This window comes from Acinetobacter genomosp. 33YU, assembly GCF_001990725.1.
GTDB classification, from domain to species: domain Bacteria; phylum Pseudomonadota; class Gammaproteobacteria; order Pseudomonadales; family Moraxellaceae; genus Acinetobacter; species Acinetobacter seifertii.
Map to the genome: position 1 here is coordinate 1 of NZ_LFZQ01000006.1, position 57,671 is coordinate 57,671.

Genomic DNA, 57,671 nt, shown 5'->3' on the forward strand with positions numbered 1-57,671 from the left:
TGCAACTGCTGGCGAATCTGGTGAAATCCGCATTCAATACTGGGACTCTAAAGCTGAACGCTATCGTACAGTTCTTGGCTATATCGGAGAAGATGGCCTAAAAGCTGATACAGCGTACAAATTAGATGAAAATCATAAATTTGTAGAAGTTAAGGGGTAATAAGATGAACTCATTTATCGAACTCCAAACAACTTCGCTCATTGAGCGTATGAGCAATGATGAATATCACGCATCACCAGAGTTTAGCTCAAGCCAGCTTAAAGACATTTTGCGTTCACGTGCTCACTTTCATTCAAACAATATTTTGAAAGAAAATGAGCGTGAATCTAAAAAACATCTCGACTTCGGAACATTGGCACACACGTTGTTTTTAGAGCCTGAGCAGTTCGAAAATGAATTCGTCGTTTTGCCTGAGGATGCCCCACGCAGACCTACAGAAACAATGCTCAATGCTAAAAAGCCATCTGATGAAACCGTTCAAAAAATCGAGTGGTGGAGTCAATTTGATGCTGAGCATGGCTCTAAAATTATTATCGATCAAGATTTGTTAGACGGCGCTCGCCGAATAGCAAACAACTTACGTTCGCTTAGTTCTTACCAGATTATGCAGAACTTCAAAGGTATGGCTGAGGCAAGCATATTCTTTACTGATCCAGTATATGCCCTAAACCTTCGTGTACGTCCTGACTATCACATTATTCCATGTGATGAGTTCCCGAACGGCTTAATCATGGATGTGAAAACATCTACCGATGCACGTCAATTTAAGTTCTCAAAATCATGTTCGGATTTTGGCTATGACATCTCGGCAGCAATGTATCGAGAAGGTTTTCAGCAACATTACAAAACAGAAGAAAAGCCAGAGTTTTTCTTTCTAGTCGCTGAAAGCACTGCCCCTTTTAACGTCAAGCAATACCGTGCTTCTAGTCTGTTTTTAAGCATCGGTGAGCAACGCTACAACAAAGCTAAAGAGCTTCTTGCAGAGTCTTTACTCGTCAATGAGTGGGAAGGTTATTCAACTGAACTTGAAGATATTTCTTTGCCGCAATACATGCTTAACCAAGCAATTAACAACGAATTTAACTAATTAGAATTGGAATATTTATTATGAATACAGTAGCTAACATTCAGCCTCAACAATCAATCGGCCTTCTTAACCTTGAAGCTTTTGAATTATCGCAACGCATTGCAAAAATGTTGTCGGCATCAACTTTAGTTCCGGAACAATATCGCCAGACTATTAAAGTTAAAACTGGTAAAGACCAGTACGGCAATATGACTTACCGAGAAGAGCCAAACCCTAACGGCCTTGCAAACTGTGTCATTGCTTTAAATATGGCATCTCGCTTAAATGCAGATCCGTTAATGGTGATGCAGAACCTTTACTTGATTGAAGGTCGTCCGAGCTGGTCAAGTCAATTCATTATGGCTGCTATCAATAGTTGTGGTCGCTTCTCTGCCCTGCGCTTTGAACTTGAAGACCTAGGCGATAAAGAAGTTGAGTACACAGAAACGGTTTGGGAAAACCGTAGTAAAAAGAATGTATTTAAGAAAATCACTATTCGTGACTTATCTTGCGTAGCTTTTGCGGTTGAGCGTGAAACTGGCGAACGTATTGAATCGTCAAAAATTACAATGGAAATGGCCGTAAAAGAAGGCTGGTACGGTAAGAACGGCAGTAAATGGCAAACAATGCCTGAGCAAATGCTTCGCTATCGTGCCGCTTCATTCTTTGGTCGTGTTTATGCACCTGAGCTGCTTATGGGCCTTCGTTCATCTGAGGAAGAACAAGAGCGCATTATTGACGTTACACCCGAAACAGTTGTTGTAAGTGCGTCTAATTTTGCTGAACTTAAACGCGATATTTTGAAAGCTAAAACAGCAGATGAAATGGCCGAGCTTGAAAGCAAGATTTATGAAGTGATGGATGATAAAGAGCGCAATGAATTAATTAAGCTCTGGAAGTCTAAAAATGAAAAAACAGTACCAGAAGAAACAGTAAAAAAGGCTGACGACGTCCAACCAGAGCCAGACCCTGTGGAAGTCGTGCAAGAAGAAGTTCAAGCACCTGACACTTCTAAATCTATTGATATCCGTAAGAAGTACCTATTCAAACTTAATAATGCCAAAACTGAAAAAGAACTGGCAGATATTAGCCGTGAGTTAGAGAAAGAAACTGGTTTGACCGATACACATCGCAATTACTTGGTTGAAGTCGAGCAACAACGTTTAGCTGATCTAGCTAAAAAAGAACAAGCTGACCAAGCGCCTAAAGTTGAACCTATCAAAAGTAACAGCGTTAAAAATGGCTTAATCCATCAGATTAATGAGGCTCAAAACGTAGCTGGTTTGGAGTTGGTTGCTAAAAACATCACTGCCAATAAGCCAAAGATGACACCTGAGCATCATCAGGAAGCCTTAACTCACTATGCACAACGTAAAGAAGTGCTTACTCAAGAAGACATGTTTGCAGGCGTTCAGGAAATATCATTTGTAGATGCTGTAATTCAACGTATTCAGAACGCTAATAACCAAGATGAAATCAATGCTGAATATGCAAATCCTGAAATTGACGAACTATCAGATGAAGAACGTCAACGTATCGATGCAGCAGCCTCACAACGTGAAAGTCAATTATTCGGTTAATTAGATTTGTGACAAGGATGTCACCCCAAAGGAACATAGTTATGAATTTTATTAATGAATTTGGTATTAAGTACAGTCACTTAAAAGCAGCAGCACAATTTACTGCAAAGCTGGATGTTAGATTTTATCTAATGGGTGTACTTGTAAAAGATGGAATGATCGCGGCAACAAATGGTCATGCAGCTTTAATTTGTGATGCACCAGAAGTGCCTGACGTTGAATTGATTATTCCGCGTGAAACGGTTGAATCACTAATCAAAAAGGTTGGCAATAAGCCGCGTGAAGATGTTTTGAGATTAAGACAAATTGATGATGAGTTTTGGTTGATTGACTGGCAGAACGAAAGCTTTGAATTCTTTAGACCAGTGCCGGGTAAATTCCCTGATATTAAACGGGTAGATATTTCAAAACCAACTGAACCACCAAAAGAGTTTGCGCAATGGGATCTTAATTACATCTCAGCATTTATCAAGGTGACTAAGATTCTCGGCATTACCTACCCATTGTTCTATCCAACTGGTAAAAATACATCGACTTATGTCGAGTTAAATGACGAAGTTCACGGCATTTTAATGCCTATTAGAATTTAGGTGGCAGCATGAATATTATCCTAACAGAGACGGATTTAGACCTCTTGATTGAGTCTGGCGATAGCTATTACGAAATCATGGACCATGTAACTCGTATGCTATTCGAAAAAGCCTTGGTAAAAGCCCGAGGTAACAAAACACATGCTGCTGACCTTCTAAAAATCAATCGAGGAACTTTAAACACTATTTTGAAACGGACAGAAGCAAAGAAAAAGAAGGAGGCATAGAAGTAAATGGGAGCACATAAATATATTATTACCGTAGAATCTGACATTCCCCCTCAGATTCTATTAGGTCAAAACCTTGGTGGCGCTATCGTCACCAAGCTTGAGCAAGAGAAGTTAGAGCTTGTAAGTGCGGCTGATTTGGCAATTAAATACAACTTATCTGTAGATACTATTAGACGTAAATTGGTTGCTATTAACCAAGGCACAGAAGGTAAAGCTTTATATAACCCAATTCAAGCTGATAGCCTTTTAAAAGACAGGACTAAACGTGTTGGCAGAAAGCGAGCAAACTAGCTCGCACTGCCATTAAACATGTCCACAAGTTCTTGGGCATCCGGGTTGTAGTAAACATTAACCAGAACTTCAATTTTTTTATGTCCAGTAATTTTAGCAAGCACTTCAACTGGTAGTTTTCGAACTTTCACCATTCTTGAAATTGCTTCATGTCTTGTGTCATGAAAATGCAAATCATGAATATCTGTCTTGGCTTTTCTTTTTTCCCACATTTGCCTAAATGCATTTTCTGATTGTGGAATAATTTTTTCTTGGTCATGGTTAATTAAGTCAACAAGCTCTTTTGCAAAAGCAGATAAAGGTACATTTCGCTTTGTGCCATTTTTGGTTTTAGGTAAGTGTACATAACCATCATATATATCTGATTTACGCATATTTAATATTTCTCCACGTCTCATTGCAGTTTCAATCGCAAATAAGAATGACCAGGCGACATAGTGGTCTGACTGAGTCGGGATCTGCCCCACTTCGTAATTTAGAATTTTTAAAATCTTTTCAATTTCTTGTTGTGAAATTCTTCGATATCTTGAATCTGGCTTTGATGGCTTACTTATCTGCATCCATGGGTTTTCTGTAATCAAGAAAAGCTCTTTTTGAGCATATGTAAACATAGCTGAGTAGAGTGATATTTCTTTTAAGACTGTATTGTCAGAAACTTCTTTTAATCTTTTATTGCGCCAAGTAGTAAGCTGTTTTGGTGTAATGTCATAGATTAAAGTATTTGCTAGGTTGCCCACTTTCTTTTCGAATGACTTTAATTGGGTTAGGTTCCAAGCTTTACTGTCCGTATGCTTGCCAACATTATCATAATATTGATTGAATAAATCTAACCAAGTAATAGGCGGTTTAACAGGCTTACTATCTTCTGTACGCCCCGTCTTTAATTCTAATAACTTTATCGTTGCCCAGTGCTCACACTCCTTTGGTGTATCTCGTGTGCATGAGTAGCGCTTCCCATCGAACATAATTTCAATGCGATATGAATCACCTCTTTTTCTTGGCTTGGGTATTTTCATGTGTGGCATAAAATCTGGCGTAAACTTGGCGGAAATTATGCGGCATTTTCGTTATTTTTTACAGCATCAAAAGCATGTGCCGCACATTAGGCGTTAAAAAAGGGCTTACAAGTTATTGATAAAACATGTAAACCCTTGATAAATCTTGGTAGGTATATCCAGACTCGAACTGGAGACCTCTACGATGTCAACGTAGCGCTCTAACCAACTGAGCTATACACCTAGAATGGAAAGCATAATATTCATTTTTCAAAAGCAAAACAAGAGATTTGCCATTGAAAAAAATACAAATGAGCAGACTTTAAGCAAACTTTTTTCATTTTCCAAAAAAATAAAACGGCACATGGTTCAACCACATACCGTTTTGTTTAGCTGAATTTAACTCTCAATTTAACAAGGGCATTTCTTTAAAGTACCGCCTGCCGATGGATAACGCACATCAACACAATGACGATAGAAAGTCTTCGCATCCATAGGTGTTAAATCTGGATGATGAGCTTTCATGTGCTCCAAATACGTTTGATAGTCCGGCACGCCTACCATCAGTCGGAAGCTTTGCTGCAAACGCTGCCACAAGGTTGCTATACGCGACCAGTTCTTTGGAGAAAGTAATAGCTCTTTTTGCGAGAGCACTGTCATTTTGATGATTTTCGCAATAATGACAGTTCCATTTTTTGCAAATTTAAAATTCATCTTTATTCTCCTCGAGTGGTAACCACTTCAGGATCGGCATATACCGCAGGTGCTTCATTTACAGTCGGAGTACGACTCGCTAAAGCACGGCGAACAATACCAATTGAGGCAATAATCATGACAATCGAAACAATCATAAAGAAGCCACAAAGCGCAGCATTAATCTGATTCGACATCACAATGTTTTGCATCTCAGCAATAGTTTTGGCTGGTTTAATAATTTCACCGCGAGCAATCGCATCAGAGAACTTATGCGCTTGCGCCAAGAAACCAATTTTTGGGTTTTCGTGGAAAATCTTTTGCCAACCGGCAGTCATACAGGTTACGAACAAGAAAATAGTTGGGATAATCGTTACCCATACATATTTTTCTTTTTTCATTTTAAACAGAATGACTGTACCTAAAATGAGTGCCATAGAAGCCAGCATTTGGTTACCAACACCAAATAAAGGCCATAATGAGTTAACGCCACCTAATGGGTCAATCACACCTTGATAGACGAAGAAGCCCCATCCACCAACTGCAACGGCTGTACCAACCAAATTACCAAAGAATGAACCTGATGCTTTAACCGCAGGGATAACAATACCTACCGTGTCTTGCACCATAAAACGACAAGCACGAGTACCGGCATCTACAGCAGTTAAAATAAATAATGCTTCAAACAAAATGGCAAAGTGATACCAAAATGCCATCATTTGGCGGCTATTAAAAATTTCAGAAATGATATGAGCCATACCAATAGCAAAGGTAGGCGCACCACCTGTACGTGAAAGAATCGAGCTTTCACCTACTTCTTGAGCCAACACTGTCAACATTTCTGGAGTAACGACAAAACCTAAGTTACGTACAGCTTCTGCCGCAGACTCTACAGTTGTGCCGAGTACTGCCGCAGGCGCATTAATCGCAAAATATACACCCGGGTCTAAAACTGTCGCACAGATCATGGCCATGATCCCGACAAAAGACTCCATAAGCATACCGCCGTAGCCAATCACACGAATATCAGCTTCGTTATCGACGAGTTTTGGTGTTGTACCACTTGATACAAGCGCATGGAAACCAGAAATAGCACCACAGGCAATGGTAATAAATAGGAATGGGAATAAACTACCTGAGAAAACTGGACCTGTACCATCAATGAAGTGAGTGACAGCAGGCATTTTTAGTTCAGGTAATGCAATGATAATACCTACCGCTAAACCGAGAATCACCCCGATTTTAAGGAAAGTAGATAAATAATCACGCGGTGCTAACAACAACCAAACTGGCAATACCGATGCGATAAAACCATAAATGATGAGACACCAAGTGAGTTGTGTACCCGTTAAAGTGAAGAACTCACCCCAGTACGGGTCTGCTGCAACATGTCCACCATAGACAATTGCCAGCATCATTAAAACAAAGCCAATAATTGAAACTTCTGCAATACGTCCCGGACGGATAAAGCGCATATAAACGCCCATGAACAATGCAATTGGAATGGTTGCTGCAATACTAAAGACACCCCACGGACTGTGTGCAAGTGCTTTCACAACCACCAACGCCAGTACTGCAAGGATAATAATCATTACCCCGAGCGCACCGAGCATTACCACAACACCAGCAAAAGAGCCAAGCTCCTGCTTTGCCATTTCACCAAGTGAACGACCATCACGGCGTGTCGATATAAATAAAACTAAAAAGTCTTGTACCGCACCTGCCAGAACCACACCAACCAGTAGCCAAATGGTTCCCGGTAAAAAGCCCATTTGTGCTGCCAAAATTGGTCCGACTAGCGGCCCTGCTCCTGCAATTGCAGCAAAGTGGTGACCAAAAAGCACATATTTATTGGTGGGAACATAATCCAGACCATCGGCTAAACGATGTGCTGGGGTTAAACGTCTTGGGTTTAATTCAAATACTTTAGTTGCAATAAATAGACTATAAAATCGATATGCGATGCTATATACACATGCTGCAGCTAGTACAAGCCAAACCGCGTTAACATGTTCACCACGACTGAGTGCCAGCATCCCAAAAGAAATTGCACCTATAATTGCCACTAGGCTCCAGACCAGCTTGGAGGGAAGCGTAGATTTCGCTTGCATTGTGTCCATTCTTAACCTCTCAATAAATAACTACAGCATTTTTATATTGTTATGTACTGTTTCTCTTAATCCCTGTGACTCTACTCCTCCTTTTTCTTTTTTCCTCTTATACTTTCGCATAAAAAAAGGGATGATTTACATCATCCCTTCGATAATAGTGTATTTTTTAACTATTATGCACGCTCTAAATAATCGCCAGTACGAGTATCTACACGAACGCTTTCTTCTTGCTGAACAAATAACGGAACACGAACAACCGCACCTGTTTCAAGCTTAGCTGGTTTACCGCCACCACCAGATGTATCACCACGTACGCCCGGATCAGTTTCAACAATTTTTAATACAACGAAGTTCGGTGGGCTTACTGTTAAAGGTACGCCGTTGAACAACATAATTGTACATTTTTCATTTGAATCGTCTTTTAACCATTTTGCAGCATCGCCCATTGCAACTTTGTCTGCAGCGATTTGCTCAAAAGATACAGGATCCATGAAGTTCCACATTTCACCATCGTTGTATAGGTATTCCATTTCAACTTCAACGATGTCAGCTGCTTCTAAAGAGTCACCTGATTTGAAAGTTTTTTCTAATACTTTACCGGTTTTAAGGTTACGTAATTTTACACGGTTGAACGCTTGACCTTTACCTGGTTTTACATATTCGTTTTCCATGATAGAACATGGGTTACCATCAAGCATAACCTTAAGGCCAGCTTTGAAATCATTTGTAGAATAATAGGCCATGAAAGGCACACTCCAAACTTAACAAGTCAACTATGCGATATAATGCGTTGTTGCATTATCTTAATCGTGTCAAATGATAAACTATTTATACCAAGAGCAAAACTGGCAATCACAACTCAGTGACCTTATTACTGATCCTTCTGAACTGCTAAGCCTACTCGAGTTATCCTCAGATCAGCTATTATCGGGTGCGATTCTAGCTTCTGAAAAGTTTAAATTACGTGTGCCTCGCGCGTTCGTCGGAAAAATGAACGCTAAAAACCCACTTGACCCGCTTTTGCTACAGGTATTGCCTCATCATTTAGAACTTGAAGAACATCCTGAGTTTGTAACCGACCCTTTAGGTGAAGAAGCAGCAAATCAATTGCCGGGTGTATTACACAAATATAAGTCGCGTTTTTTACTGACTTTGACAGGTGCTTGCGCAGTTCATTGTCGTTACTGTTTCCGTCGTCACTTTCCCTATCAGGAAAATTTACCAAAAAATGACGATTGGCTAAACATTAAAAATTATATTGAAGCGAATCCCGACATTAATGAAGTGATTTTAAGTGGCGGTGACCCACTTACTTTGTCTAACCGAAAATTAGCACTTTGGTTGGAACGTTTATCATCTCTCAAACAAGTGAAGATTCTGAGAATTCATTCACGCGTTCCAATTGTTATTCCAAACCGTATCGACGAACAGCTTATTTCTTTATTAAAAAACAGTAGGCTGCGTATTATTCTGGTGGTACACTCGAACCATGCTTCTGAACTCGATGACTTTACTTGTTCAAAATTGTTGCAGTTATCTGACGAGCACATTACTGTACTTAATCAGGCGGTGTTGCTTAAAGGTGTTAATGATTCTGCCGAGACACTCGTTGATTTAAGTTATCGTTTATTTGAAGCTCGCGTTATGCCTTATTACTTACATGTTTTAGATAAAGTAAAAGGTGCACAACATTTTGATTTAATACCATCTGAAATAGATGCAATATATCAAGACGTGTTAGCGAGCCTACCGGGGTATTTGGTTCCTAAACTCGTCAGGGAAATTGCGGGCGAAAAGAATAAAACACCGCTTTTTGGGGCTACAACTTTTTGAGTTATATAATAAGTGATGATGAATAATGCACTTTCGGACATTTTTCACAATCAAACCGCACTTACTCGTGAACGGTTAAGCTTTTGTGAAGCCAATATTAAAGACCTTAATGAATGGGTTACTACCCTTTCTATTATGCAATTGGGTGATACCTCAAAGGCGTTATTTACAGCACTTTTGGAATTGAATGAATTAAATTGCAGTGAAACGCTTCGCTTCGATTTAATTCAAACACTTCACCCAACCATTAATAATGTTTTGGCGAGTCTAGAAAAAAACTTTTTTAACCAAGGTGTGATTAGTACAGACCGTAACGAGCACATTATTGAACTGGCAATGCTTCTACGTTGTTATTTTGCGAGTATTTATTTAAATATCGCAAGGACAAGCCACGGACAGCTACAAAGACAGAAGTTTTCTCTATTTTCATTTAAACAAAAGAAAAATTTGCAAACTGCGCGTATTTTGGCGACTTTCCATGCATTGCAGCAACTCACCAATCTTTTATATCAGCAGCACATGCTCTATAGCGAACCTGTCAAAGGTCAATGGTTAATTGCTCATGAACTTTATGAAACCGCAGTCCAATATAAATATCATTTAACCAATATTAATCATATTCAAGGCGTACAGCATCCTTTAGCCAATATTACACAAGCATACGCTCAGCTTATTTTATTAGATATTTTTAATACCAATCAGATTCGTCAATCGGAAATTCAAGCGCTATTCCAGTGTAGTTTTGACTGGGCACGTATGATTCAGATTTTACCTAAAGATAGTGCTTTAACTAAGTATGTGGTCGACCCGACTAAAGACCACCCACCGGTATATAACAAAAAACAAAGCTCAAATTTCAATCCAAGCATTTTTATTAGCACTCAAGCGTTGCTTGAGCATGTCACTGCCACCATGCATAAAAATGCTCAGTACATGTCTAAAAATGAAAAAATTTATTTGAGCCCTGCGTTAAAGTTTCACGTTCAAACCATTTTAGGCACGACCGCACAGCGCCGTCATGAACGTTATGAATATAATGCCGCTCTCCAAATTTGCTTCGGATTAACTACCGCACATTTTTATCTATCTAAAGCAAAGAACTTTGAAGAAACACTACAACTCAACAATAACTATAATTTACAAAGTGAGTCGAAAGTTTTATCAAACCTCGAGAAAAAAGAGCAACAAACTTCGTCTTACCAACGCTTAAGTCGTGAGAGTAAAACCATTTATCAAACCACAGTGCTTGATATCAGTGTTAATGGCTATCGTATTAAATGGTCTGGTGAAGCGCCTAAAAACTTACGAACTGGCGAATATATTTTAGTTAAAGAAACATTGCATGGTCAGTGGCGTGGCGGTGTGATTCGCTGGATTAAACAATCAACAGAAAAAAGTTTGGAACTGGGTTTAGAAATTCTTTCACAAGCCATGTTCCCTTGTGCTGTACATATTCAGGCTGAGCGCCATACTCGTAATTATCACCCTGCCCTATTATTACAAACTCAAAACTTAGAAGAAATACAAAACACGCTTATTTTACCGGGGTCTCAAATTTTTAGAGAGCAACAAACAATTCATTTACGATTGGGGACAGAAGAAATCAAAGTGTATCTACTCAAAGCACAACTCATTACTCAGAGTTTTATTCAATTTCAATTTGAACTTTTAAATGATCAGCAACAACATTTGCTTGATCAGTTCATGTTGAAAAAGAATAGTAACGCGAATAGTCAAGATTTATGGGAAGCATTAAAGTGAGAAACTCTTTACTATCTAAAAAGTTAAGACGTACTGAAATACGTTTACTCATTATTGATGATAACCAGTTACGTTATAACCAAATTTTAAATCTTTTATCGGGGAATCAATATCAAGTTAATGCTTTATTACTTGATGATTTAAAAAGTTTTGAAAAGCAGCTCAATACATCATGGGATGTGATTATTTTTGGCCGCGCGTACGATTTGAAAATTGAACAAACTCTCTCCCTCGTTCAAGCGTCAGAACAGCCGCAGCTTCCAATTTTACTTTTACAACCAGATGATTATCAAACACAGCAATACCAAAGCTATATTCAAAAAGGTATTTACGATGTAGTCCCATTAGAACCATTGGATTATTTCTACATCACCCTTGTTCGAACCTTATCGTATAGCCGCCTTTTACAAACGGAACAACGTTTGTTAGCAGAGCTTGATACCATTCATAGTCATACGCAAACTCTAGTCGACAACAGCCATAAAGCAGTCGCTATTTTTCAAGAAGGCATACATATTAAGGCAAATCCTGAATACCTTAATCTTTTTGGCTTTAAGCAAGAAGAAGATATTATTGGCTTGCCAATCTTGGATGTCTTACAACCTAACGATTTAAATATTTTCAAACAACGATTTAAGAAAATTTCTTTAGGTCAGTTTGATCAAGCTCGTTTCGAAATTCAAAGTCAGCATCAGGCTATTTCTGGTAATAATGCTTTGAAACTGGAATTTATTCCAAGCCAAGAAGAAGACGCTGTACAGCTGACCATCGATTATCAAGTTGATTTAAGCATTCCAGCAAACACGTCTCCATCTGAAAAAAGTGTCGGATTAAGTACGGCTTGGCAACAAATCAATCGACATTTATCAACCCATCCTGCGCAAGCAAATGCTGTAGTGTTATTTAAGCTCGCGCAATGCCCAGAACGCCTCTTTCAACAAGGTTGGCAGACGTTGGGACTATATTTCAATCAGCTTCATGGTTTTTTAAAAGACCATGCACAAATGCCAATTTTCCAAGTCGATTTGGGAACTTATGCTGGGATTTTACAAGCTGAAAATAGTTCAGTTTTAAATTCGCAGTTAACAAGTCTACAAACTTTGCAAAAAGAACATTTGTTAAAAGTGAATGAACAAAACTTCTCGGTACAGTTAAAGCTTGGCTATGCTCCGCTTAACCAACCACTCACTGAGATTTCTTTTAGCTCATTACTCAATGAAGCTGAAAAGCATAATCTACCTCAAGTTACCCCTCAACTTGAAATAGCACCTATTGAAGAAAAAATCGTTTCACCGACTGTTGAAACTGTTCCGCTAGATTTAACAATTGACCATTTCGAGGTGAGTTCTCAGTCATCTTTGCTACAGCAGTTAAAACAAAAACTTGCTAAAGGTGAGATACATCTGAAGTATCAGCAAGTGTATGACAAACATGATGAAGAAACTCATAACTATGAAGTGACGAGTGGCTTTATTGCTGATGAACAATGGCATGATTTAAACGACTTAGCTGACTTAAAAGAAGATGCTGAGCTTTCAATTCAAGTAGATCGCTGGATATTGGTTGAAGCATGTAAACAGCTTCACAATTTTATTGCTCAGTATCCTAAAGCAAGACTCATTATTAACCTTAATATTGATATTTTGCTGAAAGATAAATCATTCCCAGAGCTGATTTCAAAGCTGCTAACCATTATTGGTAGCAAACTTGAAAGTCCATTGATTTTGCAATTTTCAGAACAAGCACTTCAGCACTATCTTCCAACCGTTCAGCCGCTGATTGGTCGTTTACGCCAACATGGTGCAGAAGTTTCAATTCGAGATTTTGCTTCTTCTATGCATAGTGATTCAATTTTACAGCAGCTTGATATTCAGCTTGTAAAATTACAGTCTAGCAAAACGGATTTGTTAAGTTCAGATCAAGGTCTGAACAGCTTGCAAGAAAAGGTATTGAACTATCTGACTGTAAAACCAATTGGAATTTTATTAGCTAACTTAAATGATATGAACCTATTTGCAAATGCATGGAATGTGGAAGCACGTTTCTTACAAGGTGATTATTTCCAGAAAAAACTTGATCGCTTAACTGATGTACAAGACCAGTAATGGTCTTGTTATTTAAAAAATAAAAAACGGGCATAAGCCCGTTTTTTATTTCGTTCTGAAGTATTAACGCTTGATAGAGCGAGACATACCAGAGAAACGTTGTTTGAATTTGTCGATACGACCACCAGTATCTACATTCTTTTGTTTACCAGTGTAGAATGGGTGGCAAGCTGAACATACGTCAAGGTAAATAGTTTCTTTACCTAAAGCAGAACGAGTTTCGATTACGTTACCGCATGAGCAAGTTGCAACTAATTTTTCATATTTTGGGTGAATATCGGCGCGCATCGTCGATTACTCCTAATTGAAGAAAGGCTTAAGCTGTCATCGCAATTGATCACTCTCAATTAAATTGAGGAAAGCTTTTTCAAGCAGATCAACACCACAACAGACCATTCTTTTGGCCCACCGAAACCTCTAGGGTTAGAGCTAAGCACAACAAGTGGACAGCATTATACGCCATATAAATCTTTTTTGCGAATTAATCTTGGGATTTTGCCCAGTAATTTGCGATTACTCCACACACCATTAGCTGTATTTGGTGAAATATCATAATTGGCAAAACAATCATTCCTAACGGCTGACCAATAAATAAGATTTGTGCCATAGGTACACCACTTGCCAAGGTCTTTTTTGAGCCACAAAAGAAAACAGTGATCTGATCGGCACGGCTAAAACCAAAAGCACGCGGTAAATAAAGCGCAAGCAACATAATAATGGTGAGTAACACAGAACAAGCGAGTGCCAAAAGTAGTAAAGTTTTCCAGTTTACCTGATGCCAAAGTCCGGCAACTACTGCCCCGCTAAATGCGCCGTAAACCACCATCAAAATTGAGCCTTGATCAAATGCTTTTACAATACTTGGGACTTTTGCCATATATGGAAAAATATAGGGACGAAGTAATTGCCCTAAAACAAACGGCACTAACAGCAACAACGTAATTTCTATAATAGATGACGTAGGATCAAACCCATGCTGACTTTGCCCTAAAATAAAGAAACTCACTAAAACTGGCGTAATGAACATTCCTACCAAGTTTGAGAAAGATGCACTACATACCGCTCCTGCTACATTCCCTTTTGCAACTGAAGTAAATGCAATAGAAGACTGAACAGTCGATGGCAAAAAGCACATAAACAAAAAGCCCCAATAGAGCTGCTGCCCTAATAAGGGTAAAAGAATAGGTTTAGCCAATAAACCAAGAGCAGGAAAAATAAAGAACGTAATTGCAAATACCAGTAAATGCATTTTCCAATGCAAGATACCTTCAATGACTGCCTCACGAGACAGTTTGGCACCATGCAAGAAAAATAAAATTGCAATTGCGACTGTAGTTAATGTATTGAAATACTGCGCAGCTTGACCACTGACTGGAAAAAAAGTTGCTAGTAGTACCATGCCAACCAACAAAACTGTAAATCGATCAAGTGCCAAGAACTTCAGCATGTTCACATCCTATGATTATTTTAGATAAAGAAAAGCCCAGTTGATAAATTGACCATTTGGTCAGGTCTTCATCATACTGGGCTATAAAAATAAAGCTAGACTTTTAAGAGCAAAATCTTAAAGCACTTAAGTCATTTACTTAATTATTTCTTGCATCTGCATCTTGCTGAATGAGCTCGATTTTGTAGCCATCTGGATCTTCAACAAAGGCAATAACCGTAACACCACCCTTCATTGGGCCAGCTTCACGTACAACTTTACCGCCACGTGCTTTAATTTCTTCACATGCTTTGTAAGCGTCTTCGACACCAATTGCAATGTGACCATAAGCATTACCTAAATCATAACTTGATGTATCCCAGTTATGCGTAAGTTCAAGCACGGTATTATTTTCTTCATCGCCATAACCAACAAATGCCAGTGTAAAACGACCTTCTTCATAATCACGCTTACGAAGTAACTTCATTCCTAATACTTCGGTATAGAACTTTAAAGATTGTTCTAAATTGCCTACTCGCAACATTGTATGAAGCATTCGCATGTTTATTCACCTGCCTTTTCTGATTCATGTGTTTGATGATCTTTGAGTAGTTTTCCAACCCAAACCACTAAAATTAAGATTGGAATCCCGATCAGTGTGGTCATCAAAAAGAAGTTTGGGTACCCAATATTACTCACTATGGTACCCGAATATCCACCTAAAAGTTTTGGTGTAAGGGTCATGAGTGAACTAAAGATCGCATATTGAACAGCAGTAAATGACACACTGGTTAAACTCGAAAGGAATGCAATAAATGCTGCACCAGCAAGACCCGAAGCCATATTGTCTACAACAATTGCGAAGTAGAGCCATAGCGAACTGTAAGGCTTAATGACTTTACCGCTAATCTCAACTTCTTTACCTGACTGAGTGTCAATGTATGGTAGAGGCTCGATGTTTACATCTAATTCAGCTTTTGGTGCAGAATTTGAAGCGACTTCATATTGATGTGAAACTGATAATACTTTTTGGTTTCCTTCAACCACCGCAGCAGTCAGTTGCGTGGTTGGTGATGACAATAATTTTTGCATATCAATTGCCGCGTTAAACACGCCTTTTTGATCTGTCATTTTTGCATCAAAGTTTTGCCCATCCAAACTCACTACAATCTTTTGGTTAGGTGACAAAGCCTTGCCAAAGTACTGACCACGAACAACAACACTTCCCTCAGAAGATTTAGCAGTAATTTGGTCACTTCCCATTAAAGGTAAAATCTGTATAGGTGAATGTTCAGCATGCGTTGTTACTAATGGTTGAACTCGGACTATGGTCTCTGCTTGTTGACCTTGCAAAGCATAGCCTGCTTTAACATCAATTTGTTTTGTGCCATCGAAAGTAGAACTTGGGACTTTAACCTTCCAATACCCTACTTCATCAGGCTGAGCTTTATAATGTTTGTCTCCCACTTGAACATCAACCACATCAAGCGGTTTGCCAGATTTTACTAAACCAATGAAAATGAGGTTAGTAGAACTAGCTAATACGGCACCAACAAACATCAGTTTCATGATGTTCATGCGCTGTGCTAGTAGGCCACCTAAGAAGCCACCAACTAAGCTAAAGATAACGCCATAAACTTTTACTGCTTCGGCAATTTGCTCTTTGCTAAAGTTCAGGTCTTGATAAAAGACGTTTGAAATTACACCCGCAATAATGTCTGAAATACGGAAGAAACCGATCAAGAATAAAAGCACTAACGCAAGTTTGACACCATAACGTTTAAAGAAATCCAGAATTGGCGCAATCCAAGTTTCTTTTGCCATTTGCTGGTTTACAACACCCATTTTAACCAGTATGTAACCAACTAAAATGGCAGTACCTGTTGCGGTTAAAAATCTTAAAGCTTCTAAGCCAAATAAACTTGCACTATCTTGAATATTGCCAGCTTTTGAAATTGCCTCAGTAATTTGACCTGAATAAATATAAGTTAAAACAAACGAAATGACCGCTATAAAGAAGACTAAAACCAAACGGTAATAATCAGTAGTTTTATAGTTTTTATATACTCGGCTAACTGTAGGTTCACGAACAAGTAAGGTTGTAATAATACCGACCGACATGACTGCTGCCATTGTTAAGTAGGTGGTTTTCCAAGCCTCGTAAATATAGTTACCTTTCGCTGTTCCTAAATGTGCAGCTAAAAACAATGCACCAGCACCAGCCACAATCATACCTATGCGGTAACCCGCATTATAAGTAGATGCTAAAACTGTCTGCATTTCAGTTTCAGCTAACTCAATACGATAAGCATCAATGACGATATCTTGCGTTGCCGCCGAGAAGCCAAGTAAAACTGCACCTGCTGCCATTTGAACGAGATAACTATGACCTAAAGCTGGGTCGGCAAATGCCATCGTACAAATCGCAAGCACAATCAAACACTGTGCAATTAGCAACCAAGCACGTCTTCGGCCTAAAGCCTTGGTCAAGAACGGTACTGGCAACTCATCAATGAGAGGTGCCCAAACAAACTTAAAGGAATATCCCAAAGCTGCCCAACTGAAAAAAGTGACTGCACTTTTATCGATACCCGCTTCGCCTAGCCATAATGAAAGGCTAGAGAAAATCAATAAAATAGGTATTCCGGCAGAAAAACCCAGAAATAGCATAATTAATGCACGACGGTCTAAAAATGCTTTAAACGCCGAGACCCAACCAGAGGTTTGTGTGGTCATTCGTTTTTTATTTTCCATAAATTATAAATGTGCCTATTCAATCGCTTCTTACCATTCCTTTCAAGATTCTTTATGCAATCAAGTTTGGTTTTGATGATAAAAACGGCAAGTTTGCTTGATATTTTATGCTAAACCTGTATACCTTTAACCCTCAACCTTCGTTTTCTTTTGCTGGATACCAACAGTGACACAAAAACTTGATCAAGTGACAACTTCAACTTTATCACTCGCTAAAACAAACACCACAAACGTCACAATAAATGCATTTCCTTCAGCTCTTGAGCAACCTGATATAAAAATGACTTTAGATAAAACAGCCTTAAAACCGGAACAACTTACACATATTCCAGATTTTGAAAATATTCCAGCTTCAACAAAACGTATCAAACCACTCAATAATTTTTTAGGTCAAGACCGCGCTAAAGCGTCGGTAGAAGCGGGCATTTCTTTACCCTACTCAGGTTATAACATTTTTGCAGTAGGAACGGCAGGCTTAGGCAAACGCACCATGATTAAGCGTTTACTACAGCAACATGCCAAAACAATGCCAACTCCTGACGACTGGGTATATGTCTATAATTTTAAACACGCGCGTCAACCAATTGCCTTACGCTTCCCTGCTGGTCAAGGCACCAAGTTCCAACAAGCTCTTCATCAAGCTTGGCAAATTATTTTAAAACAGCTTGAACGTCGTTTTAGTGCCGAAACTTATCATAACCGTATTGAACGGATCCGTGAGGAAACTGGAGATGAACAACAACAAGCGCTGGTTGAGTTAACCAAAGAAGGTGAAGAGCTCGACTTAAAATTGATTTCTCGAAATGAGAAACATGGTTTTGTACCTGTACAAGTAAAAGACGATCAGGTGCAAGAGCTCACTCAAACAGAAATTGATGCTTTAAATACGAAACAACGCGCTGAAATCGCGGCAAATGTTCGCTACATGGATAAAAAACTTGAGCGTCTTGGTTTGCATTTAGGCGATTTAGAAGATGATGCACGCGACAAAGTTTCTGTATTAAATCGAGATATTGCGACTCAAGTGGTTATGCCACGAATAGATTTAATTTTAAATAAATATGGCCAAGTGAAAGGCCTTGAAGATTATTTAAAGCAATATGCTCAAGATGTAATTGAGAATGTTGAACTCATTTTAGAGCAAGAAGAAGACGACTTTGCTCCTGCTATGTTCAATCGCGTACCAGCACGTTACCAAGCAAATGTGATTGTCTCAAATAAACCAAACAGCGGTGCTCCGGTTATTTTTGAAGATTTCCCAACGCACTACAACTTACTTGGTCACGTTGAGCAACTTACTCATAACGGTACAATTACCACAGATTTTACTCTCATTCGCCCAGGTGCTCTTCATCAAGCGAATGGTGGTTTTCTAATGCTTGAGGCAGAGCAATTACTTGAACAACCTTATGCATGGCAAGGTTTAAAACGTGCCTTAAAATCAGGCCAACTCAAGCTCTCTTCTCTTGAACACATGTTGACGTTAACGGGTTCTATCTCGATTGAGCCTGCTGCGGTTCCACTGGATATTAAAGTGGTACTTATGGCAGAGCCTGAAATTTATTATGAAATTTTAGAAGTAGAACCAGAGCTTGGTAGCGTATTTAAAATACGCGCAGATTTTACCGATACATTACAACGTAATGACGAAAATGAACAAGCTTACATGCAGTTAATTGCTGACTATGTTCAAGCCGACAAACTACTTCCATTTGACCGTAGTGCTTTAGCTGCTTTACTTACCGACTCAAGCCGTCAAGCAGAAGATCAAAGCTCGCTGTCGTTACATGCTTCAACTTTGGGTGACCTGATTCGTGAAGCACATCATCATGCGTTTAAAGCCAATGAAAAACTTGTAACTGATCAGCACATTAACCTTGCGCTACAACATAGGCAGTATCGATTAGGCTATTTAAGAGAGCTTTATTGGCAGGATTTATCACGCGGAACTCAGCTAATCGAGACTTCTGGTCATCGTTTAGGTCAAATTAATGCCCTCTCTGTTATTCACTATGCAGATGTCGAGTTTGGTTTACCTTCACGTTTGACTGCATCAGTCTATCAAGGTGGCGGCGATATTCTGGATATTGAGCGTAGTGTAGAGCTTGGCGGTTCACTGCATGCTAAAGGCGTTTTACTTATGTCGAGCTTCTTGAAAGCTCACTTTGGTCGTGAACAGATTTTACATTTTTCTGCTGCGCTTGCATTTGAACAAAGCTATGGCCAAGTAGATGGCGATAGCGCCACGGTTGCCGAACTTTCTGCGTTAATTTCTGCAATTAGCCAAATTCCAATTGATCAATCATGGGCGATTACAGGTTCTATGAACCAGTTAGGTCAGGTTCAACCCATTGGCGGTGTAAATGCAAAAATTGAAGGCTTCTATGATGCTTGTAAATTACAAGGTTTAACGGGTAAACAAGGTGTCATTATTCCACGTCAAAACATGCAGCATTTAATGCTACGCCAAGATGTAATTGATGCGTTACAAAGTGGTCAATTCCATATCCATGCGATTGATACCATTGATCAAGCACTTGAAATTTTAATGGCTCGCCCTGTTGGTACACTAGATAAGAAAGGTAGATACAGCAAACATTCAATTTACGCTGCCGTAATGGAACAGCTTGAATATTGGCAAGCGATTGAAGATGGCGAAGAAATTGAAGAGGAGCCAAAGAAGAAAAAGAAAAATAAGAAAAAAATTAAGAAGCACGAAGAGCTCACCGCAAATGATCTTCCACAGGAAACTCAGGAAGAAGTTGCGACTCTCAAGCAAAAATAACACTCATATAAAAAGGGCTTGTAATCACAAGCCCTTTTTATGCATCAATTGAAAGTTAGCGAACGATCTGCATCGCTCGCCCACCAGCCAACTGACTAAAATATTGTTTAAGTGCTTCAACACAGCGTTGAATTTTCATTGGCTGTTGATCGTGTTTGGCAATCTCTGCATACAAAGTAAAAGCTGGCAGTTTCCAATCTGGTAAGATTTCAATTAAAGAACCAGCTTTCAATTCTTTTTGAGCATCTAAATATAAAATTCTAGCAATACCATGTCCTTGCTGACATAAGGCTTTAGCAACTTGCAAATTATTGCTTTGCAAACGGCTTGCCATTTCAATATGCAATTTTTCACCAGTTTTGGCATGTTGAAAATGAAAACTGCGTGATTCATTCATTGCATTGATTGAAAGCAACTCATGGCTGTTTAAATCGTTTGGATGCAAAATCGGGCTCGATTGATTGAGATAGCTGGGAGAGGCTACCAAAATCTGATCTACAAAAGCCATAGGAACGACAGAACTACTCTCTTCTACTGGTGTAGAACTCATACGCACTGCAACATCAATTCGTTCTTCAATGAGGTCAATATAACGATGACCTACTTCAAAATGAACAGATAAACCGCGATGAGCTGACATCCAATGAGATAGAGCAGGAATAATGTGCTGAACCGCTAAGTCGGGTGTGCTTGCAATCCGCAAATCTCCAATCAAATCATCTCGCAATTCATTGATTCTGATTTTGCCTCTTTCTGCAGCTGCCAACATTTCTTGACAACTTGAAAAAAAAGCCTGTCCGGCCTCTGTCAAACTAAGTTTCCGAGTAGAACGGTGTAATAAAATTACATCCATTTCATGCTCAAGAGAACGTATTTGCTGACTTACAGCACTTGTTGTAATGCCTAATTCACGTGCCGCACCACTAAATGAACTTTTTTCAACCACACAAGCAAAAACACCCATCGCACGAAGCTGATCTAACATAGGTTTCCTCAAATCTAATTTTAAATTTATAAAAAATGCTTATTGTTGTAATGAAAGCAACCAATTACATTATACGAGGAAACCTATATTTATTGCATTAGCTAATTAGGTAAAAGATTTGCTGGGTTGATTGGTTTACCATCAAGGCGAATTTGGAACTCAAGCATAACTCTCGACGCACCTGAAGAGCCCATTTCTGCAATCTTTTGACCTGCGGTTACATTGTCTCCACTCTTCACCATCATCTTGCTATTGTGGGCATACGCACTGATATAGCCATCAATATGTTTAATTAAAACTAAATTACCATATTCTTTTAAGCCATCGGCTGCGTATACGACTTGACCATCTGCTGCCGCATAAATTGGATCACCTTGATTACCGCCATAACGAATTCCTTTGACATTATTCGCCAAATTAAACCCTTGAATCACTGGTCCGTTATTTGGTTTGATCCAACGTAAGCTTGAACTTGGAATAGCAGTTCCCACTGTTGTATTGGTGGTTGGTGCAACTGTTCGTGGTGGGGTTGTTGGTGGCGCCGTTGTTGTCGTAGTCGGTAATGCTATTGTTTGGCGCTTAATTGGTTCAGGTTGCGCCATGACTTGTGTCGACACGGTTCTTGGTGAAGAAGATTTCTTTAATCGTAATGATTGATTAACATAAATACGATACGGTGGAGCAATGCCATTCATTTCAGCAATACTGACATAGTCCAGACCGTAACGCATTGCAATACCACTTAAAGTATCGCCCGAACGAACTGTATAATAGTTAGGAGCCGTCGCATAGCGAGAACTATTATTAATTTGTGGTCTAGAAGCACATCCTGCCATTGCAACAGTAAAACCCACAGCTAAAGACAACATCATAATTTTCATTATTTTGTCTCTTTGAATATGCAATCTGCTTTGTTGCTCAGTTAAATGCATCGATCTCCCTCACTAAATGCTACAAATCATTTCGGCTAAGAGTACCAAAAAAGTAAGACGAAACATGTTCCTCTTTTTCTTTATTCACAAAGTTATAACATTCGACCTAGATTATTCGCCCAAACTGGCCTGTAAATCCTCTAAAACCGCATAGTTTGTTGCATCCATCTGAATTGGAGTTACACTCACAAAACCATTTGCAACTGCAAAAAAGTCAGATTGAATCTGGCTAGCAATACGCTGTGGGTCAGTAACTGCCTCACCTGCTAGACCAATCCAATAAACCTGTCTTCCTCTTGGGTCGACATGACTGGTGATTGGTTTAGATTGAGCACGGCGGCCTTGATAAGTAATTTGAGTCCCTTTAAGCTGTGGCACATCCGGAATATTAATATTAAAAATATGTCGCGGTGGTAGCGCAGGTAAACCTTTGGCAATAAAGTCATGCACCCACTTGGCTGCTTGCGCATAATCATCTTTATGATTGTATGAACGTACATCCGACCCAGCTAAAGAAACTGCAATTGCAGGTTGTTTCATTAAGCGGCCTTCAAACGCAGCACCGACTGTTCCCGAGTACAGAACATCGTCACCTAGGTTTGCGCCACTATTGATTCCACTCACAACCAAGTCAAATTCGAAATCGAATAGACCATTCATAGATAAATAAACGCAATCCGCTGGTGTTCCATTCACAGCCCACACATCTTCGGCAATTTGAATAGGACGTAAAGGACGATCAAGTGTTAACGCACTTGAAAAACCACTTCTCTCACTTTCTGGAGCAACCACGACAACACGGCCTAATGGTTTTAACGCTTCAGCTAAAGCTTGTATACCTGGTGCAAAGACACCGTCATCATTCGCAATTAAAATATTCACTAAAAATCTTTCTCGACAAATAAACCCGAAGGTTTTCTCAATTGAATTATTTGTTGAATTATATATATTTATGCCTCCATAGCATTATAAAATTGTGAAAAAATGAAAACTTTCGCTCCTTTTTTTCAAGTATTGGGGATCAGTATCACACTGTGTACACAGACGGTTTTTGCTGATGAGGTTATCTCGACACAAGAAGCTGATAGCTTAATTAAAGATGACATTGCATCTACTCAAGTTTTACAAGAAATTTGCCCGACTTTTGTTGGTGCAAATAAAAATCTTGAAACCAATACTAAAAAGATTATTGCAATGTACCTTGGCGGTTATTCCAATAAATCAATCACCTTCTCTGCGCTGCAAAATGATTCAGAATATAAAACCCTGCTAAATGAAGCTCGTCAGGCTGCAAAAGAAATGGATCACCATGAACAACATGAGCTTTGTGAAGAAGTGGTAAATTACAAAGACTAAGCCTATTTCACTTGATATGCTTTTCTTTAAAAGGTTTTCTGTTGATGTAAAGCAGAAAACCTACATAACAATACATTTTTTCCATTTTTTTAGCCCTTAAATTGTTTAAGCTATCGGCATATTTCAAATTTTTGTTTCAGGTTATCCATGTTTATGAAAAAAAGCTTAGTTCAATCTCTTTCTGTTGTTTTACTTATGACAATGGCAACAGTGGGTTATGCTGCTGACAAGAAAAAACCAACTGAAAATGAAAATGTTGTTGAAGTTACCCCAAATAAAGGCACTACACCGGAAGAGTTAGCAGCAATTCAGGTACTTTCTGAAATTTGCCCAAGTTTGATTGGCAAAAAAGATGCAGAATTTGCTCAAGGTTATGAACGTCTTGTAAAAGACTATTTGCCAAATGAAGCAGACCCAGTTGCAGCTTTAGAAAAACGTACAAAAGACAAAAGTTTCAAGAAAGTCTTAAAAGAAGCGCGTAATGATGCAAAAGCTGCTGGTAACGAGCAAAATACGTTAGTTTGTCAAGACGTAAAAGCTTATCAATCGCAAAACTAAATTAGTTAAAAACTCTCTAGTTACAATACTGTTCGAAAAAGCCGACTTCCCCCATAGAAGTCGGCTTTGCTTTGTCCTAAAATGCTAGGTTCTTCTGCTTCATACAAGATATTGGAATTACCTAGAATGACTCGAAAAAGCGCTATTGCTGCACTCCTCCTCTTACCAAGTTTTTCTTATGCAGCAACTGTCTTATCAGCTCCGCCAGAATTAAATAATAAGTCTTATGTATTAATGGATTACGAGACAGGACAAATTCTTGCTTCTAAAAATGAAAATGAAAAGCTTGCTCCTGCTTCTATGACTAAAATGATGACAAGCTACATCATTGAACAAAAACTATTAAAAGGTGAACTTACCGAGAATGAAAAGGTTCGTATGAACGAATCTGCTTGGTGTAAAGGCAGTAGTTCCGAATCATGTATGTATGTTCCATTAAATGGTACAGCAACTGTTTTAGAGATGCTTCGAGGTATTATCATCCAGTCTGGTAATGACGCATCAAAAGCAATGGCTGAGCATATTGCTGGAAATGAAGGTACTTTTGCTCACCTGATGAATCAGGAAGCAAAACGTATTGGCATGACCAATACCCAATTTATGAACTCTACGGGTTTACCTGCAGAAGGTCATTATTCAACTGCAAAAGATATGGCAGTTTTAGCTCAACATATTATTAAAGATAGCTCAAGATACTATCCAATTTACTCTGAGAAAGAGTTTACATTTAACGGTATCAAACAAGGTAACCGTAATGCTTTACTTTACACAGACCCAAGTGTTGATGGCCTAAAAACAGGTCATACCGATGAAGCTGGTTACTGCTTAACAACTTCAAGTAAACGCGGTCCAATGCGTTTAATCTCAGTGATTTTTGGTACCAATAGCGTTAATGAACGTGCAAACCAAACACGTGCATTATTGTCTTGGGGTTTTGCAAACTTTGAAACTGCAAATGTTCAACCTGCAAATCAAGTTCTTGCGAAAGCTAAAGTATGGTTTGGTAAAGAAAATGAAGTTCAAATTGGTTTAGCAGAGAACTTTAACGTTACTATGCCTAAAGGCAAAGCAGGCGGCATTAAAACTCAATTGGTTGTTCAACCAAATTTAAATGCGCCTCTTCAAAAAGGCCAAGTGGTTGGTAAACTTGTTGCAAGTTTAGATGGCAAGGTCATTGCTGAAAAACCTTTAGTTGCATTAAAACCTGTTGAAGAAGCAGGCTTCTTTGCACGTATGATCGACCATATCAAACAATTCTTTAGCAACTTATTCTAATTTTAGAGTAGTTGGATTAAGCACTCATGCTATTAGCTTGAGTGCTTTTTTATTTTATAATTTGATTAAATTTTATTTTGATACTTCTTATGACAAAAAACATCCGTCCCTATTTAGATCATCATCCACAAATTGATCCAAGCTGTTACATTGATGATATGTCAGTGGTTGTTGGTGATGTGAAATTGGCCGAAAATGTTTCAGTTTGGCCTTTTGCAGTCATTCGCGGAGATGTAAATAGCATTCAAATTGGTAAAAATAGTAATGTACAAGACCATTGTATGTTACATGTCAGCCATAAAAATGATGCAAAACCCAATGGTTCCCCGCTTATTATTGGTGAAGATGTGACTGTAGGTCATCATGTTACTTTACATGGCTGTACCATTGGTAACCGCGTACTAGTTGGTATCAATACCGTTATTTTAGATGATGTTGTTATTGAAGATGACGTGATGATTGGTGCAGGCAGTTTAGTTCCACCTCGTAAAGTCTTAAAAAGTGGTTATTTATATGTTGGAAGCCCTGTACAGCAAGTACGTCCTCTAACTGAAAAAGAATTGGCATTTTTACCTTATTCAGCAAGACATTATGTAAAAGTGCAAAACAACCATAAAGATACCCAAACAAATTAAAATGTACTGAGTTTTTTCAAACGATAGCGTTTTACGTTCCTCTATCGTTTGTAAGATCACCGTAGCCAAAAACCCCTAAATTTCGTATCATACGACTTTTAAATTCATGGTGCTTTTTTATGGCCGCATGGACTCCTCATGTCACTGTCGCTACAGTCGTAGAAAAAGATGGACGCTATCTTTTTGTTGAAGAACATAGCGAAGGTTTTGTACACACAGTGTTTAATCAACCTGCTGGTCATGTGGAATGTGGTGAAACGCTAATAGAAGCTGCCATTCGTGAAACTCTTGAAGAAACGGGTCATCATGTTGAGATAGATGCTTTACTTGGCATTTATACATATACTCCACCCATGTTTCCGGATCGGACTTACTATCGCTTCTGCTTTTTAGCGCACGTCACTCATGTCGAAAGCGACCCTAAACTTGATACAGGTATTGTTTCTGCTGTCTGGATGACTCTAGATGAGCTTCAAGAATCTGCCCGTGCTCGTAGCCCTCTGGTGATTAAAGCCCTTGAAGATGCTATAAAAGGTCACCATTATCCTTTAGCTCTTATTTATGAGCACCCTTTCTCTCCCTCATTAACTTCACATTTGGATGCCTAGTCCTATGCAACAACGTGTCATCGTCGGTATGTCTGGTGGCGTAGATTCATCTGTTTCTGCGGCGCTTTTACTTCAACAGGGTTATCAAGTTGAAGGTCTTTTCATGAAAAACTGGGAGGAAGATGACGGCACGGAATACTGTACAGCAATGGAAGATTTAGCCGATGCTCAAGCAGTAGCTGACAAAATAGGTATTAAACTCCATACCGCAAACTTTGCTATGGAATATTGGGATCGTGTATTTGAACTTTTCTTAGCTGAATATGCAGCGGGCCGCACCCCAAACCCAGATATCTTATGTAATAAAGAAATTAAGTTTCGTGCATTTTTAGACCATGCCATGACTTTAGGCGCAGATTTTATTGCAACAGGTCATTATGCTCGTCGTGCTGAAACTGCTTATAACTCTAAAGGTGAAGCATATGCACCTTTATTACGTGGTTTAGATAACAACAAAGACCAAACTTATTTCTTGCATGCAGTGCATGGCCGTGAAATTAATAAAACCCTATTCCCCGTTGGTGAAATTGAAAAGCCAGAAGTGCGTAGAATTGCCGAAGAACTGGACTTAGCAACGGCGAAGAAAAAAGATTCAACTGGTATATGCTTTATCGGCGAACGCCGCTTTAATGACTTCCTTAAACAATATTTACCCGCTCAACCAGGTAAAATCGTGCTGGATAACGGTAAAGAAGTTGGTGAACATCACGGTCTGATGTACTATACGCTCGGTCAGCGTGGCGGTATTGGTCTTGGTGGACTAAAAGGTGCAGCAGAAGGTGCATGGTTTGTACTTCATAAAGACCTTGCCAACAACCGATTAGTTGTAGGTCAAGGACATGAACACCCACTTATGCAAAGTACACAGCTTTGGAGTGAGTCAATTGACTGGGTAGCTGGAGAACAACATATTCCGACTGAAGGATTACGTTGTACTGCCAAAACACGCTATCGCCAACCTGATCAGGCTTGCACAGTGTTTATTGATGAAAATAGTGAACACGGTATTCGTGTTGAGTTTGATGAACCTCAACGCGCAGTCACACCTGGCCAAAGTGTTGTATTTTATTCGGATGAAGTTTGCTTAGGCGGGGGTGTGATTCACCATACAAATGCCCCTACACCAGATTTTATTTAAGGGAATGGATGGCATGGTGGAGTTACCCTTTCAACAATCACAAGCCTTGAATGTTCGCCAAAACCGTGCCCTTGCTTTGGCTGGGGTATTCCAAGCGACCCAGCTTACGCATATGACTGCCATGACTGGGCAACAAAGTATTGGTGAAAGCGGTAATTTCTATTTTGAGTTATTAATAAAGGCGAGTTTAAATATTCGCCCTACAATAAATAATAATAGTGTTCAGACTTTAGATTTTTTTAATCAACTGGCTGATATTTCATTAGGTCTTAAGACACTCGAAAATTGTATTACTCAGCCTTTTACCAATGCGCCTAAATCTCGTTTGCCTAAAATGCGTAGTGCAAAACTTCCCATGTCTTATGCGATGTCACTTTTGCAATTAGAAAAAAAGGTCTATAGCAATCCTGAATATGTAGCGATTATTGAAAAAGCACAGCAGAAAATTTTAAAACAGCTTTCTTTTTTCGATAATAACTATTTACACCCAAGTATTTTAGCCAATTTGGCGCAAACCTATGTAGATACCGCTGGGCAAATTAATCCACGTATTCTTGTTCGTGGTAATGCTGAGGCATTTAAAGATACCAACCATACTAACCGTATTCGTGCTTGTCTGTTTACAGGGCTTCAAATGGCTCATTTATGGCGACAACTCGGCGGTAGTTCATGGAACATGATTTTTAGCAAACGTAAATTGCTACAGGATATTCAAGCACTTGCTCGTTTACAGTACCAAGTTATCTAACGCTGTAACGAGATTATTTTTGTTTTATGTTTATTCCAGCATTAAGGAATCGTTATGAACGCTTTAACCGCACTATCACCATTAGATGGACGTTATGCCAGCAAATGTGATGCGCTACGCCCTTTTCTTTCTGAGTTTGGTTTAATTCATGCTCGTGTCACTGTAGAAGTGCGTTGGTTACAAGCGCTTTCTAACCGTCCAGAAATTATTGAAGTTGCTCCTTTCTCAACTGAAACAAATGCGGCTTTAGATGCAATCGTAAGCAACTTCTCTGAAGAAGATGCGAATCGCATTAAAGAAATTGAGCGTACAACTAACCATGACGTAAAAGCAGTTGAATATTTCTTGAAAGAGAAAATTGCTGGTATTTCTGAATTACAAAATGCTGGTGAGTTTATTCACTTCGCTTGTACATCAGAAGACATCAACAACTTGTCTCATGCGCTTATGCTTAAAAACGGTCGTGAAGTTTTAGTATCAAGCATGAAGCAAATTTTAAATGCAATTTCTGCTTTAGCAACAACTCATGCTGAACAACCTATGTTGTCTCGTACACATGGTCAAACTGCTAGCCCAACAACTTTGGGTAAAGAAATGGCAAACGTTGCATATCGTTTAGCTCGTCAAATCAAACAGTTTGAAAATGTTGAGTTACTAGGCAAAATCAATGGTGCGGTAGGTAACTACAATGCTCACCTTTCTGCTTACCCAGATGTTGACTGGGCTGCTCACGCACAAGCTTTTGTTGAATCTTTGGGTTTAACATTTAACCCATACACAACTCAAATCGAGCCACACGACTACATGGCTGAGTTGTTTGATGCATTACGTCGTTTCAATACGATTTTGATCGACTTTAACCGCGACGTATGGGGTTATATCTCTTTAGGTTACTTCAAGCAAAAACTTAAAGAAGGCGAAGTTGGTTCTTCAACTATGCCACACAAAGTTAACCCAATTGACTTTGAAAACTCTGAAGGTAACTTAGGCATTGCAAATGCAGTGTTGGCTCACTTAGGCGAAAAATTACCAATTTCTCGCTGGCAGCGTGACTTAACTGACTCAACTGTACTTCGTAACATGGGTGTTGGTTTTGCTCAAAGCTTAATTGCTTTTGATGCTTGCTTAAAAGGTGTTGGCAAACTTGAGCTTAATGCAAATCGTTTAAATGAAGATCTTGACCAAGCTCAAGAAGTTCTTGCAGAGCCAATTCAAACAGTTATGCGTCGTTACAACATTGAAAAACCATATGAGAAGTTAAAAGCTTTAACTCGTGGTCAAGCAATGACTCGCGACATGATGGTTGATTTCGTAAATGGTAACGAACTTGCTCAAGTACCAAGCGAAGAGCGTGCTCGTTTAGCTGAGCTTACTCCTGCAACTTATACGGGTAACGCAGCTGAACAAGCAAAACAAATTAATGAATTAATTAGTAAAATCTAATTAAAAAGTTAATCAAAAGCGAAGCCTAGGCTTCGCTTTTTTATTACACTTATACTCATCAAAATAAAGTTTTCCATAAAATGATCGAAAAAAATTTTCAACTTAAACACTATATTGCAATCAGCCTGCTTTTGATTGCCATTATTGTTTCAGGTATCAATCCTCTGGAGTTTGAAGCTTACTTACTTCATCAATCCGGCACTGTTTTAATGCTGATTTTACTTTTTATTATTTTCAAAAAAATTGGTCTCGATTTTTTAAGTTTTTGTTTTTATTTACTGTTTCTTTTAATACACGTAATTGGTGCTCATTATCTATATTCATACGTTCCGTATAACGACTGGATTCAGCACATCTTTCATTTTAATTTAGATGAATACATGGGTTGGTCTCGCAATATGTATGATCGACTTGTGCACTTTTCATATGGTGCTTTGCTCTACCCTCTTATTTATCGCGTTTTTCAAGTTTGGTTGCCGACTGCACGTCCGTTTTCCCTATTTTTACTTGTAGTTCAATTCGTGATGGCATCGAGTGTTTTTTATGAACTGATCGAATGGCTCATTGCTATTGGCTTATCACCTGAACAAGCTGAAAATTATAATGGGCAACAAGGCGACATGTGGGATGCCCATAAAGACATGTTACTCGCCACAATTGGATCAATTGTTTATGGAGTTATTACTCTTATAACAACACCGAAAATCAAAAATTAGCCATAAATAAAAAGCGCTCATTGAGCGCTTTTATATTTTACATAGAGTCTTTTAAACAACCGGATAAGTCTGTTCTAAAATATTTTGCAAAGGTGAAGAAGTCGTATTTGGTAAAATTTGATCAAGATTTGTTGTCTGGTCAACTGAAGTATTTACATCAGTTTGTTCAGGTGCTTGTGTAGGCTTTAATGCAGTCGATGCTAAAAGCTTTGCCACTGGATCTGAGTCACTCGCAGAAGAACTTTTCAATAAATCATCTATAGGAACAGTTTTCTGCTGGGTATTGGTCTCAGGTGTTGTATTTTGTGCGACTTTTAAAGTACTCAGTCCAACACTATCTGCTAAAGCTGGTTCATGTGTACCCAACGTATCTACTGAGGCATCAGCTAAACTTGCAGTTTTCGGTGCAACTACATAAAAGATAAATGGAGAGCTTGCTTCACTCGTAAGCCCTGCCGCATCAGTTTGAGTCAAAGTAATGCTATGCTTACCCAAAGCTAAGTCTTTATCAAATGTAAATGTCCATGATTTACCAGTTGATACAGTCACTACTCCAATTGCAATACCATTATCATAAATCGTAAGCGTCGCATTTGCCTCACCTGAACCTGTAAGTTTTGGTCTAGCATCATCCGTTTCTGAGCCAGATCCAATAGTGCCTTTTACATCCCCTACATCATCTTCTGCGCTATTTAATATAGGTTTTGTTGGAGGAATAGTATCTTTCGTACCCACAATATCGAAGCTTTCAGATCGGTTTCCAGCGTTATCGATGGCTGAAACAGAACCATGATTGTTATCAGTTAATGCTGGTGAAATGCTAATAGTAAATTTTCCATTCGCATCTGCTGTTCCACTACCAATAACCTTACCTGTCACATCTTTTATTTCAATTTTGGCATTTGCTTCGGCTGTACCAGTTACCGAATTACCATCTGCATTAATTTGAGCAGTTGGTTTATCCGGTGCAATCGAATCAGAACCTGGTTTAATTTCGATAGGCTTTGACGTATTGCCTGCTGCATCTTCAACAACTACTGTCCCTTTTTGAGACTCTTTTAAAGCAGGCGACAGCGTAATTTGAAACTCACCTTGGGCATCCGCCATGCCAGTTCCAATGACTTTGCCATCTGCATCTTTAATTTGAACTTTTGCATTTGCTTCGGTTTTACCATGTATTACCGACCCTTCTTTGTTAACTTCAACAAAAGGTGAAGCTGGTGGTACAGTGTCTTTACCCGCAATAATTTTAACTTCTTCAGATTTATTACCAGCAGCATCTTCGGCAACTACTTTGCCTCCAGCTTCACTAGTTAATGGTGGAGTAATTTTTAAAGAATAAATACCATCTTTATTTGCAAAAACAGTTCCTAATACTTTGCCAGTGGCATCATAAACTGTGATTTTTGCATTTGCTTCAGCCTTACCAGTTACCAATGTTCCATCATCGTTCAATTGAGCCTGTGGAGCATCTGGGGCAATTGTATCTTTTGTTCCTGTTACAACAGTCGCTTTTGAATTATTTCCAGCTCCATCCTGAGCAATAACATTTAATTTATCACCATTCACGAGTGGCTTATCTAATTTAATCGTGTAGTTACCACTTGCATCTGCAACACCTGATGCAACCGTATTGCCTGCAGCATCTTTAAGATAGATTTTTGCATTCGCTTCAGTTTTACCAGTCACTGTCACGGTATCATCAGCAAGCGTAGCTGTAGGAGCAGCAGGTGCGATTAAATCAGGCGCACTTGATGAATCCTCCTTATCATCTTTCTTAAAAGCCCAAAGATATAGTCCTTCCGCAGCTAAAACTGCTAGACCTGCTTTAAGTACGCTTCCCATTGAAAAACTTGGATCACTATCAACCGCGATGTTTGCAGCGGCTGGACTAGTACTGCCGTAACCTAAATCTGTAACGTGATTTAAGCCTTTATAGTCGATTACTTTACCTTGGGCATCGAATTGTGCTTCAACAAATTTTCCATGTTCAGTCGGAAAAACAAGGGAATGCTCTGTTGTATTTGTTGCTTCATTAAAGAAATTTTCTAAGACAATTGTCTCGCCATTCTTTAAGTGGATGACTAGGCGCCCACCCTGTTTTTCCATCGATGCAATATCTTTTTGACTGATACCAATTTGAATGATCGTAGGTTGATTCAAAATTACTTTATTGAGCTGACCATCTTGCAGAACGTCCAAACCCTTTTTGGATGCTACAATTATTCTTGTCATTATTTCCTATCCTGAATTTCAGTTATATTTTTAAATGTTTAACTTTTTAAATGAGTCATCTAAAAGCTATTTTATTGTTGCCTAAAATATCAAAATCACTTACCCATCACAATTCAATAAGTATATTTATCAATAATATTTTTTTTCTTTCCATTCAAAATATAACTAAACAGGACAGACATAAAACGTATATATTACATTCTTAAGTAAAAGTAGCTAAATCCACCTATAAGGACTAAAACAAATAAAGTCATATAATTCGTTATTTTCTTATCAGCAAGTGTCATCTTAAGCATAGTCCAACCCTGAAAGCGTTTCGCAAGTATGCTATTTAAAACAAGTGTCGAAAGATGCACGATAACTAAGGCTAAAAATAAGTTTGCGAAAAATGAATGTAAGTCTCTCAAAGAATAAGTAAAGTGCTCTGTTCCGTATCCAAGTGCTACAACAACAGGAATGAGTATGAAAATAAATACAATCGAAGCTTGAAATAGTCCAATGCTGAACAGTTGAATTGAATTTTTCGAAAAAATACTTGCTGAATTTGCATGACTAAATGATTTTTTAATTGCATTGAATGCCATACTGCTGCGCTTTTTTATGCCAAATGGTGCGCTATTTGAAACACGCGGGCTTAAAAAATGCCAAATAACTCGTATGATAATACTGATGAGAAGTATATAACCAAACATCATATGCACTTGATGTAGGTCTTCATTATCGCCTGTAAAGTAAGCTCCAGTAAAAGCAATCATAATAATGATGTGTAAAATTCTTATGAGAATATCAATATGCGACAAAGTCTTTGACATCATAAAACTCAAAATTTAGGAATTAACTCATACTTTGGCAATTGAAACTTAAACAAATATTAAGCAAATTCTTTTAATCATCGATATAAAAAGAGCACCCATTAAGGTGCTCTTTCTTTTATAAATATCTTAATTAAAATTTTGTATCACGCATTTGAACTAGCGTTGAATTCGCTTTTGCCAAAGTGTCTGCAACTTTATTCATTACCGCCGGAATCAGGCTATCCGCCATTTGAGCAGCTTGTAAACCCAACTTTTCACCCAAAGTTGCCTTTTTACGTGTGTTGATCACATAGACATCATGCTGAGGTAATAAAGCTAATAAATACTCATCAGAAGTTTCTAGTTTATCTACAAGGTTTAAATCAAGCGCATCTTGTCCATACCAATGCTCGCCTGTAGCAACTTTATCTACATTCAGCTGTGGACGATATTTCTCTACAAAGTGCTTAAACAAGACATGTGTTTGTTGTAGCTCTTCTTCAAACTTAGCTTTACCTTCAGGCGTATTTTCACCAAACATGGTCACAGTACGCTTATATTGCCCTGCTGTATAAAGTTCGAAGTCAACGTTATGCTGTTTTAAAAGACGATTGAAATTTGGAACCTGAGCAACGACACCAATAGAGCCAACAACAGCAAATGGTGCAGAAATAATTTCATTTGCAATACAAGCCATCATATAACCGCCACTTGCAGCGACTTTGTCGACACAAATCGTTAAATGAAAACCTGCATCACGTAAACGAACCAATTGAGCTGCTGCTAGTCCATAACCATGAACCATACCACCTGGGCTTTCAAGACGTACCACTACGCGGTCACGTCCAGCTTTAGCTGTAGCTAAAATAAGTGTGATTTCTTCACGAAGGTTTTCAACCGCAGATGCTTGAATGTCACCCTTAAAATCTAAAACAAAAATTTTCTGATTGTTCTTACGGCGGATTTTAGCTTCTTTCGCAAGTTGTTGAGCTAATTGTAAAAGCTCTAAACGACTTGCTGTGGTTTGTGCAATTTTTTTTCTCTGTTCATTTACACGTGCATTTAAATGACTAACACGTATTTCCGCAGGGAGTTTAGGCAAATGGAATAACATAAAATTCTATGCTCATAAGTTTGTCTTTATAGCCTTAAGATGTGGTTCTTTTGATTAAAATTCAATAGCGATTTTGCAAAATAGATTCATTTTCATTTATTGAATAAAAAAAAGAGCACAAGGCTCTTTTTCTTTTACAGCTATAAATTAACCGAAACGGCCAGTAATGTACGCTTCTGTTAATTGATGATCAGGTTGCGTAAATACTTTTTCTGTAGAGTTTACTTCAATTAAATCACCTAAATGGAAGTAAGCTGTACGGTCTGAAACACGTGCTGCTTGTTGCATTGAGTGCGTTACAATCACAATCGTATATTGATCAGAAAGTTCTGAAATAAGCTCTTCCACTTTTGCTGTTGCAATTGGGTCAAGTGCAGAACATGGTTCATCCATCAAAATGACTTCAGGACTTACTGCAATCGTACGTGCAATACATAAACGTTGTTGCTGACCACCAGATAAACCTGTACCTGGCTGATTCAAACGATCTTTCACTTCTTCCCATAAGCCCGCTTTACGCAAGCTATTTTCAACAATTTCTTCTAGGTCATATTTGTCACGTGCTAGACCGTGTAGCTTTGGTCCATATGCAACGTTATCAAAAATAGACTTAGGAAATGGGTTTGGCTTTTGGAATACCATGCCCACCTGAGCACGTAGCAATACAACGTCCAGATTTGGATCATAGATATTTTTATTATCTAAAGTGATCTTACCTGTTACACGACAACCATCAATCGTGTCATTCATACGGTTTAGAGTACGTAGGAAAGTCGATTTACCACAACCTGATGGTCCAATGAATGCAATCACTTCATTTTGATAGATATCTAAATCGATGCCTTTAATTGCTTCAAAGTCCCCATAGTAAACATGGGCATCTTGTGCACTAATTTTGATTTCAGTTGAGTTCTGCTTTTTTGAAGTTTGCGGTTCAAAATGCGAAACATATGAAGTGCCATGGTTCAGCGGCTTATCTGTAAATTGAGACTGTTCAGTATTCACTAACTTATCCTTTTCTAAGGAATTCGTAATATCAATAGTATTCATTATTTATCCTCTATTACCAACGCACTTCGAACTTTTTACGTAACCAAATTGCAAGGCTGTTTAAACCAATCATTAATGCAAGAAGTACGATAATCGCAGCAGCAGTACGGCCTTCGAAGAAGTTACGCAACTCATTACCCTGCCATAAGTAAACTTGAACAGGTAAAGCAGTTGCTTGATCAAATGGAGTGGTTGGAATACTTGCAACGAATGCACTCATTCCGATTAAAAGTAACGGCGCAGTTTCACCAAGGGCGTGTGCAACACCAATAATTGAACCTGTCATGATCCCTGGCATCGCCAAAGGTAAAACATGATGGAAAACGGTTTGTACTTTTGAAGCCCCCAAACCAAGTGCAGCTTGACGAATTGATGGTGGCACAGCTTTTAAAGAAGCACGTGTTGTAATAATGACTGTTGGTAATGTCATTAAACTTAGTACCAAACCACCAACGAACGGAGCCGACAATGGTAAGTGCATCCAGCCAATGAAAATGGCAGCACCAAGTAAACCGAACACAATTGAAGGAACAGCCGCAAGGTTATTAATGTTGACTTCAATAATGTCTGTAAGAAAGTTCTTTGGTGCAAACTCTTCCAGATAAATAGCACTCGCTACACCAATTGGGATCGAAATAATGATCACAATCAGCATCATAAATAACGAGCCCATGAATGCACCTGCAAGACCACTAATTGCTGGTGAACTACGAGAGTCCGGATTTGTAAATAAATTGGTATTAAATGTATTTTCGAGAATACCCTTTGCTTTCAAATCATCTGCAAGCTTACGAGTTTCCGGGTCAAGCTGTTGCTGGTCATCTGGTAATGAGCGGTCAATGTTACCTTTTAACCATACGTCTACGTTAGCATCGCCCAAGAAAGTAAGGTTCTCTTTTTTACCAATCAGCGATGGGTCAGCAAATACCATGTCACGTAAACGATAAGCTTCAGAACTTGCATAAAGGCTACGTAAGGAATCACGCTGTGACTCAAGTGAAGGGTCTTTAGCAACCATACCATTTACGATCAGGCTATCCCAATCCACCATACCCATTTTTGTTTGCCAATCGACATAACGTTCTTGGTAATGCGCCGGTGTTTCACCCTGAGTACGAACAGGCACAGGACCCGCATCAATCACTTTAGGGTCAAAGTAAACTGGAACATTCATGCTGGTTTGCCAAAATGCTGGTAAACCTTTTGCCAAAATACTACCGAACAATAGCGCAACGAATGCAAGACCAATAACAACTGCCGATAAACCAGCAATACGGAAAGCTTTTTCTTTACGGTGACGCTTCGCCAATGATTTTTCAATCACTTTTTTACGGCGATCACGCGCCTGAGCAGCAGCTTGTGGATCAAATACGTTCTGATCCATAGGAGACGATGTATTTGATGTACTCATTCGTATTGCTCACGGTATTTACGCACAATGTACAGTGCAACAATGTTTAATCCCAAGGTAATCACAAAGAGTGTTAAACCCAGTGCAAATGCCACCAAGGCTTGCGGGCTTGCAAAATCGGTATCGCCAGTTAACTGCTTTACGATGGTTACAGTCACTGTCGAAACAGCTTCAAACGGATTTGCATGTAGAAGTGGACTGTTCCCCGCTGCCAAAACCACAATCATGGTTTCCCCTACGGCACGCGATACAGCCAATAAAAATGCCCCAGTAATACCCGGTAAAGCTGCTGGTAAAACCACTTGGCGGATTGTTTCTGATTTGGTTGCGCCAAGTCCAAGTGAACCATCACGAAGTGCACGTGGAACTTGAGTAATAATGTCATCTGACAAAGATGAAACAAATGGGATAATCATGATTCCCATTACGAAACCTGCAGTCAAAGCACTGGTTGCGTTAATTTCGATACCAATATGAGCACCAACAGCTTTAAAGAATGGACCAATAACCATCATGGCAAAAACACCATAAACAATCGTTGGAATACCCGCTAAAACTTCAATGGTTGGTTTGGCCCATGAGCGTAACCATGGAGATGCGTATTCAGCTAAATAAATAGCAATCATTAAGCCAACTGGTACGGCAACCAATAAAGCAATACCACTGACCATGAGCGTACCCCATAGTAATGGTAATAAACCATAGCTACCTTCTGCATTACCTGAAGTACTAAAACCTGGGTTCCATTCAGTTCCAAAGAAAAAGTCAATTGGACTTACAAAATGGAAGAAGTGCATTGCTTCACCAAACATCGACATTACAATGCCGATAGTGGTTAAGATTGCAACACCAGAACACAGGATTAAAGCAACATTAATGGCACGTTCAACTTGGTTACGAGCGCGATATTCTTGATTGATTTTTTTCTTTGCCCAGACCAAGCCTAGTAAGGCAGCACAAACAACAACAGCAAATTTGGCAAAAGAGCCAATAGTTTGAAATTTTGCATATTGCTGAGCCGCAGCCAACTCATAAGCTTCTGGATGATCACTTACCCCAAAACCTGAAGCAATCGATTGAACTCGATCAACAAGAACACTTCTTGCTGCTTCATCTAGAGATGCAGCGACAGAAGCAGGAACATTATTAAAGATAATATGATTTAAAATACTTGGCTCAACCAAGTTCCAAATGATCAAAATTAAAAAAGCAGGGATACCGCACCAAAGCCCAACCAGTGCGCCATAATAACCAGGACGAGAATGTAGTGTCGCCGAGTTGCTTCCCTTACCTGCTAGGTGGCGGCTCTTTCTTAGCCCAAGTTGATATGCAATTGCCACAAGGGCTAACAACACACCGATAAGTAGCAGATTCATGTATTCTCCACTGTTTTCTCAATTGTCATAATTTGGGAAAAACGTGTTAGACAAAAAGGCTGATGATCACTTGGGATCACCAGCCCCTATTCAAAACAAATTATTTAACAGTTTTACCTGCTTTAAAGTCAGCCAAGACTTTAGCGCGTTCTGCATCAGACATTGCGATTAAACCGTCACGCTCAGCTTTAGAACCTTTACCAGTCGCTTTTTTGCTTAGGAAGTATTCTACATACTGTGGTAAACCTTTAACTGATTTTAAGTGTTCGCCTTTCACATAGAAGAACAATGGGCGAGATACAGGGTATGTACCGTTTAACACAGTTTTCTCAGAAGGAAGTACGTTGTTTACTGATGCTACACGTAACTTGTCACGGTTCATGTCATAGAAGCTTAAACCGAACACGCCTACCGCACTTGGAGAAGTCTTTAAGCGAGCTAAAGTTTCTGTATAGTCGCCAGCAATTTCAATTACACGACCGTCTTTACGGAAAGTCGAACATGCTTTCTTCTGAGCATCTTTATCTAAGTTTTTGAAGTATTCGTATGATTCACAACCAGCATCAACCATTTTCTCTTGGAAAACTTCACGCGTACCGTGGTTAGACGCAGGAATTACAAGCGTAATAGGTTCGTTAGGAAGTGATTTGTCGATTTGGTTCCAGTTTGTATATGGGTTTGGAACCAATTTACCTTTTGAAGGTAACTGCGCAGCTAAAGCAGCAAACACATGGTAAGGCTTTAATTTATAAGCTGCTTTGTGTGAGCTAGACGCGAATACGATACCGTCATAACCAATTTTGATTTCTTGAATTTGTTTTACACCAGCTTTGTTACAAGCTTCAATTTCAGTGCTTTTAATTTTACGAGAAGCGTTTGCAACGTCGATTGTGTTGTCACCAACACCTTGACAGAACTGCTTTAAACCAGCAGAAGAACCACCAGAACCCACAACAGGAGTTTTAAATTGAGGGAATGTATTACCAAATTCTTCAGCTACAACGCTGGCAAACGGTAATACAGTTGAAGAACCAGCAATTTGAATCGTATCACGAGCTGCATTTGCAGTCGTAGTTACAGCGGCCCCAGTTACTGCTAACGCAATTGCGATTTGACGTGGATTTAAGCGCATTCTGTTCTCTCTCATTAATGCAATAGGTTGTACGTCACTTTTTGTTTAGTGCTTGTACGCTCTTCGATAGCTGCATTGTGAATAGAAAATATGACAAATAAGTTACAGTATTATGACGCTTTAATGATTTTTAAAATCGGGACTGTCATATTTCTAATTCTATTTTATATCAATCATTTAATCTTATTTTACAAGGTAGCTCGCACTCAAGTTTAATTTTGAATATGACAAACACCCAAATCAACAAATTGATAATTTTGCTTAAATTATAAAAACTTAATGAATTGAGATTACAAAATTATTTTACTAACTCATTTTTTATTTTTTTACATGTCATATTTATTTTGAAAAATTATTTCGCTCAAACATGAAAATATTATGACAAAAAGATAAACGGTTATCTGCTCTTTGTCAGATAACCGCAATATCACTGTAAATTTAAGCTTATTAGTTTGATTGCACTTCTGGCATTGCGACCCTTTTTTTACGGTACTTCAAGAAATACATGATAGCTAAAGCCGCCAACCAAATAGGCCCTAAAATAACAGCCAATCTCATATCTGGCGTCATCGCCATAATAATAAGAATAAAGCATACAAAGCTAATGGTTAAATAATTACTCCATGGACTCATAATGCTTTGGAACTTAGTTTGGCGACGTTGCAATTTCATTGCTTTGGTAAATTTCAAATGTGTGACTGAAATCATAAGCCAGTTAATGACAAGTGCTGCCACAACCAACATCATAAAGATCTGAAACGCTTGGCCAGGAATTAAGTAGTTCACTACCACACATACAGCTGTGATTGATGCAGACACAACTGCTGCCGGAACTGGAATACCACGACTGTTTACTTTCTTCAAAATTGCAGGAGCATTACCCTGCTCTGCTAAACCATGCAACATGCGGCTATTACAATAGATACAGCTGTTATAAACCGAAATAGCAGCAATTAAGACCACAAAGTTAAGAACATTTGCCACGCCATTACTGTTGAGTGACTGGAAAATTAAAACAAACGGGCTACCACCTTCTGCAACCATATTCCAAGGGTAAAGACATAAAAGAATACCAATTGCACCGATATAAAAAATCAGGATGCGATATACAATTTGATTTACTGCTCTTGGAATTGTTGTTTCTGGTTTCTTCGTTTCTGCCGCCGCAATACCAATAAGCTCTAAGCCACCAAATGCGAACATAATGACAGCCAAGGCCATAATAAAGCCATGAATACCATGCGGAAAGAAACCACCGTGTTGCCATAAATTTGCAACACCTGCTTGCGGACCTGCTGAACCTGAAAATAATAGATAAGCACCAAAGCCAATCATGCTTAAAATGGCAACAATTTTAATGCAGGAAAATAAGAACTCAGATTCCCCAAAAAATCGGACATTTACCAAGTTAATGCCGTTAATTAAAATAAAGAAAAATAAAGCGGTCATCCATGTCGGAATTTCAGGCCACCAAAACTGTATAAAAGTACCAATTGCACTCAGTTCGGCCATGCTCACCAGCACATACAACACCCAATAGTTCCAGCCTGACATAAAACCAGCCATTTTGCCCCAATACTTGTTCGCAAAATAACTAAAAGAACCACTTACCGGTTCTTCAACAACCATTTCACCTAAATGGCGCATAATTAAAAAGGCAATAATTCCTGCAATTGCATATCCCAATAAAATTGAAGGACCAGCCAATTTAATTGTTTGTGAAAGACCTAAGAATAACCCTGTTCCGATCGCTCCTCCGAGTGCGATGAGTTGAATATGCCGATTGGATAAGCCTTGTTTTAACTCGTGCTTATTGTTTGCATCCATAACATTATCTCCAATGTTGGTGTCACTTCCTGTACACCTTTATTCAGCACTACATCCGAAGATCAGAAACCGACCTTCGGACATAAGTTGCTTTAATATGAGTCCATTTAATTTTAAGAAGATTTGTCCTATCTTCTATTTAAAACGAGCTTGCATCCTTACATTTAACTGGCTGGGAACGCTCCTTTAAAATTTCGTAGCCACGATCGCCGTAGTCAAAACGCGCAATCACAGAAGCAAATTTTTTCAAACTTACTGGTGCATCCATTGCTGGTAGTTTTAATTCAATAAAAGTTAACTGGTCATTTTGCTTAATGTTGTCTAAAACACTCTTTAGCTGCCCTGCTGTTTCAACCACATAAGTGGTATGGCCTTTTTTACCGTTAAATACCGCAGGAATTTCAGTATATTTCCAGTTTTGCACGTCGTTATAGGCAGCATTTTCACCCATAATTAATCGTTCAATGGTGTAGCCGCCATTGTTCAACAAGAAAATAATTGGTTTTAAACCATGGCGGATAATGGTAGAAAGCTCTTGTACCGTAAGCTGGAAAGAACCATCGCCAATAAATAAAATTTGACGGCGTTCTGGAGCAGCCAACAAACTACCAAGCAAAGCTGGTAAGGTATAACCAATAGAACCCCAAAGCGGCTGAGCAATATATTTAGCTGTAGCTGGGAGCTTTATACCCGACAAAGCAGAGTTTGATGTCCCGACTTCACCAATAATCACATCATCTTCTTTTAAGAATCCTGAAATATAATTCCAAAGCACATCTTGGCTTAGCTTTTGTTGAGCTGGAGCTTCAACTACTTTCGACGGTTGTTTTTCGAGAAGAGGTGTTGATGATTTACGTGGCGCAACTTTTTTATTTAGCTCAACAAGTAATTGTCCAATCTCAATACCCGGAAAATCCTGACCAAAAATATTTAAGCCATAAGATTTAATTTCGATGTAGTTCTTGGTCTCAATTTGATGAGTAAATACAGCTGAACCAACATCGGTAAAACGTGCACCAATACCAATTAAACAGTCAGATTGTTCAATGATATTTTTCACATGCGGTTGGCTTGCCCCCCCCACATAAGTCCCGATATAACGAGGAGAACCTTCATCCATAATGTTTTTTGCAGTATTCATACCTGCAAATGGAATCGAGCATTTTTGAGATAAATCATTTAAAAGCGACGTTACACCAAAAACTGAAGCTTCATTATCAATAAGAAGTGCTGGGCTTTGAGCATTCTCAATAATGTCACAAAGTTTTTTTACCACAGTTTGTAATAATTCAGGTTCAACAGTTGGGTAGCTTAAGTCGAGGGAACGCTCAGATACTTCAATTTTAACGTGGGTAATATCGCCTGGTAGTTGAATGTGTACAGGACGGCGTTCAAGGAAACACTGACGTAATACACGGTCAATTTCAAAGGCTGCATTTGCTGGAGTTAAACGAGTTTGGGCAACTGTAAACTCTTTCATACAGTTCATAATATTGTCGTAGTTACCATCAACTAACGTATGGTGTATGAGAGTACCCTTTTGAACTGCATGTAACGGTGGAATTCCTGAGATATGAATAAGAGGTACATTTTCTGCGTAGGCCCCTGCAATACCATTAATCGCACTTAAGTCACCTACACCATAAGTGGTTGCCAAGGCAGAAAAACCGTTAATTCGTGCATAACCGTCTGCTGCATAGGCAGCATTTAATTCATTACAATTTCCAATAAATTCGAGTTGTGGGTCTGCTTCAACTTGTTCTAGATATGAGAGGTTAAAATCACCAGGTACACCAAAGAGATGTTGGATACCCATTTGTTTTAAACGAAGATTTAAAAAGTCACCGATTTCTATGAACATTGCTCTATATCCTTTGAGACCAATTTTTATTCCATAGAAAAATAATATTTCATCTACCTTTTAGATTTCGTGCATAATGAAAACGCATTTTAATAAAAATACATGATTTGTGTATCATAAAAGGATTTTATGCAATGGATAAGTTCGACTGGCAAATCATTCAAGCACTACAAAAGAATGGACGGCTCACCAATCAAGAAATAGGAGATTTAATCGGTTTATCTGCTTCACAATGTTCTAGAAGAAGACAGTTACTCGAGCAAAAAGGCATAATCTTAGGTTATACCGCGCGCATCCAGCAGCAGGCGCTAGGACTGGAAGTGACAGCAATGATTCATATTAATTTAAGAACACACGAGGCAAAGTCACAACAAGCTTTTCAAGAATTGATTGAAGCCGAAGATAATATTCAAGATGCGTTTTCAATTAGTGGTGATGCAGATTTTATTTTAAAAGTTGTTGCTGAAAACTTAGAACAGCTTTCTCAATTTGTGACTGAAAGGTTACTTTCTTATAATTTTATAGGTCACATAAAGTCTTACATTGTTCTAAAAAAAATCAAAGAACAGAATCATTTTTTAATCAAACCTAAGAGTATGAGCTATCATCACTCCCAATAAGCAAGCCAAGCTTTTCTACCTTATGAATGAAAATAAAAGGCGGATATTAGATCCGCCTTAAAATTAATATTTAGACTTTACTGATATGGACCGTTTGCCCAATCGTATTTTCAAGCAAACCTTCCAAACCAAACTCGGCACCTATACCAGACATTTTCCAGCCACCAAAAGGTGCATGAGGCAGGACTTCTGCATGGGTATTAATCCAAACAGTACCGCATTGAAGTTGAGTAGCATAAGTTTGAGCAGCTTTAATATCGGAAGACCAAATTGAGCCACCTAAACCAAACTCACTGTCATTGGCACGAGCAATTGCATCATTGATATCTGTATATTTTAAGATAGGCAATACTGGACCAAACTGCTCCTCTTGCACCACGCGACAAGAGTCAGAAACTTCAGTCAAAATAGTTGGCGCAATAAAGTAGCCTTGCTCTGGTAGCTGTTGTTGTCCAGAAAGTGCTTTTGCACCTTGTTCAATCGCTTCAGCAATAAGCGCTTTCACTTTGTTATATTGCATTTGGTTTTGTACTGGGCCAAATGTGGTAGAAGACGCCATACCATCACCTACAACTTGAGCATTGGCAATGTCAGCTAACTTTTGAGATAAAGCCTCATATTGGCTTTCATGCACGTATAGACGCTTTAAGGCTGCACATGTTTGACCAGCGTTTAAGAACGCCATGTTAAAAATCTTGGCTGCAATTTCATCGACATTTGCATCTGACAATACAATACCAGCATCATTACCACCCAACTCTAAAGTTAAGTGTTTTAACTGCTGAGCTGCACCAGCCATAATGTGCTGGCCTGTTCGAGTTGAACCCGTAAACACGACTTTTTGTACATCTGGATGAGAAGATAGCGCTTCGCCAATCTCACCAGCACCAACCACAATTGAAATAACACCAGCAGGAACTTCTTGCTGAATGATTTCACATAAACGTAAAGTCGATAGTGGTGTGTATTCAGAAGGTTTGCTAATAACAACGTTACCTGCACGTAAAGCAGGCATAATATGCCAAACGGCAATCATGAGTGGCCAGTTCCAAGGGGTAATAGAAGCCACTACACCTAATGGTTGGCGATGGCGCTCAATACGCTTGGTTTCACTATCTTCAATGACTTCTACAGGTAAATCCATAGCAGCCGCATAACGCGTCCAGCCAATTGCACCCTGCACTTCCATTTGTGCAAGTGCCAGTGGCTTACCTTGTTCAAGTACAACCAACTCTGCAAGCATTTCAGCGTGCTTTTCAATGCCATCTGCAATCTTGTTTAAGATTGACTTACGCTCTTCGTGTGAAACTTGCTGCCAAGCTTTAGAGGCTTGTTTAGCTGCACTCACTGCCTGATTGACCTGTGCAACCGATGCTTTTGCACAACGTGCAGCAGTTAAGCCAGTAGCAGGGTTTAAAATTTCTAGTTCACCTTGTTCACCTGAACAAAGTTGACCGCCAATAATGAGTTTAAATTCATTGAGCATATTCGCTTGTTGCATTTCTTCTTCCTTGTCTTAATTGTAATTACAGCCACTTACTTTTTTCAGTTAAAGCGGGATTATTTAAAGTGAGTACGATATTGATATATCAATGCGACCCAAAATGTCGGGAACATACCAATACAATAAGAAATTTGCTCCCCATAAATCATGCATAATTATTTTTGTTTTTTGAAAATATGCATGTTTTGTGCATATCAATCTCTTGTGATGCACACTTTAAATAAAAATAATATGTAATAAAAAAGCCCGGCAATAAACCGAGCTTTTTTTTTGTTATCAACTCAATTAGTCGATTGGTGGTACATAGTTACCAGAAGCAATCGCATCTTTGATGCGGTCAGCTTCAGCCAATACTTGACCTAAAAGGTTTTTAACATTTTCAAATGTCACAACAGGGCTTAATGTTGTCATTTTCAATGACTGTACATCACCCACTTTTGTTACACCGATATTTGCTTCGCCACGTGCAAACAATTCGTCTGCTACGTTTTGGTTCAAGCTATCGATAAACTCAACTGGGTAGCCTTGTGGCACAACACGGAACAATACCGAAGCAAATTGTGGTTCAACTAAAAGTTCTAAACCTTCAGTTGCCTTGATGTAATCTGCAACTTCACGAGTCAGTTTTACACCGTGGTCAATCATTGAACCATATAGGTCTTCACCAAGTGATTCAATAGTCATCCACAATTTCAATGCATCAAAACGACGAGTCGTTTGTAATGACTTAGATACAAGGTTTGGTACACCATGTTCTTCGTCATAAGCAGAGTTCAAGTATTCAGCTTCGTAGTGCATAAAACGATAGTTCGCTTCATCTTTTAACAAGAACGCACCACAGCTAATGCTTTGGAAATAATGCTTATGGAAGTCGAGAGTAATCGAGTCAGACAACTCAATACCATCAAGCATTGCACGATAGTCATTTGACAAGATCAGTGCACCGCCCCATGCAGCATCGATGTGCATCCATGAACCATATTTTGTTGTGATTTCACGAATTTTCTTCAATGGATCAATTGCACCAGCATCGGTTGTACCTGCTGTCGCAACAACACAAGCAACAACTTTACCTTCAGCTTGAAGATGCGCCATCGTTTTTTCGAGAGCATCAACATCCATCTGAGCATTTTCATTCACAGGAACAGTCACAACTGACTGGAAGCCCATGCCCATCATTGCCATGTTCTTTTGCACAGAGAAATGCGCATTTTCAGAACAAATAACTTTGACGTTTTTCATTGCTTCAGCTGGAATACCATCACGCTGTACAGACCATGGATTACCATTTTCGTCTTTCCAGTTTTTCGAGATGCACCAGTCACGAGCAAGTAAAACACCCATCAAGTTAGATTGAGTACCGCCAGAAGTAAATACACCTGCCTGACCAGAACCATAACCTACTTTTTGACGCAACCAATCAATCAACTGAACTTCCATTAATGAACCTGCCGGGCTTTGATCCCATGAGTCCATAGACTGGTTAGTTGCATTGATTAACACTTCCGCGATCTGGCTCATCACCATAGTTGGGCAGTGTAAATGCGCTAATGAATGTGGATGGTGTACTTTCAAGCTTTTATTTAAGAAAAGCTCAATCATACGTTGAAGTGATTCTTGTACACCCATACCTTCTTTTGAAGGCTGGAAAGAAATTGCTGAACGCAATTCTTTGATGCTACCGCCTGTGTACATTTTTTCATTTTGCAACCATGCTGAAACGGCTTTTACCGCTTCGCCCATTGCTGACTCATAGTCAGCAATGGATTGTGCATCATTGCAGAGTAACGCTTTACGATGTTCTGCAAAATCCACCATTCTTACGCGCCTCGTACTGCAACCAATGCTTCTGCAATTGCTTTCTTAAAGCGGGCAATTACTTCCACACACTCTTCTTGAGTAATGATAAGTGGGCAAAGTAAACGAATTACTGTACCGTTACGACCGCCTTTTTCAAGCAATAACTTGTTGTTAAAGCAAGCAGTCTGGATCGCAGCCGCTAACTGAGAGTCAGCAGGATGAGAACCGATACGGTCAGCAGGTTTACGCTCGTCAACGATTTCAACACCAATCATCAAACCGCGGCCACGTACGTTACCGATACATGGGAATTCAGTAGCTAATTTTTTCAATTCAGCTTGTAAGAAATCACCACGTTCTTGCGCATTTTGAGCAAGATTTTGTTCGCTAATCGTTTTTAATACGACAAGGCCTGTACCCATAGCAAGTTGGTTACCACGGAAAGTACCGGTGTGACCAGCAGGCTGCCAAGCATCAAATTTACGTTTAATACCTAATACTGCAAGTGGTAAACCACCGCCTACTGCTTTAGACATTACAACAACATCAGGTTCAATACCTGCATGTTCAAACGCAAACATTTTGCCTGAACGTGCAAAGCCAGCTTGAACTTCGTCTAAAATTAAAACGATGTTGTGCTTTTCAGTCACTTCACGGATTTTTTGCAACCATTTTACTGGAGCAGTAACAACACCGCCTTCACCTTGAATTGCTTCAAGAATCACAGCAGCAGGTTTTGTTACACCGCTTTCAACATCTTCAATAAAGTTTTCAAAATAGTAAGTTAAAGCATCAACACCAGCTTCACCACCCAAACCAAGTGGGCAGCGATATTCATGCGGATATGGCATGAATTGTACGCCTGGCATTAAACCGTTAACCGAGTTTTTCGCACTTAAGTTACCAGTCATTGCAAGTGAACCATGGGTCATACCATGATAACCACCAGAAAAACTGATTACTGAACTACGACCAGTGTAAGTCTTAGCAAGTTTAACCGCTGCTTCAGTCGCGTCTGCACCAGCAGGACCACAGAACTGTAAGCAGTACTCTTCTTTACCGCCTGGTAAATATGCTAACAACGCTTCAGTAAACGCATCTTTTAAAGGTGTGGTTAAGTCTAAAGTATGCAATGGCAAACCACTTGCCAATGTGTCTTGAATACTTTGAATCACCGCAGGATGATTATGACCTAAAGCCAATGTACCTGCCCCAGCTAAACAATCAAGGTACTGTGTACCTTCAACATCAGTAACCCAGCAGCCTTGTGCTTTCGCTATCGCTAACGGTAATTTACGTGGATAGCTACGAACATTCGATTCCATCTGACTTTGGCGAGTCAAATAATATTCGTTGGTAGCATTGTCGGCAGGGTTGACAGAAGTAACGCTCATATCGGATTACCATCTCTGATAAGGGTAGAAAGAAATAAGTCTGGTGACTTTTGGTCCTTTGACTCGGTGCTTTATAGAACTAGCGAAGACACATATTTTATATCTTGTAACTAGGAGCGCGATGATACCTAATTTTGCAAGAAAAAAAACGTCTTTTGTGTACTTTACTCATCTAATCTTATTGAAAATATGTATTATCCCAATAGTTATGATGAATTATCATCATACTATGTGACAACCTAAAGAAAATATTCTTTTTTTATATTAGTTTGATTCTTTAAGTTACATTGAAACACTTAAATTTTAAGTTTTTATTTTTTATAGTTTTTATTCTTACCAAAAATTAAAAAAATTGATTTAAATATTACAAATACCCCACAAAATCTGCCAAAGTTATGCATAACTTATGTTTAACATTTCTTAATGAAAAAAATTAAATTTATATTAATTTTTAAAGGATAAATTTATGCGTACTTTAGCAATATCTACTCTTCTACTTGGTACGGTACTCAGCCCTATGGTTTTTGCCCAAGATGATAATGCCCTTCACTACAATATTGTAAATGTACAAGCTGAAGCTTCTCGTCAGGTATCTAACGATGAAATGCATGCCACTTTGTATATTGAAAAAAGTAACAAGCAGCCTGCTGAACTTTCAAATCAGATTAACCAGTTAATGAATCAAGCGCTTGCAACTTCCCGTAAATACCCGCAAGTAAAAGTGGAAACTGGTGCTCAAAGCACTTATCCAATTTACGATAACGATAGCAATAAGTTAAAAGAATGGCGTGGTCGTGCAGAAATTCGCCTTGAAAGTAAAGATTTTAAAGCCGCTAGCCAGTTAGTGAACGAATTGCAGCAAAACTTCCAAACTCAATCGATTAATTTTACGGTTTCTGACGAACAACGTAAAAAAGTTGAAAATGAGTTGATGGTAGAAGCATCTAAAAACTTCCAACAACGTGCTCAAATGTTGACTCAAGCATGGAATAAAAACCAATATACGTTGGTCAATTTAAACTTGAACACTAACAATTATTTCCCTCAACCCGTAATGCGTGCCAGCATGGCTAAATTTGCTATGGCAGAAGCTGCACCGGCTCAAGACATGGCTGCTGGTGAGTCTAAAATTACTGTTAATGCAAACGGTTCAATCCAGTTTAAATAATTTATTGCTCTAAAAAAGCCCTGAAATTTCAGGGCTTTTTTTATTTATTTTTTAAAAGGTAATGCATATTTAAAGATACGGCCTACAACCTGCCCAAACTGTTTCGCCAGACTCGCATTGTTATAATTGATACCATATTTTTTACATACAGCTTCAACCTTTGGAGCCATTTGGCGATAACGGCGTGCTGGGACATCAGGAAATAAATGATGTTCAATCTGATGGCTCAAATGTCCACTTAAAATATGTAATGCTTCTGAACCTTTTAGGTTTGAAGAACCACGAATTTGGCGCATATACCAATGTCCACGGCTTTCTTCTTGTAAAACAGACTTTGGAAATACCTCTGCATCTTTTGTAAAGTGACCACAGAAAATAATCGTAAATGTCCACATATTACGCAGACCATTTGCAACTAGGTTTCCTGTAAACACAGGTAACGCTGCGGGCCCTGCAATTAACGGAAAGAACACATAGTCTTTAAAAAGTTGTTTACCAATTTTTTTATTAACTGGTTTTAACTCTTCTAAAAATTTGGCTTTAGTCTTACGTTTGTAAAGAACACGACCAATTTCAAGATTCTGAATTGCTACGCCCCACTGGAACAATAAACAAAACGGAATGCTATAAACAGGTTGGAGTAAGAAACCTGGCTTCCAACGTTGCTCTGGGAATAAGCGAAGCAAGCCATAACCAATGTCATCATCAACACCTTTAATATTGGTATAGGTATGATGCTTATAGTTATGCGTTTGGCGCCAGTTATCAGATGTACCTACTGTGTCCCACTCATAAGTTTGACCATTAAACTTAGGGTCGTTCATCCAGTCATATTGACCGTGCATCACGTTATGACCAAGCTCCATGTTCTCCATAATTTTAGAGAAACCTAATAGACCTGTTCCTAAAACCCATGCTGGCGGAAACCATCCAGCAAATAGACAAGCACGACCTAAAAGACCACTGTAACGAACTGCGGCATAGACACGGCGAATATATTTAGCGTCTTTTTCACCCAAATCATCCAATACTTCTTGTTTGATCTGATCAAGCTCTTTTGCAAATGCTTCAAGCTCTGCTGGAGTCAAATCGCGATTTTTAGGATTTTTAAAATATTCGACTTTCACTGGCATATTCATCAGAGTTCTCTCTTAAAGATCAATAACTAGATCGGATTGTGCTGAGTTGACACAAATCTTAAGTAACTGGCTTGGTTCAGTATTTTGACTACCGTTTAGCAAATTACGGGTAGAACCTTGCGCTTTACTACAAACACATTTATTGCAAATTCCCATACGACAACCATGTGTTGGCTTAAGCCCTTCATGCTCAAGGCTCACCAAAATCGATTGTCCCTTAGGAATTGCAATCACTTTATTAGACTGGGTTAATGTGACATTTACATAACCAACATCATCTGCAGAACTTTCATTAGTTAAACTAAAAGCTTCAGTCAGTACGGCTGGTGCTTGTTCAAAAAGCTCTTCAACAGTGGCAACAAAACCCGATGGACCACACGCATAGATTGTGCTGTTTTCAATATCATCAACTAACGCAAGATGTTCAGCATTTAAACGCTCATCATTTGGTGTTTCTTGTGTATAGAACACCTGATAGCTAAAGTTTGGGTTTTGTTCAGCCACTTGCTCAAAATATTCTGTAAAAGCAGCATCAGAGCGCTGTTTTACCCAATATAAAAGCTGAACCTGTACTTTTTCTAACTGTTGGCTTTGCTTAATTGCTGTAATTAAACTCAACATTGGTGTAATACCACTGCCTGCAGCCAACATAATTAATTTCGGTGTCTGAATATTTTGTTGCATGTCACCATAAGGTTGACCAAGCTCAAAAATATCTCCAATTTTACTTTCAGCAATAAACCAGTTACTGACAATACCATCAGCAACTTTTTTAACTGTTAAACGTAAGTGCTCAGCATCGATTTGCGTTAAGCTATAAGTACGTTCGTAACGGCGGCCAGCAATTTCAACAATAACAGGATGATGCTGACCTGCTGCGCCCGTTTTGACCAAACGGTTGCATTTTAGAGTAAGGCTCACAGTGTCATGAGCCACGAATTCTTTTTTTACAATTTGAACTAGTCCGTGCTGTACAGACCATAAAGGATTTATTTTTTGTAGCCAGAAACTCGCTATATTTTTGTCAAATACAGCTTGTGTTAATGAATTGAATAGAGAATTTCTCTTTTCGATTGCTTGCATAACTGAGGGCTCTGTCGCTCTTTTTTAATTATTATACACATGTATATATATTTGTATATACACCCGTACTTTTAATTACAATTTCACAAGTTACCTGTCTAACGCTATAATCCAGACAGTTTAAGAACATATTGAAAAGCATGACCCAAACCTCACTTTCTCAGAGCCAAAATGACACAGCCTCTTCACAAGATGTCATTGAAATAAAAACAGCAACGCGTTCTGTTGGAAGAAAAGCGACGATTACGAAAGACGAACTTTTTCAGGCCGCTCTTAACCTGATCGGTCCTCAAAAAAGTATCGCCTCATTAAGTTTACGTGAAGTCGCACGGGAAGCTGGTATTGCACCAAATAGCTTTTATCGTCACTTTAAAGATATTGATGAGTTAGCCATTTCACTGATTGACCGCGCAGGTATCGTATTACGTAAAATTATTCGTCAGGCTCGTTTACGTGCCTCTTTCCAAGACAGCATTATTCGTAGTTCTGTAGAAATTTTTCTTCAACAGCTTGATGCAGACGAAGGTAATTTAAGTCTATTGTTACGCGAAGGCTTTACAGGTTCAGCTTCTTATAAAGCTGCGGTAGACCGCCAGCTCAATTTCTTCCAACAAGAACTACAAGAAGATTTAATCCGTCTAGAGCGTTTAAATAACAATCACCTATATCATCCTGAGCTTGTTGCAAAAGCAATTACACAGCTTGTATTTCACATGGGTGCTAAAGTGCTGGATCTTCCCGTTCATCAACGTGCAGAAGTCGCCGAACAAACCATGATCATGATAAGAATGATTTTAGAAGGTGCTCGTCATCTAGACGAAGCAAAAATACGATAAGATCAACACAAAATGGTTTGTAATTGTACAAGCCATTTTTTATACAGACATAGTTATTTCTTGATAAAAATATAATTCACAGATTGAAGCAACCAACATGCAAGAGTATAAGTAATTATTATTCTAGCAATATATACCCATATTTCCCCACGATATTTAGGGATTCACATGCAAAGTTTGAGTAATCGTCAAAGCCTGATTGCAAGCTATATTCTGATGGGCATTTTTTTGCTTTCGGTTATCCCCTTGCATCTCTTAGCAAGCTTTTTTGCTGGCTTTCTCATTTATGAAATTATTATTAGTTTAAGCTCTATTGTTGAACGTTATATTGATGGTCAAAGAGCCCGCATTTTTATTAGTATTTTACTGAGTATTATCACGGTTTCACTCATCGCCTTTTTCATAACAAGTTTAATTAGCTTTGTCGTTTATGACTTAAAAGGTGTAGGTATTCATAATATCAACAATAAAGTCGATCAAACGCTATTGCACTTACAAACCGAAGTTGGCAAATATCTTCCAGGTTATATTCCAGATAGCGTTACAGAACTAAAAGATGAAATTTTTGCATTTATGAAAGATAACGTGACGACATTAAAAAATGCCAGTTCTGATATCTTACATAACTTTGTAACGATGATTATGGGCCTTATTATTGGTATTTTGGTGGCGATTCATGGCTTTCACCGTCGTACACCACAGCCTGTATTTAAGTCTTTACTCATCCAACGTATTCAAAAGTTATCAATTTCTTTTAGAAATGTCGTTTTTGCCCAAATTAAAATTTCGGCAATTAATACGCTGCTCTTTATATTATTTGCGTTTGTAATATTGCCGATTTGGGGTGTTCATCTCCCTTTCGCCAAAACATTAACTATTCTTACTTTCTTGTTTGGTCTAATTCCGATTTTAGGCAACCTAATTTCAAATACGCTCACCTTTATTGCTGCGCTTACGGTTTCACTGGGTTTAGCAGGTGTTGCTCTGCTCTATCTCGTATTAGTGCATAAGTTAGAATATTTTATTAATGCGAAAATTATTGGACATAAAATTAATGCCAATGCATGGGAAATTTTATTGGCAATGTTAATTTTTGAGTCAATTTTTGGTTTGGGTGGCCTGATTGCAGCACCAATCTTTTATGCCTATTTAAAACTAGAATTAAAAGATGCCAGAATGATTTAATTAAAATTTATTCAATAAAAAAGCGCCTTAAAGGCGCTTTTTTATGACTCATCATTTATGGTTTAACAACAACAAGTACCTGAATTGCTTCAGGAGTTACTGTTAAGCCATCGAGTAAGCTCAAGCCTTCTTTTTGCAACTTCTGTAAGCGCTCAATTTCGTCTTGACGAATACTTGGGTTGAACTGTTTCAAATACGTTAAACGGTCAATCTCGTATTGCCATTTATTACCATAATGCTCTTTTGCCTGCTGTTGAAGCTGTGGCAAGCCGACTTTAGCAATATCAAGTGCTTGTCTATAGCGCTCTTCAATCACTTCACGGCGAGCTTTAACCACTTGGCGACAGCTATTGCCATCTAAATGATGCAAATATGGTCTTAAAATGGTTGGATCAATCTTTTCAGATAAGTCCTGACCATTTTCACTTAACAACACGCGAATGAGCTGTTTCGGTAAGCTTGATGGCAAGTTCAAAGATTTTGGTGCAACTACATCAACTTTAAACCAAACTTCAAGTAACACAGAACCTTGCTTTAATGCGTTTGACTTAAGAACAGCAACATTAGTACTACCAAATGATTGTGTACGGATCATTTCCATGACACTTTCAATGAACGGATGTTCTAAAGTCAGATATTGAGCATCTTCACGCATTTGCGCCTGATCACGATAGAACGTCGCAGTCATGCCCTCTTCGTCTAATGCCAAACCTTGCACTTGCATTTGGTCTGTCGGACGAATAATAACCGTACCGTTACTTTGCTCATCAAAATCAATGTTAGTTGAAGACATAAAGCGCTTCACAAACATAGGTAATGTTGTGTTGTCATCGTAGTCTTCTAAGGCTTGAACAATTTCTTGTGCAACGATAGGACGGCATGAGTTGTATTCAAGCAAGCGATCTCGACCAGCTTGTAACTCTGTTTCTAAAGCTTGACGTTGAACATTGACTTCTTCGAGTAAATCTTCAAAGGTTTGACCTTGGTCTGAAAGTAAGCAGTCTTTTAATTCAACAATAAAGTTCTCTTGCAGCGTTTGAGCTGTCGGAGAAATATTGCTGAAAATATTCAACGCTTCGTTGTACCAACGGAACATACGCTCTTGAGCAGTGCCCATTAAGTAAGGTACATGAATTTGAATACGGTTTTCTTGACCAATACGGTCTAAACGACCGATACGTTGTTCTAAAACGTCTGGGTTTGCAGGCAAATCAAATAAAATCAGATCACTTGCAAACTGGAAGTTACGGCCTTCTGAACCAATTTCAGAACATAGTAGAATTTGAGCACCATAGCTTTCTTCTGCAAAGTAAGCAGCCGCTTGGTCACGCTCAAGTAGGCTCATGCCTTCATGGAACATTGCAGTACGAATACCAGCATGCAAACGAAGTACACTTTCTAAAGATTCAACAACAGGACCACTACGAGCAATTAAAAGAACTTTTTTGTGCTTAAGTTCTTTACGCAAGATTTCCATTAACCATGGCACACGTGGGTCATTTTGCATCCATGAACCATCAAGTTGTGCTTCTTCTGGCCACATTTGCTCACGTAATTTACCGTCTTTTGACCAATCTTCTGGCGCTGGCAAAGGTGCTGGTTGGCAATCACGGCCTGGGAAGCCTTGAATCGCTTCACGCGTATTACGGAATAAAATACGACCTGTACCATGACGGTCTAACAACTCATGAATCGCTCTGAAACGTTGTTCAGGCTGATCTTCAATTGAATGACCCAATAAACCTTCTAAAGCAGTTAAATGCTCTTGGGTTAAAGGTTCATCCGACATGAGCACTTCTGCAACTTGAGCAGTTTGCTGATATTGCGCTTCTTCATCTAAGAAACGCTCTAAACTGCTAAAACGCTGAGGGTCTAACAAACGTAAGCGTGCAAAGTGACTCTCTACACCAAGCTGTTCAGGTGTTGCTGTAAGCAATAATACACCCGCTGTATTTTCAGCAAGTTCTTCAACTAAATCGTAACGATCATTGCCGCCTTCTTCTTCGCTCCACATTAAATGATGCGCTTCATCGACAACGAGTAAATCGAAACCAGCTTCTAATGCTTGCTCACGTAAATCGTCATGGTCCACCATCAAATCTACGCTGGCAATAATGCATTGCTCAGTCAAGAACGGGTTAAGCTCTGGATCATGTTCTTTAATAGATGCAGTACGGGTTAAGTCGAACAGAGAAAATTGCAAGTTGAAACGGCGACGCATTTCAATCATCCACTGATATTGTAATGAATCAGGGACTAAAATGAGAATACGTTCAGAGCGGCCAGTTTTAAGCTGTTGGTGGATAATTAAACCAGCTTCAATTGTTTTACCTAAACCTACTTCATCGGCAAGTAAAACACGTGGTGCGAAACGTTTACCGACTTCATGTGCAATATAGAGTTGATGTGGAATTAAACCTACACGCGCACCAACCAAGCCACGTAAAGGACTGGTTTGCATTTGCGATTGCATGAGCATGGCTTCAATGCGTAGGTCATACCATTCTTTATAATCGATCTGGCTTGCCAGTAAACGATCTAAAGGTTTTGATAACTGAATTTGTGCACCAATACGAGTTTCATTGAGCGCTTTACGTTCTTGTTCGCCATTTTCTAAAGTACGAACAACGTTATAACGCAAAACACCATGACGGTCTTCAACAGTCTCAACAATCCACTTCTGGCCTTCTTGATCTTGAACTTCATCATTTTTGTTGAAGATGATGCGAGACAACGGTGCGTTGTTACGTGCATAGACACGCGTTTCATCACTTTTGGGGAATAAAATGCTGACAGATCTTTCATCTACATCAATAAGAACGCCTAAACCGAGCTCAGTCTCTGTATCTGATAGCCAACGTTGACCAATAGCATACTGCTGCAATTTTTCCACCTTTTTCTCAAGTTCGCACTACATATTGTACGATGCAAATTAGCTTATTTTTGCATCTTTTTATGTAGTCTTTAAAGCAAAATTTTGCAGCAGAAACCAATTAAATTGTTTCGCTACAAAAATTACTCATTGAAAGTTTTTACATTAAAACGGTACAGGACAGTTAAACGTTAATGATTCCCCTGTCACAGGGTGATTAAAGCCTAACTGTTTAGCATGCAAGCACAGACGAGGAACAAGTAATTGTTCCGGTGTTGCATACAGCGTGTCACCTACAATCGGATGTCCCAGATATTGCATGTGTACACGGAGTTGATGAGAACGCCCGGTAATCGGTGTTAATTTGACACGCGTAACCGGTTGCCCCTGAATCTGGAAATGTTCAATGGCCTGCCAGTGTGTTAAAGCAGGTTTGTTATGAGAAGCATCGACAATATGCAACGGTGGTCGACTTGGGTCATAGACTACAGGAATATCAACAGTTCCTTCGCCGTCTAGGTGGCCTGCGACTAACGCTTCATATATTTTCGAGGTTTGACGGTCTTGAAATTGGCGTGCAATCGCACTTTGTCCACGCTTAGATAACCCAAAAACCAAAATACCCGAGGTATCGCGGTCAAGGCGATGAATGAGC

General features: G+C 38.9%; 49 protein-coding genes and 1 tRNA gene (1 of these 50 running past the window's edge). 22 read left to right on the plus strand and 28 right to left on the minus strand.

What is annotated here, in order from left to right:
- Window positions 1–164 precede the first annotated feature (164 nt).
- Genes AC056_RS06370 through AC056_RS06390 form a run of 5 tightly spaced genes read left to right on the plus strand, consistent with a single transcriptional unit; the run spans window position 165 to window position 3,758 of the window.
- The gene (locus AC056_RS06370; protein WP_077163082.1) at window positions 165–1,088 is read left to right on the plus strand and encodes a PD-(D/E)XK nuclease-like domain-containing protein; all 924 of its coding nucleotides are present in this window, start codon (window positions 165–167) and stop codon (window positions 1,086–1,088) included.
- A gap of 20 nt (window positions 1,089–1,108) precedes the next feature.
- Window positions 1,109–2,647, plus strand: a complete 1,539-nt coding sequence (locus AC056_RS06375) for a hypothetical protein (RefSeq protein WP_077163083.1) — start codon at window positions 1,109–1,111, stop codon at window positions 2,645–2,647.
- 41 nt (window positions 2,648–2,688) lie between these two features.
- The gene (locus AC056_RS06380; RefSeq protein WP_077163084.1) at window positions 2,689–3,237 is read left to right on the plus strand and encodes a hypothetical protein; all 549 of its coding nucleotides are present in this window, start codon (window positions 2,689–2,691) and stop codon (window positions 3,235–3,237) included.
- Window positions 3,238–3,245: 8 nt separating this feature from the next.
- Window positions 3,246–3,464: a helix-turn-helix domain-containing protein gene (locus AC056_RS06385; protein WP_077163085.1), complete on the plus strand. Its 219-nt coding sequence runs from the start codon at window positions 3,246–3,248 to the stop codon at window positions 3,462–3,464.
- 6 nt (window positions 3,465–3,470) lie between these two features.
- Window positions 3,471–3,758, plus strand: coding sequence for a DNA-binding protein (locus AC056_RS06390; protein WP_077163086.1), 288 nt, complete (start codon window positions 3,471–3,473; stop codon window positions 3,756–3,758).
- Here the strand turns inward: AC056_RS06390 and AC056_RS06395 are convergent.
- The 5 genes from AC056_RS06395 to efp form a co-directional block, all read right to left on the minus strand.
- Window positions 3,755–4,774 (minus strand): tyrosine-type recombinase/integrase, encoded by a 1,020-nt coding sequence (locus AC056_RS06395; RefSeq protein ID WP_077163087.1) that lies wholly within the window; start codon window positions 4,772–4,774, stop codon window positions 3,755–3,757. The two genes, AC056_RS06390 and AC056_RS06395, sit on opposite strands and share 4 nt — an antisense overlap.
- Before the next feature lie 146 nt (window positions 4,775–4,920).
- Window positions 4,921–4,997, minus strand: a tRNA-Val gene (locus AC056_RS06400).
- 167 nt (window positions 4,998–5,164) lie between these two features.
- On the minus strand, window positions 5,165–5,467 hold the full coding sequence (locus tag AC056_RS06405; protein WP_002052430.1) for a YbdD/YjiX family protein: 303 nt from the start codon (window positions 5,465–5,467) through the stop codon (window positions 5,165–5,167).
- Window positions 5,468–5,469: 2 nt separating this feature from the next.
- Window positions 5,470–7,566 (minus strand): carbon starvation CstA family protein, encoded by a 2,097-nt coding sequence (locus AC056_RS06410; protein WP_019457733.1) that lies wholly within the window; start codon window positions 7,564–7,566, stop codon window positions 5,470–5,472.
- A 164-nt stretch (window positions 7,567–7,730) separates the two neighbouring features.
- Window positions 7,731–8,300: an elongation factor P gene (gene efp, locus AC056_RS06415; protein ID WP_004700171.1), complete on the minus strand. Its 570-nt coding sequence runs from the start codon at window positions 8,298–8,300 to the stop codon at window positions 7,731–7,733.
- Between the two features lie 73 nt (window positions 8,301–8,373).
- Here efp and epmB point away from each other — a divergent pair, with 73 nt between their 5' ends.
- Genes epmB through AC056_RS06430 form a run of 3 tightly spaced genes read left to right on the plus strand, consistent with a single transcriptional unit; the run spans window position 8,374 to window position 13,256 of the window.
- Entirely contained in the window at window positions 8,374–9,390 is a 1,017-nt protein-coding gene (gene epmB, locus AC056_RS06420) for an EF-P beta-lysylation protein EpmB (RefSeq protein ID WP_077163088.1), read from the plus strand.
- 15 nt (window positions 9,391–9,405) lie between these two features.
- Window positions 9,406–11,151, plus strand: coding sequence for a hypothetical protein (locus AC056_RS06425; RefSeq protein ID WP_025465158.1), 1,746 nt, complete (start codon window positions 9,406–9,408; stop codon window positions 11,149–11,151).
- Window positions 11,148–13,256 (plus strand): EAL domain-containing protein, encoded by a 2,109-nt coding sequence (locus tag AC056_RS06430; protein WP_077163204.1) that lies wholly within the window; start codon window positions 11,148–11,150, stop codon window positions 13,254–13,256. Before AC056_RS06425 ends, AC056_RS06430 begins: the two co-directional genes overlap by 4 nt.
- A 63-nt stretch (window positions 13,257–13,319) precedes the next feature.
- Here the strand turns inward: AC056_RS06430 and rpmE are convergent, their stop codons facing one another.
- The 4 genes from rpmE to AC056_RS06450 all read right to left on the minus strand — a co-directional run bounded on the left by rpmE (window position 13,320) and on the right by AC056_RS06450 (window position 17,436).
- Window positions 13,320–13,544 (minus strand): 50S ribosomal protein L31, encoded by a 225-nt coding sequence (gene rpmE / locus AC056_RS06435; RefSeq protein ID WP_004652835.1) that lies wholly within the window; start codon window positions 13,542–13,544, stop codon window positions 13,320–13,322.
- Between the two features lie 193 nt (window positions 13,545–13,737).
- Entirely contained in the window at window positions 13,738–14,709 is a 972-nt protein-coding gene (locus AC056_RS06440; RefSeq protein ID WP_100290731.1) for a bile acid:sodium symporter family protein, read from the minus strand.
- Between the two features lie 133 nt (window positions 14,710–14,842).
- Window positions 14,843–15,244, minus strand: a complete 402-nt coding sequence (gene gloA, locus AC056_RS06445) for a lactoylglutathione lyase (protein WP_019457730.1) — start codon at window positions 15,242–15,244, stop codon at window positions 14,843–14,845.
- Between the two features lie 2 nt (window positions 15,245–15,246).
- Complete coding sequence (locus AC056_RS06450; protein WP_077163090.1) at window positions 15,247–17,436, minus strand: AmpG family muropeptide MFS transporter; 2,190 nt, start codon at window positions 17,434–17,436, stop codon at window positions 15,247–15,249.
- Window positions 17,437–17,602: 166 nt separating this feature from the next.
- On the opposite strand from AC056_RS06450, the gene AC056_RS06455 reads away from it, so the two are divergent.
- Window positions 17,603–20,221, plus strand: coding sequence for a Lon protease family protein (locus AC056_RS06455; protein ID WP_077163091.1), 2,619 nt, complete (start codon window positions 17,603–17,605; stop codon window positions 20,219–20,221).
- 55 nt (window positions 20,222–20,276) lie between these two features.
- Here the strand turns inward: AC056_RS06455 and AC056_RS06460 are convergent, their stop codons facing one another.
- The 3 genes from AC056_RS06460 to surE form a co-directional block, all read right to left on the minus strand.
- Window positions 20,277–21,206, minus strand: a complete 930-nt coding sequence (locus tag AC056_RS06460; protein ID WP_077163092.1) for a LysR family transcriptional regulator — start codon at window positions 21,204–21,206, stop codon at window positions 20,277–20,279.
- Window positions 21,207–21,307: 101 nt separating this feature from the next.
- Window positions 21,308–22,138 carry a peptidoglycan DD-metalloendopeptidase family protein gene (locus AC056_RS06465; protein ID WP_039254429.1) on the minus strand — a complete coding sequence of 277 codons (831 nt, stop codon included), beginning with the start codon at window positions 22,136–22,138 and terminating at the stop codon, window positions 21,308–21,310.
- A 111-nt stretch (window positions 22,139–22,249) separates the two neighbouring features.
- On the minus strand, window positions 22,250–23,020 hold the full coding sequence (surE, locus tag AC056_RS06470; RefSeq protein WP_004700156.1) for a 5'/3'-nucleotidase SurE: 771 nt from the start codon (window positions 23,018–23,020) through the stop codon (window positions 22,250–22,252).
- Window positions 23,021–23,122: 102 nt separating this feature from the next.
- On the opposite strand from surE, the gene AC056_RS06475 reads away from it, so the two are divergent.
- The 9 genes from AC056_RS06475 (at window position 23,123) to AC056_RS06515 (ending at window position 30,615) form a co-directional block, all read left to right on the plus strand.
- Window positions 23,123–23,494, plus strand: a complete 372-nt coding sequence (locus AC056_RS06475; protein WP_077163093.1) for an MCR_0457 family protein — start codon at window positions 23,123–23,125, stop codon at window positions 23,492–23,494.
- A 147-nt stretch (window positions 23,495–23,641) separates the two neighbouring features.
- The gene (locus AC056_RS06480; RefSeq protein ID WP_004700152.1) at window positions 23,642–24,052 is read left to right on the plus strand and encodes an MCR_0457 family protein; all 411 of its coding nucleotides are present in this window, start codon (window positions 23,642–23,644) and stop codon (window positions 24,050–24,052) included.
- Window positions 24,053–24,178: 126 nt separating this feature from the next.
- On the plus strand, window positions 24,179–25,327 hold the full coding sequence (dacC, locus tag AC056_RS06485; RefSeq protein ID WP_004700150.1) for a D-alanyl-D-alanine carboxypeptidase PBP5/6: 1,149 nt from the start codon (window positions 24,179–24,181) through the stop codon (window positions 25,325–25,327).
- Window positions 25,328–25,416: 89 nt separating this feature from the next.
- Window positions 25,417–25,962 carry a gamma carbonic anhydrase family protein gene (locus AC056_RS06490; protein WP_004700148.1) on the plus strand — a complete coding sequence of 182 codons (546 nt, stop codon included), beginning with the start codon at window positions 25,417–25,419 and terminating at the stop codon, window positions 25,960–25,962.
- 119 nt (window positions 25,963–26,081) lie between these two features.
- On the plus strand, window positions 26,082–26,570 hold the full coding sequence (locus AC056_RS06495; protein ID WP_004700146.1) for an NUDIX hydrolase: 489 nt from the start codon (window positions 26,082–26,084) through the stop codon (window positions 26,568–26,570).
- A gap of 4 nt (window positions 26,571–26,574) precedes the next feature.
- Window positions 26,575–27,708, plus strand: a complete 1,134-nt coding sequence (gene mnmA / locus AC056_RS06500) for a tRNA 2-thiouridine(34) synthase MnmA (protein ID WP_004700144.1) — start codon at window positions 26,575–26,577, stop codon at window positions 27,706–27,708.
- A gap of 13 nt (window positions 27,709–27,721) precedes the next feature.
- The gene (gene hflD / locus AC056_RS06505) at window positions 27,722–28,456 is read left to right on the plus strand and encodes a high frequency lysogenization protein HflD (protein WP_049065896.1); all 735 of its coding nucleotides are present in this window, start codon (window positions 27,722–27,724) and stop codon (window positions 28,454–28,456) included.
- A gap of 54 nt (window positions 28,457–28,510) precedes the next feature.
- On the plus strand, window positions 28,511–29,899 hold the full coding sequence (gene purB, locus AC056_RS06510) for an adenylosuccinate lyase (RefSeq protein WP_077163095.1): 1,389 nt from the start codon (window positions 28,511–28,513) through the stop codon (window positions 29,897–29,899).
- Between the two features lie 80 nt (window positions 29,900–29,979).
- Window positions 29,980–30,615 carry a DUF2238 domain-containing protein gene (locus AC056_RS06515; protein ID WP_077163096.1) on the plus strand — a complete coding sequence of 212 codons (636 nt, stop codon included), beginning with the start codon at window positions 29,980–29,982 and terminating at the stop codon, window positions 30,613–30,615.
- 51 nt (window positions 30,616–30,666) lie between these two features.
- Here AC056_RS06515 and blp2 read toward each other — a convergent pair whose 3' ends face one another.
- The 9 genes from blp2 to AC056_RS06560 all read right to left on the minus strand — a co-directional run bounded on the left by blp2 (window position 30,667) and on the right by AC056_RS06560 (window position 43,415).
- Window positions 30,667–32,850: an Ig-like repeat protein Blp2 gene (gene blp2 / locus AC056_RS06520; protein ID WP_139344626.1), complete on the minus strand. Its 2,184-nt coding sequence runs from the start codon at window positions 32,848–32,850 to the stop codon at window positions 30,667–30,669.
- Window positions 32,851–33,044: 194 nt separating this feature from the next.
- Window positions 33,045–33,662, minus strand: coding sequence for a cytochrome b/b6 domain-containing protein (locus AC056_RS06525; protein ID WP_077163097.1), 618 nt, complete (start codon window positions 33,660–33,662; stop codon window positions 33,045–33,047).
- Between the two features lie 133 nt (window positions 33,663–33,795).
- Entirely contained in the window at window positions 33,796–34,758 is a 963-nt protein-coding gene (gene sohB / locus AC056_RS06530) for a protease SohB (protein WP_019457719.1), read from the minus strand.
- Between the two features lie 147 nt (window positions 34,759–34,905).
- Window positions 34,906–35,808 carry a phosphate ABC transporter ATP-binding protein PstB gene (pstB, locus tag AC056_RS06535; RefSeq protein ID WP_004700130.1) on the minus strand — a complete coding sequence of 301 codons (903 nt, stop codon included), beginning with the start codon at window positions 35,806–35,808 and terminating at the stop codon, window positions 34,906–34,908.
- Between the two features lie 13 nt (window positions 35,809–35,821).
- Window positions 35,822–37,219, minus strand: coding sequence for a phosphate ABC transporter permease PstA (gene pstA, locus AC056_RS06540; protein ID WP_004700128.1), 1,398 nt, complete (start codon window positions 37,217–37,219; stop codon window positions 35,822–35,824).
- Window positions 37,216–38,595 (minus strand): phosphate ABC transporter permease subunit PstC, encoded by a 1,380-nt coding sequence (pstC, locus tag AC056_RS06545; protein WP_039254447.1) that lies wholly within the window; start codon window positions 38,593–38,595, stop codon window positions 37,216–37,218. The genes pstA and pstC overlap by 4 nt, the downstream gene beginning before the upstream one ends.
- A gap of 100 nt (window positions 38,596–38,695) precedes the next feature.
- Entirely contained in the window at window positions 38,696–39,727 is a 1,032-nt protein-coding gene (locus AC056_RS06550; RefSeq protein WP_004707648.1) for a substrate-binding domain-containing protein, read from the minus strand.
- Window positions 39,728–40,174: 447 nt separating this feature from the next.
- Window positions 40,175–41,554 (minus strand): amino acid permease, encoded by a 1,380-nt coding sequence (locus AC056_RS06555; RefSeq protein ID WP_077163098.1) that lies wholly within the window; start codon window positions 41,552–41,554, stop codon window positions 40,175–40,177.
- A 139-nt stretch (window positions 41,555–41,693) separates the two neighbouring features.
- Entirely contained in the window at window positions 41,694–43,415 is a 1,722-nt protein-coding gene (locus AC056_RS06560; RefSeq protein WP_077163099.1) for an alpha-keto acid decarboxylase family protein, read from the minus strand.
- A 134-nt stretch (window positions 43,416–43,549) separates the two neighbouring features.
- Between AC056_RS06560 and AC056_RS06565 the strand changes: the two genes are divergently transcribed.
- A complete protein-coding gene (locus tag AC056_RS06565) occupies window positions 43,550–44,035 on the plus strand; it encodes an Lrp/AsnC family transcriptional regulator (RefSeq protein ID WP_004700117.1) in 486 nt (161 codons plus the stop codon).
- Window positions 44,036–44,105: 70 nt separating this feature from the next.
- Here the strand turns inward: AC056_RS06565 and AC056_RS06570 are convergent, their stop codons facing one another.
- The 3 genes from AC056_RS06570 to AC056_RS06580 form a co-directional block, all read right to left on the minus strand.
- A complete protein-coding gene (locus AC056_RS06570; protein ID WP_077163100.1) occupies window positions 44,106–45,536 on the minus strand; it encodes an aldehyde dehydrogenase family protein in 1,431 nt (476 codons plus the stop codon).
- Between the two features lie 288 nt (window positions 45,537–45,824).
- Window positions 45,825–47,357: a pyridoxal phosphate-dependent decarboxylase family protein gene (locus tag AC056_RS06575; protein WP_004700113.1), complete on the minus strand. Its 1,533-nt coding sequence runs from the start codon at window positions 47,355–47,357 to the stop codon at window positions 45,825–45,827.
- A 2-nt stretch (window positions 47,358–47,359) separates the two neighbouring features.
- Window positions 47,360–48,733, minus strand: a complete 1,374-nt coding sequence (locus AC056_RS06580; RefSeq protein WP_004700112.1) for a diaminobutyrate--2-oxoglutarate transaminase — start codon at window positions 48,731–48,733, stop codon at window positions 47,360–47,362.
- Between the two features lie 466 nt (window positions 48,734–49,199).
- Between AC056_RS06580 and AC056_RS06585 the strand changes: the two genes are divergently transcribed.
- Window positions 49,200–49,901, plus strand: a complete 702-nt coding sequence (locus tag AC056_RS06585) for an SIMPL domain-containing protein (protein ID WP_004700109.1) — start codon at window positions 49,200–49,202, stop codon at window positions 49,899–49,901.
- Window positions 49,902–49,945: 44 nt separating this feature from the next.
- Here AC056_RS06585 and AC056_RS06590 read toward each other — a convergent pair whose 3' ends face one another.
- Together AC056_RS06590 and AC056_RS06595 are read right to left on the minus strand one after the other, a co-directional pair.
- Window positions 49,946–51,040: a fatty acid desaturase family protein gene (locus tag AC056_RS06590; RefSeq protein ID WP_039254465.1), complete on the minus strand. Its 1,095-nt coding sequence runs from the start codon at window positions 51,038–51,040 to the stop codon at window positions 49,946–49,948.
- Between the two features lie 12 nt (window positions 51,041–51,052).
- The gene (locus AC056_RS06595; RefSeq protein WP_039254467.1) at window positions 51,053–52,123 is read right to left on the minus strand and encodes a ferredoxin reductase; all 1,071 of its coding nucleotides are present in this window, start codon (window positions 52,121–52,123) and stop codon (window positions 51,053–51,055) included.
- Window positions 52,124–52,263: 140 nt separating this feature from the next.
- On the opposite strand from AC056_RS06595, the gene fabR reads away from it, so the two are divergent.
- Together fabR and AC056_RS06605 are read left to right on the plus strand one after the other, a co-directional pair.
- Window positions 52,264–52,959, plus strand: coding sequence for an HTH-type transcriptional repressor FabR (gene fabR / locus AC056_RS06600; protein ID WP_019457712.1), 696 nt, complete (start codon window positions 52,264–52,266; stop codon window positions 52,957–52,959).
- Between the two features lie 168 nt (window positions 52,960–53,127).
- Window positions 53,128–54,144: an AI-2E family transporter gene (locus AC056_RS06605; RefSeq protein ID WP_019457711.1), complete on the plus strand. Its 1,017-nt coding sequence runs from the start codon at window positions 53,128–53,130 to the stop codon at window positions 54,142–54,144.
- Window positions 54,145–54,199: 55 nt separating this feature from the next.
- On the opposite strand, the gene rapA is transcribed toward AC056_RS06605, so the two are convergent.
- Together rapA and AC056_RS06615 are read right to left on the minus strand one after the other, a co-directional pair.
- Entirely contained in the window at window positions 54,200–57,037 is a 2,838-nt protein-coding gene (rapA, locus tag AC056_RS06610; RefSeq protein ID WP_077163101.1) for an RNA polymerase-associated protein RapA, read from the minus strand.
- Between the two features lie 144 nt (window positions 57,038–57,181).
- Window positions 57,182–57,671 carry the 3' portion of an RluA family pseudouridine synthase gene (locus tag AC056_RS06615; RefSeq protein WP_077163102.1) on the minus strand. The gene runs 149 nt beyond the window's last position, so 490 of the gene's 639 nt are visible here — the last part of the coding sequence; its start codon lies beyond the right edge, outside the window; it ends in the stop codon at window positions 57,182–57,184.

Excerpts from the sequence above, each read along its gene's own strand:
- AC056_RS06370 (WP_077163082.1), top strand. The coding sequence starts at position 165 with ATGAACTCATTTATCGAACTCCAAACAACTTCGCTCATTGAGCGTATG.
- AC056_RS06375 (WP_077163083.1), top strand. The coding sequence starts at position 1,109 with ATGAATACAGTAGCTAACATTCAGCCTCAACAATCAATCGGCCTTCTT.
- AC056_RS06380 (WP_077163084.1), top strand. The coding sequence starts at position 2,689 with ATGAATTTTATTAATGAATTTGGTATTAAGTACAGTCACTTAAAAGCA.
- AC056_RS06385 (WP_077163085.1), top strand. The coding sequence starts at position 3,246 with ATGAATATTATCCTAACAGAGACGGATTTAGACCTCTTGATTGAGTCT.
- AC056_RS06390 (WP_077163086.1), top strand. The coding sequence starts at position 3,471 with ATGGGAGCACATAAATATATTATTACCGTAGAATCTGACATTCCCCCT.
- AC056_RS06395 (WP_077163087.1), bottom strand. The coding sequence starts at position 4,774 with ATGAAAATACCCAAGCCAAGAAAAAGAGGTGATTCATATCGCATTGAA.
- AC056_RS06405 (WP_002052430.1), bottom strand. The coding sequence starts at position 5,467 with ATGAATTTTAAATTTGCAAAAAATGGAACTGTCATTATTGCGAAAATC.
- AC056_RS06410 (WP_019457733.1), bottom strand. The coding sequence starts at position 7,566 with ATGGACACAATGCAAGCGAAATCTACGCTTCCCTCCAAGCTGGTCTGG.
- efp (WP_004700171.1), bottom strand. The coding sequence starts at position 8,300 with ATGGCCTATTATTCTACAAATGATTTCAAAGCTGGCCTTAAGGTTATG.
- epmB (WP_077163088.1), top strand. The coding sequence starts at position 8,374 with ATGATAAACTATTTATACCAAGAGCAAAACTGGCAATCACAACTCAGT.
- AC056_RS06425 (WP_025465158.1), top strand. The coding sequence starts at position 9,406 with ATGATGAATAATGCACTTTCGGACATTTTTCACAATCAAACCGCACTT.
- rpmE (WP_004652835.1), bottom strand. The coding sequence starts at position 13,544 with ATGCGCGCCGATATTCACCCAAAATATGAAAAATTAGTTGCAACTTGC.
- gloA (WP_019457730.1), bottom strand. The coding sequence starts at position 15,244 with ATGCGAATGCTTCATACAATGTTGCGAGTAGGCAATTTAGAACAATCT.
- AC056_RS06450 (WP_077163090.1), bottom strand. The coding sequence starts at position 17,436 with ATGGAAAATAAAAAACGAATGACCACACAAACCTCTGGTTGGGTCTCG.
- AC056_RS06460 (WP_077163092.1), bottom strand. The coding sequence starts at position 21,206 with ATGTTAGATCAGCTTCGTGCGATGGGTGTTTTTGCTTGTGTGGTTGAA.
- AC056_RS06465 (WP_039254429.1), bottom strand. The coding sequence starts at position 22,138 with ATGCATTTAACTGAGCAACAAAGCAGATTGCATATTCAAAGAGACAAA.
- AC056_RS06475 (WP_077163093.1), top strand. The coding sequence starts at position 23,123 with ATGAAAACTTTCGCTCCTTTTTTTCAAGTATTGGGGATCAGTATCACA.
- AC056_RS06480 (WP_004700152.1), top strand. The coding sequence starts at position 23,642 with ATGTTTATGAAAAAAAGCTTAGTTCAATCTCTTTCTGTTGTTTTACTT.
- dacC (WP_004700150.1), top strand. The coding sequence starts at position 24,179 with ATGACTCGAAAAAGCGCTATTGCTGCACTCCTCCTCTTACCAAGTTTT.
- AC056_RS06490 (WP_004700148.1), top strand. The coding sequence starts at position 25,417 with ATGACAAAAAACATCCGTCCCTATTTAGATCATCATCCACAAATTGAT.
- AC056_RS06495 (WP_004700146.1), top strand. The coding sequence starts at position 26,082 with ATGGCCGCATGGACTCCTCATGTCACTGTCGCTACAGTCGTAGAAAAA.
- mnmA (WP_004700144.1), top strand. The coding sequence starts at position 26,575 with ATGCAACAACGTGTCATCGTCGGTATGTCTGGTGGCGTAGATTCATCT.
- hflD (WP_049065896.1), top strand. The coding sequence starts at position 27,722 with ATGGTGGAGTTACCCTTTCAACAATCACAAGCCTTGAATGTTCGCCAA.
- purB (WP_077163095.1), top strand. The coding sequence starts at position 28,511 with ATGAACGCTTTAACCGCACTATCACCATTAGATGGACGTTATGCCAGC.
- AC056_RS06515 (WP_077163096.1), top strand. The coding sequence starts at position 29,980 with ATGATCGAAAAAAATTTTCAACTTAAACACTATATTGCAATCAGCCTG.
- blp2 (WP_139344626.1), bottom strand. The coding sequence starts at position 32,850 with ATGACAAGAATAATTGTAGCATCCAAAAAGGGTTTGGACGTTCTGCAA.
- AC056_RS06525 (WP_077163097.1), bottom strand. The coding sequence starts at position 33,662 with ATGTCAAAGACTTTGTCGCATATTGATATTCTCATAAGAATTTTACAC.
- sohB (WP_019457719.1), bottom strand. The coding sequence starts at position 34,758 with ATGTTATTCCATTTGCCTAAACTCCCTGCGGAAATACGTGTTAGTCAT.
- pstB (WP_004700130.1), bottom strand. The coding sequence starts at position 35,808 with ATGAATACTATTGATATTACGAATTCCTTAGAAAAGGATAAGTTAGTG.
- pstA (WP_004700128.1), bottom strand. The coding sequence starts at position 37,219 with ATGAGTACATCAAATACATCGTCTCCTATGGATCAGAACGTATTTGAT.
- pstC (WP_039254447.1), bottom strand. The coding sequence starts at position 38,595 with ATGAATCTGCTACTTATCGGTGTGTTGTTAGCCCTTGTGGCAATTGCA.
- AC056_RS06550 (WP_004707648.1), bottom strand. The coding sequence starts at position 39,727 with ATGCGCTTAAATCCACGTCAAATCGCAATTGCGTTAGCAGTAACTGGG.
- AC056_RS06555 (WP_077163098.1), bottom strand. The coding sequence starts at position 41,554 with ATGGATGCAAACAATAAGCACGAGTTAAAACAAGGCTTATCCAATCGG.
- AC056_RS06560 (WP_077163099.1), bottom strand. The coding sequence starts at position 43,415 with ATGTTCATAGAAATCGGTGACTTTTTAAATCTTCGTTTAAAACAAATG.
- AC056_RS06565 (WP_004700117.1), top strand. The coding sequence starts at position 43,550 with ATGGATAAGTTCGACTGGCAAATCATTCAAGCACTACAAAAGAATGGA.
- AC056_RS06570 (WP_077163100.1), bottom strand. The coding sequence starts at position 45,536 with ATGCAACAAGCGAATATGCTCAATGAATTTAAACTCATTATTGGCGGT.
- AC056_RS06575 (WP_004700113.1), bottom strand. The coding sequence starts at position 47,357 with ATGGTGGATTTTGCAGAACATCGTAAAGCGTTACTCTGCAATGATGCA.
- AC056_RS06580 (WP_004700112.1), bottom strand. The coding sequence starts at position 48,733 with ATGAGCGTTACTTCTGTCAACCCTGCCGACAATGCTACCAACGAATAT.
- AC056_RS06585 (WP_004700109.1), top strand. The coding sequence starts at position 49,200 with ATGCGTACTTTAGCAATATCTACTCTTCTACTTGGTACGGTACTCAGC.
- AC056_RS06590 (WP_039254465.1), bottom strand. The coding sequence starts at position 51,040 with ATGAATATGCCAGTGAAAGTCGAATATTTTAAAAATCCTAAAAATCGC.
- AC056_RS06595 (WP_039254467.1), bottom strand. The coding sequence starts at position 52,123 with ATGCAAGCAATCGAAAAGAGAAATTCTCTATTCAATTCATTAACACAA.
- fabR (WP_019457712.1), top strand. The coding sequence starts at position 52,264 with ATGACCCAAACCTCACTTTCTCAGAGCCAAAATGACACAGCCTCTTCA.
- AC056_RS06605 (WP_019457711.1), top strand. The coding sequence starts at position 53,128 with ATGCAAAGTTTGAGTAATCGTCAAAGCCTGATTGCAAGCTATATTCTG.